The sequence below is a fragment of the Pseudomonas sp. SIMBA_068 genome (genome assembly GCF_046534705.1).
GTDB classification, from domain to species: Bacteria; Pseudomonadota; Gammaproteobacteria; order Pseudomonadales; family Pseudomonadaceae; genus Aquipseudomonas; species Aquipseudomonas putida.
The window spans coordinates 57,672-115,342 of sequence record NZ_JAWRYI010000016.1; the positions used below are offsets into that span (position 1 = coordinate 57,672).

47 protein-coding genes (2 of these 47 cut by a window edge) are annotated in these 57,671 nt (G+C 63.1%); 22 read left to right on the top strand and 25 right to left on the bottom strand.

The window, feature by feature from the left end; all coding sequences use genetic code 11:
• Positions 1 to 1,057, bottom strand: partial view of an efflux transporter outer membrane subunit gene (locus tag SB756_RS26710; RefSeq protein WP_410912575.1) — the 5' portion only. The gene continues 359 nt to the left of window position 1, outside the view; the window shows 1,057 of its 1,416 coding nt (coding positions 1–1,057); its start codon is at positions 1,055 to 1,057; the stop codon falls past the left edge of the window.
• A 103-nt stretch (positions 1,058 to 1,160) separates the two neighbouring features.
• The gene (locus SB756_RS26715; RefSeq protein ID WP_410912577.1) at positions 1,161 to 1,871 is read right to left on the bottom strand and encodes an AraC family transcriptional regulator; all 711 of its coding nucleotides are present in this window, start codon (positions 1,869 to 1,871) and stop codon (positions 1,161 to 1,163) included.
• Between the two features lie 524 nt (positions 1,872 to 2,395).
• Between SB756_RS26715 and SB756_RS26720 the strand changes: the two genes are divergently transcribed.
• Together SB756_RS26720 and SB756_RS26725 are read left to right on the top strand one after the other, a co-directional pair.
• Positions 2,396 to 2,653, top strand: a complete 258-nt coding sequence (locus SB756_RS26720) for a hypothetical protein (RefSeq protein ID WP_341798010.1) — start codon at positions 2,396 to 2,398, stop codon at positions 2,651 to 2,653.
• A 4-nt stretch (positions 2,654 to 2,657) separates the two neighbouring features.
• The gene (locus tag SB756_RS26725) at positions 2,658 to 2,930 is read left to right on the top strand and encodes a DUF3077 domain-containing protein (RefSeq protein WP_019472880.1); all 273 of its coding nucleotides are present in this window, start codon (positions 2,658 to 2,660) and stop codon (positions 2,928 to 2,930) included.
• 86 nt (positions 2,931 to 3,016) lie between these two features.
• Here the strand turns inward: SB756_RS26725 and SB756_RS26730 are convergent, their stop codons facing one another.
• On the bottom strand, positions 3,017 to 3,460 hold the full coding sequence (locus SB756_RS26730) for an acetyltransferase (RefSeq protein ID WP_341798011.1): 444 nt from the start codon (positions 3,458 to 3,460) through the stop codon (positions 3,017 to 3,019).
• Between the two features lie 267 nt (positions 3,461 to 3,727).
• Here SB756_RS26730 and SB756_RS26735 point away from each other — a divergent pair, with 267 nt between their 5' ends.
• Positions 3,728 to 4,654: a LysR substrate-binding domain-containing protein gene (locus tag SB756_RS26735; RefSeq protein ID WP_410912579.1), complete on the top strand. Its 927-nt coding sequence runs from the start codon at positions 3,728 to 3,730 to the stop codon at positions 4,652 to 4,654.
• A 232-nt stretch (positions 4,655 to 4,886) separates the two neighbouring features.
• Here the strand turns inward: SB756_RS26735 and SB756_RS26740 are convergent, their stop codons facing one another.
• The 4 genes from SB756_RS26740 to lysA form a co-directional block, all read right to left on the bottom strand.
• Positions 4,887 to 7,373, bottom strand: coding sequence for a TonB-dependent siderophore receptor (locus SB756_RS26740; RefSeq protein ID WP_410912581.1), 2,487 nt, complete (start codon positions 7,371 to 7,373; stop codon positions 4,887 to 4,889).
• Positions 7,374 to 7,483: 110 nt separating this feature from the next.
• Positions 7,484 to 8,419, bottom strand: a complete 936-nt coding sequence (locus SB756_RS26745; protein WP_070384165.1) for a FecR domain-containing protein — start codon at positions 8,417 to 8,419, stop codon at positions 7,484 to 7,486.
• Positions 8,420 to 8,424: 5 nt separating this feature from the next.
• Positions 8,425 to 8,925 (bottom strand): sigma-70 family RNA polymerase sigma factor, encoded by a 501-nt coding sequence (locus SB756_RS26750; RefSeq protein ID WP_012053194.1) that lies wholly within the window; start codon positions 8,923 to 8,925, stop codon positions 8,425 to 8,427.
• A 103-nt stretch (positions 8,926 to 9,028) separates the two neighbouring features.
• On the bottom strand, positions 9,029 to 10,261 hold the full coding sequence (gene lysA, locus SB756_RS26755; RefSeq protein ID WP_019436884.1) for a diaminopimelate decarboxylase: 1,233 nt from the start codon (positions 10,259 to 10,261) through the stop codon (positions 9,029 to 9,031).
• A gap of 123 nt (positions 10,262 to 10,384) precedes the next feature.
• Here lysA and SB756_RS26760 point away from each other — a divergent pair, with 123 nt between their 5' ends.
• A complete protein-coding gene (locus SB756_RS26760; protein WP_010953080.1) occupies positions 10,385 to 11,290 on the top strand; it encodes a LysR family transcriptional regulator in 906 nt (301 codons plus the stop codon).
• Between the two features lie 39 nt (positions 11,291 to 11,329).
• On the opposite strand, the gene SB756_RS26765 is transcribed toward SB756_RS26760, so the two are convergent.
• Positions 11,330 to 11,683, bottom strand: coding sequence for a hypothetical protein (locus SB756_RS26765; RefSeq protein ID WP_014591821.1), 354 nt, complete (start codon positions 11,681 to 11,683; stop codon positions 11,330 to 11,332).
• Positions 11,684 to 11,956: 273 nt separating this feature from the next.
• On the opposite strand from SB756_RS26765, the gene SB756_RS26770 reads away from it, so the two are divergent.
• Complete coding sequence (locus SB756_RS26770; protein WP_410912584.1) at positions 11,957 to 16,822, top strand: NAD-glutamate dehydrogenase; 4,866 nt, start codon at positions 11,957 to 11,959, stop codon at positions 16,820 to 16,822.
• 220 nt (positions 16,823 to 17,042) lie between these two features.
• On the opposite strand, the gene SB756_RS26775 is transcribed toward SB756_RS26770, so the two are convergent.
• The gene (locus SB756_RS26775; RefSeq protein WP_012271263.1) at positions 17,043 to 17,861 is read right to left on the bottom strand and encodes a pyruvate, water dikinase regulatory protein; all 819 of its coding nucleotides are present in this window, start codon (positions 17,859 to 17,861) and stop codon (positions 17,043 to 17,045) included.
• 179 nt (positions 17,862 to 18,040) lie between these two features.
• Between SB756_RS26775 and ppsA the strand changes: the two genes are divergently transcribed.
• The 8 genes from ppsA to SB756_RS26815 all read left to right on the top strand — a co-directional run bounded on the left by ppsA (position 18,041) and on the right by SB756_RS26815 (position 26,258).
• On the top strand, positions 18,041 to 20,416 hold the full coding sequence (gene ppsA, locus SB756_RS26780; RefSeq protein WP_341798018.1) for a phosphoenolpyruvate synthase: 2,376 nt from the start codon (positions 18,041 to 18,043) through the stop codon (positions 20,414 to 20,416).
• A 102-nt stretch (positions 20,417 to 20,518) separates the two neighbouring features.
• Positions 20,519 to 21,511 (top strand): alpha/beta fold hydrolase, encoded by a 993-nt coding sequence (locus SB756_RS26785; protein WP_410912586.1) that lies wholly within the window; start codon positions 20,519 to 20,521, stop codon positions 21,509 to 21,511.
• Positions 21,512 to 21,730: 219 nt separating this feature from the next.
• The gene (gene rraA, locus SB756_RS26790; RefSeq protein WP_021785500.1) at positions 21,731 to 22,222 is read left to right on the top strand and encodes a ribonuclease E activity regulator RraA; all 492 of its coding nucleotides are present in this window, start codon (positions 21,731 to 21,733) and stop codon (positions 22,220 to 22,222) included.
• A gap of 27 nt (positions 22,223 to 22,249) precedes the next feature.
• The gene (locus SB756_RS26795; protein ID WP_016500793.1) at positions 22,250 to 23,245 is read left to right on the top strand and encodes a zinc transporter ZntB; all 996 of its coding nucleotides are present in this window, start codon (positions 22,250 to 22,252) and stop codon (positions 23,243 to 23,245) included.
• Positions 23,246 to 23,332: 87 nt separating this feature from the next.
• Positions 23,333 to 23,605, top strand: coding sequence for a hypothetical protein (locus SB756_RS26800; RefSeq protein ID WP_014591816.1), 273 nt, complete (start codon positions 23,333 to 23,335; stop codon positions 23,603 to 23,605).
• A 2-nt stretch (positions 23,606 to 23,607) separates the two neighbouring features.
• Positions 23,608 to 24,432, top strand: a complete 825-nt coding sequence (locus SB756_RS26805; RefSeq protein WP_016500792.1) for a mechanosensitive ion channel family protein — start codon at positions 23,608 to 23,610, stop codon at positions 24,430 to 24,432.
• Between the two features lie 113 nt (positions 24,433 to 24,545).
• Complete coding sequence (sigX, locus tag SB756_RS26810) at positions 24,546 to 25,112, top strand: RNA polymerase sigma factor SigX (protein ID WP_016500791.1); 567 nt, start codon at positions 24,546 to 24,548, stop codon at positions 25,110 to 25,112.
• Between the two features lie 111 nt (positions 25,113 to 25,223).
• Positions 25,224 to 26,258 carry an OmpA family protein gene (locus tag SB756_RS26815; RefSeq protein WP_016500790.1) on the top strand — a complete coding sequence of 345 codons (1,035 nt, stop codon included), beginning with the start codon at positions 25,224 to 25,226 and terminating at the stop codon, positions 26,256 to 26,258.
• A 190-nt stretch (positions 26,259 to 26,448) separates the two neighbouring features.
• Here the strand turns inward: SB756_RS26815 and cobA are convergent, their stop codons facing one another.
• The 5 genes from cobA to SB756_RS26840 form a co-directional block, all read right to left on the bottom strand.
• Positions 26,449 to 27,189, bottom strand: a complete 741-nt coding sequence (gene cobA / locus SB756_RS26820; RefSeq protein ID WP_341798020.1) for a uroporphyrinogen-III C-methyltransferase — start codon at positions 27,187 to 27,189, stop codon at positions 26,449 to 26,451.
• Positions 27,190 to 27,217: 28 nt separating this feature from the next.
• Positions 27,218 to 28,888, bottom strand: coding sequence for a protein kinase domain-containing protein (locus SB756_RS26825; protein ID WP_410912588.1), 1,671 nt, complete (start codon positions 28,886 to 28,888; stop codon positions 27,218 to 27,220).
• Positions 28,889 to 28,897: 9 nt separating this feature from the next.
• The gene (locus tag SB756_RS26830; protein WP_410912590.1) at positions 28,898 to 30,109 is read right to left on the bottom strand and encodes a nitrate/nitrite transporter; all 1,212 of its coding nucleotides are present in this window, start codon (positions 30,107 to 30,109) and stop codon (positions 28,898 to 28,900) included.
• 443 nt (positions 30,110 to 30,552) lie between these two features.
• Positions 30,553 to 31,128, bottom strand: a complete 576-nt coding sequence (locus SB756_RS26835; protein ID WP_016500786.1) for an ANTAR domain-containing response regulator — start codon at positions 31,126 to 31,128, stop codon at positions 30,553 to 30,555.
• Positions 31,129 to 31,138: 10 nt separating this feature from the next.
• Positions 31,139 to 32,353, bottom strand: coding sequence for a CmpA/NrtA family ABC transporter substrate-binding protein (locus SB756_RS26840; protein WP_341798023.1), 1,215 nt, complete (start codon positions 32,351 to 32,353; stop codon positions 31,139 to 31,141).
• 145 nt (positions 32,354 to 32,498) lie between these two features.
• Here SB756_RS26840 and SB756_RS26845 point away from each other — a divergent pair, with 145 nt between their 5' ends.
• Positions 32,499 to 33,524, top strand: a complete 1,026-nt coding sequence (locus tag SB756_RS26845; RefSeq protein WP_016500784.1) for a quinone-dependent dihydroorotate dehydrogenase — start codon at positions 32,499 to 32,501, stop codon at positions 33,522 to 33,524.
• Between the two features lie 96 nt (positions 33,525 to 33,620).
• On the opposite strand, the gene rmf is transcribed toward SB756_RS26845, so the two are convergent.
• Complete coding sequence (gene rmf, locus SB756_RS26850) at positions 33,621 to 33,836, bottom strand: ribosome modulation factor (protein WP_003248687.1); 216 nt, start codon at positions 33,834 to 33,836, stop codon at positions 33,621 to 33,623.
• A gap of 561 nt (positions 33,837 to 34,397) precedes the next feature.
• Between rmf and rlmKL the strand changes: the two genes are divergently transcribed.
• A complete protein-coding gene (gene rlmKL, locus SB756_RS26855; protein ID WP_410912593.1) occupies positions 34,398 to 36,590 on the top strand; it encodes a bifunctional 23S rRNA (guanine(2069)-N(7))-methyltransferase RlmK/23S rRNA (guanine(2445)-N(2))-methyltransferase RlmL in 2,193 nt (730 codons plus the stop codon).
• A 94-nt stretch (positions 36,591 to 36,684) separates the two neighbouring features.
• The gene (locus SB756_RS26860; RefSeq protein ID WP_341798025.1) at positions 36,685 to 39,078 is read left to right on the top strand and encodes a diguanylate cyclase; all 2,394 of its coding nucleotides are present in this window, start codon (positions 36,685 to 36,687) and stop codon (positions 39,076 to 39,078) included.
• Between the two features lie 128 nt (positions 39,079 to 39,206).
• Here the strand turns inward: SB756_RS26860 and dacB are convergent, their stop codons facing one another.
• From dacB to SB756_RS26900, 8 genes are all read right to left on the bottom strand, one after another.
• Positions 39,207 to 40,664 (bottom strand): D-alanyl-D-alanine carboxypeptidase/D-alanyl-D-alanine-endopeptidase, encoded by a 1,458-nt coding sequence (gene dacB, locus SB756_RS26865; RefSeq protein WP_016500780.1) that lies wholly within the window; start codon positions 40,662 to 40,664, stop codon positions 39,207 to 39,209.
• A gap of 186 nt (positions 40,665 to 40,850) precedes the next feature.
• The gene (locus SB756_RS26870; protein ID WP_016500779.1) at positions 40,851 to 41,195 is read right to left on the bottom strand and encodes a YggL family protein; all 345 of its coding nucleotides are present in this window, start codon (positions 41,193 to 41,195) and stop codon (positions 40,851 to 40,853) included.
• A 41-nt stretch (positions 41,196 to 41,236) separates the two neighbouring features.
• Positions 41,237 to 44,869, bottom strand: coding sequence for an ATP-binding protein (locus tag SB756_RS26875; protein ID WP_410912596.1), 3,633 nt, complete (start codon positions 44,867 to 44,869; stop codon positions 41,237 to 41,239).
• An 8-nt stretch (positions 44,870 to 44,877) separates the two neighbouring features.
• On the bottom strand, positions 44,878 to 45,495 hold the full coding sequence (locus SB756_RS26880; RefSeq protein WP_016500777.1) for a response regulator transcription factor: 618 nt from the start codon (positions 45,493 to 45,495) through the stop codon (positions 44,878 to 44,880).
• A gap of 285 nt (positions 45,496 to 45,780) precedes the next feature.
• Positions 45,781 to 47,112: a deoxyguanosinetriphosphate triphosphohydrolase gene (locus tag SB756_RS26885; RefSeq protein ID WP_059395422.1), complete on the bottom strand. Its 1,332-nt coding sequence runs from the start codon at positions 47,110 to 47,112 to the stop codon at positions 45,781 to 45,783.
• Positions 47,113 to 47,259: 147 nt separating this feature from the next.
• On the bottom strand, positions 47,260 to 47,589 hold the full coding sequence (locus tag SB756_RS26890; RefSeq protein WP_016500775.1) for a hypothetical protein: 330 nt from the start codon (positions 47,587 to 47,589) through the stop codon (positions 47,260 to 47,262).
• Positions 47,586 to 47,960, bottom strand: coding sequence for a phage holin family protein (locus SB756_RS26895; RefSeq protein ID WP_016500774.1), 375 nt, complete (start codon positions 47,958 to 47,960; stop codon positions 47,586 to 47,588). The genes SB756_RS26890 and SB756_RS26895 overlap by 4 nt, the downstream gene beginning before the upstream one ends.
• A gap of 9 nt (positions 47,961 to 47,969) precedes the next feature.
• Entirely contained in the window at positions 47,970 to 48,284 is a 315-nt protein-coding gene (locus tag SB756_RS26900) for a YqjD family protein (RefSeq protein WP_016500773.1), read from the bottom strand.
• Positions 48,285 to 48,597: 313 nt separating this feature from the next.
• Here SB756_RS26900 and SB756_RS26905 point away from each other — a divergent pair, with 313 nt between their 5' ends.
• The 5 genes from SB756_RS26905 (at position 48,598) to SB756_RS26925 (ending at position 51,969) form a co-directional block, all read left to right on the top strand.
• Positions 48,598 to 49,806 (top strand): ammonium transporter, encoded by a 1,209-nt coding sequence (locus tag SB756_RS26905; protein ID WP_341798027.1) that lies wholly within the window; start codon positions 48,598 to 48,600, stop codon positions 49,804 to 49,806.
• 72 nt (positions 49,807 to 49,878) lie between these two features.
• Entirely contained in the window at positions 49,879 to 50,118 is a 240-nt protein-coding gene (locus tag SB756_RS26910; RefSeq protein ID WP_019473185.1) for a glutaredoxin family protein, read from the top strand.
• A 109-nt stretch (positions 50,119 to 50,227) separates the two neighbouring features.
• Complete coding sequence (locus tag SB756_RS26915; RefSeq protein ID WP_341798028.1) at positions 50,228 to 50,659, top strand: D-Ala-D-Ala carboxypeptidase family metallohydrolase; 432 nt, start codon at positions 50,228 to 50,230, stop codon at positions 50,657 to 50,659.
• 65 nt (positions 50,660 to 50,724) lie between these two features.
• On the top strand, positions 50,725 to 51,033 hold the full coding sequence (locus SB756_RS26920; protein WP_258655900.1) for a transcriptional regulator: 309 nt from the start codon (positions 50,725 to 50,727) through the stop codon (positions 51,031 to 51,033).
• A gap of 51 nt (positions 51,034 to 51,084) precedes the next feature.
• Positions 51,085 to 51,969: a pseudouridine synthase gene (locus SB756_RS26925; protein WP_341798029.1), complete on the top strand. Its 885-nt coding sequence runs from the start codon at positions 51,085 to 51,087 to the stop codon at positions 51,967 to 51,969.
• A 133-nt stretch (positions 51,970 to 52,102) separates the two neighbouring features.
• Here the strand turns inward: SB756_RS26925 and SB756_RS26930 are convergent, their stop codons facing one another.
• Together SB756_RS26930 and acnA are read right to left on the bottom strand one after the other, a co-directional pair.
• A complete protein-coding gene (locus SB756_RS26930; protein ID WP_341798030.1) occupies positions 52,103 to 53,668 on the bottom strand; it encodes a PAS domain-containing methyl-accepting chemotaxis protein in 1,566 nt (521 codons plus the stop codon).
• A 164-nt stretch (positions 53,669 to 53,832) separates the two neighbouring features.
• Positions 53,833 to 56,574, bottom strand: a complete 2,742-nt coding sequence (gene acnA, locus SB756_RS26935; RefSeq protein WP_341798031.1) for an aconitate hydratase AcnA — start codon at positions 56,572 to 56,574, stop codon at positions 53,833 to 53,835.
• Between the two features lie 224 nt (positions 56,575 to 56,798).
• On the opposite strand from acnA, the gene rlmM reads away from it, so the two are divergent.
• Positions 56,799 to 57,671, top strand: the 5' portion of a protein-coding gene (gene rlmM / locus SB756_RS26940) for a 23S rRNA (cytidine(2498)-2'-O)-methyltransferase RlmM (protein ID WP_016500765.1). It continues 192 nt past the right edge of the window; 873 of the gene's 1,065 nt are visible here — the first part of the coding sequence; its start codon is at positions 56,799 to 56,801; its stop codon lies off the right edge, out of view.

Here is a 57,671-nt window from a genome sequence, read left to right on the forward strand (position 1 = left end):
AACGGATCAGCGGGCCAATGCCGAACATCACCGCGCGGCTGTCGCCGAGGTTGGCCAGGTGATGGTCCGAGGAGGTCAGCGAAGCGCCGAAGCTGACCTTCGGATACAGGTCGGCCCGGACGATGTCGGTTTCCAGGGTGGCAGCCTGCAGTTCCCGTTCGGCCTGGCGCACATCCGGCCGGCGTTCGAGCAAATGCCAGCCATCGCCGGCCGGTAGCGGCGCCGACAGCGTGGGGATGGTGGTGCAAGTCGCAGTGTCGGCCAGCGAGGCCTGGCCACTGAGCATGCCAAGTTCGTAAAGCGCCATCTGCCGCCGGGCTGCAAGCATCGGCAGCTGCGCCCGCACTTGTTCCCGTAAGCCCAGCAGGCGCTCGCTGTCGAGGGCAGTGGCCACGCCGGCCTGGCGCTGGCGTTCGCTCAGTTGCACGCTGTGGTCGAGGGTTTGCAAGGACTGCTTAGCCTCGTCCAGGCGCGCCGCGTAGATGCACTGGTCGATGTAGGCGCGGCTGGTCTGGGCGACCACTTGCAGGCGCACCAGGTCCAGCGCCGCAGCACTGGCTTCGGCCTGGGCCCGGGCGCGCTCGATGGCAGCGCGCACCTGGCCCCAGATATCCAGCTGGTAGGCCAACTCGATACCGGGGTTGAATTGCCATTGAGCCGGCGCGTTGCTGTCGGTCGCCTCGGCCAGGGTCTGGTCATCGGCGCTCTTGCCATAGGTGGCGGCAACGCCCATCGAGGTTGACGGCCAACGCCTGGCATCGAACTCGCCGATGCCGGCCAGCATGGCCTGCACGTTGGCCTCGGCCTGGGCCAGGTCCTGATTGTGCGCCAGGGCTTGCTGTACCCAGTGGTTAAGTTGCGGGTCCTGGAACAGCGCCCACCATTGTTCGGGTAATGGTTGCCGGCTGACACCGGCCGGCACATTCGCCAGCGGGTTGGCCAGCAGCGCTGCGGGTGGCTCGGCAGGTGCGGGTTGCCGGGTGCACGCCGCCAGTACGCCGAGCATGGCGAGTACGGCAAACCGGGCACGGAAGGGGAATGAAGGCTGTAAGGGCATCACACATGTCGCTCAAGGGTGGTGATGCGAGGTTAACGAGGGTGGGACGCACGCCGCTGCCGCAAGCGGGACAACCCTGCGCGCAAGTGGGACAACCTGGGGCTCAGTACCCGCGCGCGGTACTGTTTTGCCAATCGCTCGGCGCGTAGCCGAGGATGCGCTTGAACATGGCGGCAAAGGCGCTGGCGCTCTGGTAGCCGTGCTCCAGCGCCACGTTCAGGATCGGCTGGCCATCGGCCAGGCACTGCTGGCTGAGCATCACCCGGGCACGGGCGCGCCATTCGCCATACGACATGCCCACCTCGCGCTGGAACAGCCGCGCCACGCTGCGGGCACTCATGTTCAGTTGCGCGCCGCATTGCTCCAAGGTCAGGTCCTGGGCCGGGTCTTGCAGGAAGCGCTCGCACCAGACGCGCAGCCGCGCATGTTGCGGTTGCGGCACAAAGGCATCGATGCGCCTGGCAGTGGCCAACTCAAGCTGGATCAGTGCCCGCACGTGCTCGCCGTCACGCAGGTCGAGCATGCGTGATGCAGCCAGGATCAGTTCGTGCAGCAGGCCGGACACAACGATGACCTGGCAGCGGTCGATGCGCGCATCGAGCAGCAGGGTGCGCATGCAGACCACCCCCTCCATGCGGATGGCATGGCTGACCCCGGCGGGCATCCACAACGCATGCCCGCCAGGGATCACCCAGCTACCGCCTTCGCTGCTGACCCGCATGACGCCGCTGGCGGCGTAGATCAGCTGGTCTTCGGCGTGGCAGTGGCTGGCCACCTCTTCGCCGTGTCCGTAGTCCATTTCCAATGCTTGCATACGGGGCATCCTCGGTGTTGGATCCGATTATACGGCGGCCTATTGGTGCTGGATTGCGAAGATTGGTGGTTCGGCGCAATTATTCAACGCCTGTGCGATCGAGCGCCGCCCGCGCGGCGCTCGATCTTGTAGGCGCTGAACATGTTGCGGCAAGCACCTGGTGGCCCTGACCCGATCCCTTGGCAGGCACCTCAAAGCCATGCCCTGTAAGACAATTCTGAACATGAAACCAAATGCTTCAGAATCAACCCGCTTAGGAATTATCCTACGCGCGCTGCTGAACTATCGCTGTTGTCGGGGAAGTACCTCAGGGATAACGTTTTCGCGTCGCTCCGGCGACCGGGCGTGAGAACCCGACAGGTAGATTTGGTAACACCGTAATGGTGGCCGTACGTGGGCAGGCGTTTGCCTGGCCGGGTTTTTGCCAATTCTCCTCGGTTTCTCACCCCGCGTACGGCTGCCACCATGAATCCGTGAGAAAGATTTTGGTGACAGTTCCCTTTCTACAGAATTGGAACGTGATCATGAAAAAGCTCGTCCCCGATCCACCCCTCCGCCCAATCAATACCCCGTTCTTCACCCCCAAATCCGACATCTACCCGCCCCTCGCCCTCGCGCACGTGATCGAGCTGCTACGCGGCGTCATCGAAACCCTTGACGAACAATGCCGCAGCCACGCTGGCGATGCCGGCCTGGGCAATGCCCTGCATGCAACTGAAATCGCCCATTCGCTGGTAACACATTCGCATGCACGGCTGTTCGGCCAAAAGGAAGAGGGATGAAAACATGGCAGACGAACCCAAGGTCATCCTCACCATCGGCGCAGAAACCTTCCTCGAAGTCGGCAACCCGCCAAAGGATCTGCTGCGGGTCCAGCCCGGCATTCCTATCGATGATGCCTACGAGCAAGTTTCGATCCTGCTGAGCTACATCAAGCATCTACTGCGCGAAGGCGATATGGAGGACGACCACAAATTCCTGGGCGCCGCCGATTACCTCACGGCGTTGGCCAAGGCATTGATGAACGAAGTCGAGCTGACCAAAAATACCTTGCGCTGAGCGGCTGCCCTCGGGGGGGCCGCTTTGCGGCCCTTTTTGCGACACATGGCCCGATGGACCGGTCCATCGCGGTGTGTGCCTTCTGGTCACGCCTGGGTGGGCAAGCTCATATGCAGCAAGGGGAACGGCCGGCCTTCGCCATCCAGCGGAGAGCGGCCCGTCTGGACGAAGCCGTAGTGCTCGTAGAACCCTGTTGCCTGGGGGTTCTGCTCGTTGACATCGACACTCATCGCGTTACGCGACTGGCGGCCAAAATCCAGCAGCGCCCGGCCAATACCTTGGCCATGTCGCTCGGGGTCGACGAAGAGCATTTCCACGTGGTTTTCATTGAAACCGATGAAGCCCAGCAGCTGGTCATCGGTGTCTGCTGCAACCCACAGCTCGACGGCCGGGAAATACACGTCGCGCAGCTGTGGCAACAGCGCGTCGATGTCGGACGGTTGCAGAAATTGGTGTGTGGCGCGTACGGCGCACAGCCAGATGTCGAGCAGCTGCGGATAGTCTGCAGCAATGCCTTGGCGAATGATCATGGGGTCATCCTGAATGTATAGATGGCAGATGGGCGCGCCAAAAGGTGGCGGCCATGCAGGTGTCGGCATCATGAATGACCGCTTCGCGATTTAACGCCTGGGCGGTGCACGGCAGGGGAAGCCGGAAGGGAAGTTGGCGGAAGGTTACCCGGATTGCGCAGTGTGGGGCAATGCAGCCTGAGTCGGGTTTTCCGGTTTTTACTCGACCGCAATCCATATCGATGCTGGAATTGAGTCCGCACGTCATGGCGATGGCCGGGAGCCCCAATGAACCGCAACGAACTGCGCAAAGCCGATATCAATTTGATGGTGGTGTTCGAAGCCCTGATGCAGGAGCGCAACCTCACCCGTGCCGCAGAAAAGCTGTTTGTCGCCCAACCCACGGTCAGTGCCGCGCTCGCCAGGTTGCGGGCAATGTTCAACGACCCGTTGCTGATCCGCGTGGGCAACCGCATGGAACCGTCGGCCAGGGCCGAGGAGGTCATCAAGTACCTCACCCCGGCACTGGATGCGATGTCCACTGCCCTCAGCATGACCCATGATTTTGAGCCGCTGACCAGCAAGATGACCTTTCGCATCGGCTTGTCCGATGATGTCGAGTCGGGGCTGTTGCCGCCGTTGCTGCGGGCGCTGCGGGTGGAGGCGCCGAATGTGGTGGTGGTCGTGCAGCATGTCGATTACTGGCGCATTCCGGACCTGCTGGCTGCAGGCGATGTAACAGTGGGCATCAGCCAGACCAAGGGGCTGCCGGCCAACGCCAAGCGCAAGGTGCTGCGCACGATGCAGGGCAGGGTGGTGCGGGCCGACAAATCAGCCACACCACTGACGCTGGATGAGTTCTGCGCCCGCCCGCACGTTCAGGTCTCGCCCACCGCCAATACACAAGGTGTGGTCGATGACTGGCTGAAAGAGATCGGCCGCGAACGCAAGGTGGTGTTGTCGGTGCCGCAGTTCAGCGCGCTGCCGGCGATTCTGGCCGGGACCGACCTGCTGGCCTGCTGCCCGGACTATGCCGCCCACGGCATGGAGCGCTGGGGCAACCTGCAGGCCGAGACGCTGCCGTTCGAGACGGCTGCGCTGGAGCTGGCCATGGTCTGGCTGAGCACTACCGACAGCGACCCGGCCGAACGCTGGTTGCGCAGCCGCCTGCAGCAATACATGAGCGGCGAGCGTGAAGTGGCGATCGGGCTCTAGCCGCGATCATTGTGCGGATGACTACCGGGCAAGCCTTGTTCGGGCGCATGAGCGATTTCCTTATCTGCTAAAACAATCAATGGGTTGACGCGGCCCGTGTAGGAGCGACCTTGTGTCGCGATGGGCCGCGCAGCGGCCCCAGGGTTTCAGCCAACCTGCATCATTTGCCGGGGCCACCTTGCGCCCCATCGCTCTGTTCTCTGCACGATCCCCCGCAACCGCCCGTGATCGCTTAGAACGTGCCTTGCAAGGTCATCATGAAGTTGCGCGGTTCGCCATAGAAGTTGCCCCACGCCGGCGCACCGATGGTGGCATAGTACTTCTTGTCGAACAGGTTGTTGCCGTTGAGGGCGACCGTCCAGTTCGGGTCGATGCGGTACTGCACGCGGCCGTTCCATACGGTGTAGCCCGCCTGCTCGACGCGGGTAGTGCCGGTGGTACGGAAGTTCTCGCTCTGGCTGTTCAGGCCGGCGCCGACGGTGAAGCGCTCCAGTGCACCGCCCAGCTGGTAGTCACCCCACACCTTGAGCATGTGCCGCGGGATGAAGCTGGAGGTGAAGGTCAGCTCGGTGGGGTCGGTGTCTTCGATGGTACTCAGGTACTTGGTCTGGGTGTACGTGTAACCCGCCAGCAGCTGCAGCCGCTCGATTGGCGAGCCGCTGATCTCGGCCTCGAAACCCTGCGCACGCACCTTGCCGCTGTCGGTGTAGCAATAGCCGTCGCCTGACGGGCAGGCTTCGTTGTAGTCGGTTTCCGCGCGGTGATTCTCGATGGTGCGGAACAGGTTGAACGAGGTGTTCAATGCGCCGTCAAGCAGCTCGCCCTTGATGCCGATCTCGTAGTTGGCACCGGTCTTGGGCTGTAACGCTTGCCGCTCGGCATTCACCTTGTCGCTCTGCGGCTGGAAGATGTCGGCATAGCTGGCGTAGGCGGTCCACTGGTCGTTCAGGTCGTACAACACGGCGGCGAACGGCGTGACCTGGCCGTTTTCTTCACTGCGGTTATGTACCCAGTAATCGTAGAGCTGGGTATAGGAGTCGCTCTTGTTGCGGTACCAGCTGACCCGCGCGCCCAGCACCAGGGTCAGCGGCTCTGCCAGCTTCAGCCGCAGGTTGGCGTAAGTGCCGTACTGGGTGGTGGTGGAGTCGGTTGGCACGCTGCCACCGCGGCTCGGGTTGACCAGGTAATCGCCCTTGGACGGGTGTGGGAAGTTCGCGGTCGGGTTGAACGGGTCCTGCTTGGCGTTCAGCAGCATAAGCGCGAAATAATCATGGGTTTTCTGCCGGCTGGCGTTGGCGCCGATGATCAGCTCGTGCTGCAGGCCGAACGCCTCGAACTTGCCATCGACATAGCTATCGAAGCCGTAGTCGTCCTGGTCGTAGTCGAAACGACCGGCTCGCACGTTCATGCTGGCGGTGCTGGCGCCGACCGGTACCGTGCCTTCGGAGTAGGCGTATTCGATGTCCTGGTTGTTGTGGGTGTAGATCGAGGCGAAGTTCAGCGTCCAGTCATCGTTGAAGCGGTGCTTGAGGTCGGCGAACCCGGTAATACGTTGGCTTTGCAGGTCGTTCCAGCTGGCCCCCAGGCAGGTGGAGCGCGACAGCTTCAGGTCACTGCCATCGGCGTAGCGTGGCAGGCCGGCGTAGCACGGGGTGGCATCGACATCCTCGTAAGCCAGGCCGAAGCCCACGGTGGTGTCGGCCGTGACGTCCCAGTCGATGGCGCCGTACAGTATCTGGTCCTGGCGCTTGGCCGTGTCATAGAAGTACTGGCGGTCCTGCAGCGTCGCCACGGCGCGCCCCCGCACGGTGCCCGACGCGTTCAGCGGGCCGCCCACGTCCACTTGCCCGCGGTAGTTGTCCCAGCTGCCGGCTGACAGGGTGACGGTGGTGGCGGCTTTTTCCTGCCCCCGTTTGCGCACGAAGTTGACGCCCCCGGCGGAGGAGCCAGAGCCTTTCATCATGCCGGCCGCACCTTTAAGCACCTCGACGCGGTCATAGAACGCCATGTCGCTGGAAAAGCTGTTGGCCTGCACGTAGTTGCCGCCCACGTCCAAGGGCACGCCGTCGTACTGGTACTGGCCATCCAGGTTGAAACCACGGGAATAGAAATACTTGCCGCCCATGGGCGAGTCATACACGGTGATGCCCGGGGTCTTGTCCAGTACCTGCTCCAGTGTGTTGAGGTTCTGGTCGTCGAGCATCTTGCGGGTCATCACGGTGACCGACTGCGGGGTTTCTTTCAGCGTGTGTACGCCCTTGCCGATGGTGATGGCACGGGCGGCGTAGGACTGGGTGCCTTCGCTGGTCGCATCCAGGCGGTTGGCGTCGATGTTCATCGGCGCCAGTTCCATGGCCGAACCGTTTTGCGCAGGGACCAGCACATAGCCGCCATTGCCCTGACGCTGCGCCTGCAGGCCACTGTTGCCCAGCAGCCGCGCCAGACCTTCCTCGACACTGAAGCTGCCTTCCAGGCCCGCGCTGTCGAGGTTGCGCGTCTGTGCGGTGTCGAACGAAATGGTCACACCCGCCTGTACGCCAAACTGGGTGATGGCGTTGCCCAGTGAGCCAGCGGGGACATGGTAGGTGGCCTGGCTTTGGGCCATTGCCTGGGCAGGCATCAGCAGCAGGCCGGGCGCGCTGGCCAGGGACATGCCGAACAGCACCAGGCGGACGGCCTGGCTGAGCTTGGTTGCTGGGGTAGGGTGCAGGTGTGGCATTTCGTGGTCCTTCCGAGTCATGGCAGAAAGTCGCTGTCGTCGCGGCTTGTGTCAGGGACGGACGAGAATCGAAATCAGCAAGATTGCGGCGAAAATTTTTCCGCAGTTGCTCAGGCGGGCTCCACACTCACCCAGTAGCGGCTTAAGTAGCGCACTTTCACGGGCAAGGTTTTCGGCAGGTTGGCCAGGGCGATATCGGTGTCGTCAATGCGGAACGCACCGGAAATGCTCATGGCCTGGATCGACGAGGCACAGCGCAGCACACCTGGACGATAGCGCCCCAGTTCTTCGAGGAAATCGCCAAGGCGCCAGTCGTTCACGCTGAGCATGCCTTGCAACCAGGCCGTGGAATCGGCGGGGAGTGCATGGGCGTCGAGGACGACATCCTGATCAAAACTCACTTGCTGGCCAGCGTGCAGTTGCAGCACTCGATCAGGGTGGCGCAGGGGGCGAACTTCGACGCGGGCCTCAAGCACACCTACGCGGGTCTGCTGCGCCAGTTTGCGGATGCTGAACGCGGTACTGCGGGCCAGTACGCTGCCGTCATCGGTGTGCACGATGAACGGGCGCTGCTGACGATCGCTGACCGGACGCACCAGAATTTCCCCCTGATACAGCTGAATCGCCCTCACCTTTGTGGCGTAGCGCACATCCAGCGCGGTATCCACGTTCAGCTCCAGCTGTGAACCATCTTCCAGGTGCAGGGCGCGGCGCTCGCCGCTGCGGGTACTGTGCTGGGCCAGCAAGGCACGATGGGGCACCTGCTCGGCCGCCAGCCAGCTGCCGCCCCCCATGGCCATCAGCAGGCCCAGCACTTTCAGCACGTCACGCCGCTGCGCCTGGGCCGCGCCAAGGCCGGACAGCGCCGCCTGCGGCGGCACCATGGCCCATTGCTGCTGCAGCTTTTCTACCCGCGCCCAGGCGGCTGCGTGCAGGGGGCTGGCCTGTAGCCACTGTCGCCAGGCCTGGGTGCGGGCCTCGCTATTGGCGCCGTCGTTGAGCTGAACATACCAGGTGGCAGCGGCTTCGAGTGTCTTGAGATCCATGGGCGTCAGCCTTCGACTGCCAGCAGGCAGCGAGTCATGGCCTTGATCAGGTGATTCTTCACGGTGGTGATCGACACGCCGAAGCGCTCGGCCGCAGCGCCGTAGGTCAGGCCTTCGAGTTGAACGGCAAGGAAGATGGCGCGGGTCTTGGCGCCGAGTTCGTCGAGCAGGCTGTCCACGGCCACCAGCATTTCTATGATGGACAAGCGCACCTCCGGCGACACCTCGACCGGTTCCGGACGCAGGGCTAGAGCCTGCAGGTAAGCTTTTTCGATGATGCGACGGCGAGCTTTGTCTATCAGAAGGGCGCGGGCGATAGCGCTGAGGTAGCTGCGCGGCTCACGGATCGGCAACGGGTTACGCGCGGTCATTACCCGCAAGAACGTGTCGTGCGCCAGGTCGGAAGCGTCGGCGGCGTTGCCCAGGCGGGCGCGCAGCCAGCCCTTCAGCCAGCTGTTGTTTTCGCTGTACAGCTGGTGCAGGGCCTGGGGATCGAGCGTTGCCATGGCGTCAAGACCGCGATATTAATGGGAATTGATCGCATTGTCGTGGCAGGGCAAGCCGATTGCAAGAATCCTGTGCATGCGCACATCTTGTGGGAGACGGTGTTTAGATATCCGCCTCCAGGCTCAGCAGGTCCTGCACCGTCTGGCGCCGGCGGATCATCCGCAGGGCACCGTTCTCGATCAGGAACTCCGGCAGCAGCGGCCGGCTGTTGTAGTTCGACGACATCGACGCGCCATAAGCCCCGGCATCGTGGATTACCAGCAGGTCGCCCACCTGTGCCTGGGGCAGGTCCTGCGGGGTCAGTGCCTGGTCATCCTGAGTGAACACGTCACCCGATTCACACAACGGCCCGGCCACCACGGTCGGCTGGCGCGGGCGATCTACTGCCTGGCCATCGGCATCGAGCAGGGTCATGCCGTGGTAGGCGCCGTACATCGCCGGGCGCATCAGGTCGTTGAAGCCGGCGTCGATCATGACGAAGGTATTGCGCCCCACCTGTTTCACGGCACGGACTTCGGCCACCAGGTAGCCCGACTCCGCCACCAGGAAGCGCCCGGGTTCGATCTCCATGCGCACCGGGTGGCCGAGCATCGCTTCGATCTCCTTGCGCGCCACCGCCCAGGTCTGCGCATAACGCTGCAGGTCGACCGGTTTGTCGGTGCTGCGGTAAGGGGTGGAAAGCCCGCCGCCGATGGAGAACGCCTCGATGTCCACGCCCAGACGGCCGATCAGCTCGATCATCGAGCGGGCCACCTGTTCCAGGTGCTGGTAGTCCACCCCGGAGCCAATGTGCATGTGCACGCCCACCAGGTGCAGGCCATGGGCCTTGATGCACGCCAGCGCCTCGTCCAGCTCTTCGTGCCAGATGCCATGCTTGCTGTTTTCGCCGCCGGTATTGGTCTTGCGGCTGTGGCCATGGCCGAAGCCTGGGTTGATGCGGATCCACACGCGGTGGCCGGGCGAGCGTTCACCCAGTTGGCGCAGCATGTCAATGGAGCCGGCATTGACTTCGATCTTTGACGCCACCACGCGTTCCAGGGTGGGGCGGTCCAGCGCGTCGCAGGTCAAAACCACGCCGGCAGGGTCACCGTCAACACTCGCGCCGGCGGCGAAGGCCCGTTCCATCTCTCCCAGCGACACTGCGTCCAGCACCAGGCCATGGGCGCGCATCAGGCGCAGCACATGCAAGTTCGGGTTGGCTTTCTGGGCGAAACGTACGGTGTCGAACACGTTCAACTGCTTGACACGATCGGCGATGGTGCGGGTGTCGTATGCCCATAGTGGCGAGCCGTGCTGGCGAACCGCCTCGGCCAGGAGGGTGAAGGGTGCGGTCATGGTGGCGTTACTCGTATAAGGAAGGCCACGAGGATGAGCCAAAGGGTGGATTCAGAAAAATAGCTATTCTTCTGTCTGCCATTCATATCTGATATACCCATTGTCGAATCTCAGGGTATTGCCGTGAAATTGTCCGTCCGCCACATCGAAGTGTTCCGCGCCATCATGGCCGCTGGCAGTGTCACGGGTGCGGCGCGCCTGCTGTTCACCTCGCAGCCCACCGTCAGCCGCGAACTGGCGCGGCTGGAGCAGGTAACTGGCCTGAACCTGTTCGAGCGCGAGGGCGGGCGCCTGGTGGCGACGGCCCAGGCGCTGCTGTTGATCGAAGAGGTCGAACGCGCCTACGTCGGGCTGGAGCGGATCGATCGCTTTGCCCAGGCCATCCGCAACTTTGAGCAGGGCCGGCTGGCCATCACCTGCCTGCCGCTGTTCTCGCAAACCTTGTTGCCCAAGGCTTGCCAGCGCTTTCACCAGCAGCACAGTGGCGTGAGCGTGAGCATTCTTGCGCAGGAGTCGCCGTTGCTGGAGGAGTCACTGGTTGCCCAGCAGCATGACCTTGGCCTGACTGAAGTCGAACAGATACCGCGCGGCGCGTATGGTGAATTGCTGTTCAGTGCCAACATGGTGTGCGTGTTGCCCGAGCATCACCCGCTGCAGGTGAAGGCTGAACTGGAGCTGAGTGATTTCCATGAGGTCGACTTCATCAACCTGGCCAGCCTGGATACCTACCGCCAGCGTCTGGATCAGCACTTTCGTGCGGCCGGGGTTAACCGCCGCACGGTCATCGAAACCACCAGTGCCGCTTCGGTGTGCGCCATGGTCAGGCAAGGCCTGGGGGTGGCGATCATCAACCCACTGAGCGGGCTGGAGGCGGCGCAAGGCGGGCTACCGATCCGCAGGTTACGGGTATCGGTGCCCTATCAGGTGATGCTCATACGCCCGGACCATCGGCCGGCATCGGCAGCGGTGGAGCCGTTTTGCGAGGCGTTGCGGGTGCAGGCCAAAGAGATGCAGCAGGCGCTGGCCTGATCATTGTGGGAGCGCGCTCCCACTAGGCAGGGGCAGGGTTCAAAGCTCGCAGACCAAGGTTCCAGTACCGGCCAGGATATTCTCCAGGGTTTCCTTCACTTCATCCATGTCACTCAGCTCGCTGGTCAGGTTGATTTCCAGTACTTCATCCCCCTTCAGCGCGTCCCGGTCGCCGGCCGCCACTTCGATCAGCAGGCGCTTGGCGCTCAGGGTCACTTTAAGGCCATCCAGCGTCGACGGCTCGTCATCCAGCGTCAGGTCGACGGTGTCCTCGTCCGGGTAACGGGTAAGCAGGAACATCTGACCCTTGTCGCTGTGGCAGCACAGGGTCGCCATGTTGTCTTCCTCGTCATCGCAAGGGGTGGCGAACAGCAGGGCGGTGTTGATTTGCATGAGCAGGCTCGGGTCAAAGGAAACGGAAGGGAATTCTGACAGTCTTGCGTACAGGCATAAACGTAAAGTTACCGCCCCTTGACCGAAATTGTCGCAGCGCTGCAAGCGTAGATGACCGATCAGTCGTTAAGCTTCGGCGAGCCCTGGGCGTGCCCGCGCACGTTCAACGCCTGGTTTTACCGTCCGCCTTGCCACGGGTTGGCTATCGTTGATCCGTACACGGCGCACGCAGCGACGCTTCAACTATTACAAAGCCCAAGCGGAGTACCACAGATGGCGTTCTTCACCGCAGCCAGCAAAGCCGACTTCCAGCATCAACTGCAAGCGGCCCTGGCGCAGCACATCAGCGAACAGTCCCTGCCACAAGTGGCGCTGTTCGCCGAGCAGTTCTTCGGCATCATCTCTCTGGACGAACTCACCCAGCGCAGGCTTTCCGACCTGGCCGGCTGCACCCTGTCAGCCTGGCGCATCATCGAACGTTTCGACCCCGAATACCCGCAAGTACGCGTATACAACCCCGATTACGAACGCAATGGCTGGCAGTCGACCCATACCGTGGTCGAGGTGCTGCACCACGACCTGCCGTTTTTGGTCGACTCTGTGCGCACCGAGCTCAACCGCCGCGGCTACAGCATCCACACCCTGCAGACCACCGTGCTCAGCGTGCGCCGCGGCGCCAAGGGCGAGCTGCTGGAACTGCTGCCCAAGGGCACCCAGGGCGAAGGCGTGCGCCATGAGTCGCTGATGTACCTGGAGATCGACCGCTGCGCCAATGCCGCCGAGCTGACCGTGCTGACCCGCGAGATTGAGCAGGTGCTGGCCGAAGTACGTGTAGCCGTGGCCGACTTCGAACCGATGAAGGCCAAGCTGCGTGAAGTGGTGGCGCAGGTTGAACAGACCGCCTTTGGCCCAGCCCAGAACGAGAAGGGCGAGGTCAAAGCGTTCCTCGAGTGGTTGCTGGACAACCATTTCACCTTCCTGGGCTATGAAGAATTCACCGTCAAGGGCGACGCCGACGGCGGCCAGATGGTCTACGACGAGCAGTCGTTCCTCGGCCTGCCGCGCCGCCTGCGTGTGGGCCTGACGGCCGAAGAGCTGCGCATCGAAGACTACGCCGTGGCTTACCTCAACGAACCGCTGCTGCTGTCGTTTGCCAAGGCCGCGCTGCCCAGCCGCGTGCACCGCCCGGCCTACCCGGACTACGTGTCGATCCGCCAGCTGGACGCCGACGGCAGAGTCATCAAGGAACACCGCTTCATGGGCCTGTACACCTCGTCGGTGTATGGCGAAAGCGTGCATGCCATTCCGTATATCCGCGTGAAGGTGGCTGAAGTCGAGCGCCGCTCGGGCTTCGACGCCAAGGCCCACCTGGGCAAGGAACTGGCCCAGGTACTGGAAGTGCTGCCGCGCGACGACCTGTTCCAGACGCCAATCGACGAGCTGTTCACCACCGTCATGGCGATCGTGCAGATCCAGGAGCGCAACAAGATTCGCGTGTTCCTGCGCAAGGACCCGTACGGTCGCTTCTGCTACTGCCTGGCCTATGTGCCGCGGGAAATCTACTCCACCGAAGTACGGCAGAAGATTCAGCAAGTGCTGATGGAGCGCCTGAAGGCCAGCGACTGCGAGTTCTGGACCTTCTTCTCCGAGTCGGTGCTGGCACGCGTGCAGCTGATTTTGCGGGTAGACCCGAAAAACCGCATCGACATCGACCCGCAGCAGCTGGAGCGTGAAGTCATCCAGGCCTGCCGCTCGTGGCATGACGACTATTCGACGCTGGTGGTCGAGAACTTCGGTGAAGCCCAGGGCACCAACATCCTGGCCGATTTCCCCAAGGGCTTCCCGGCCGGCTACCGTGAGCGCTTCGCCGCGCACTCGGCAGTGGTCGACCTGCAGCACGTGCTGAACCTGTCGGAAAGCAAGCCGCTGGCGATGAGCTTCTACCAGCCGCTGACCCAGGTTGGCGAGCGCATCCTGCACTGCAAGCTGTACCACGCCGATACGCCACTGGCGTTGTCTGATGTGCTGCCCATCCTGGAAAACCTCGGCCTGCGCGTGCTTGGCGAGTTCCCGTACCGCCTGCGCCATGCCAATGGCCGCGAGTACTGGATCCACGACTTCGCCTTCACCTACAGCGAAGGCCTGAGCCTGGATATCCAGCAGCTCAACGACACCCTGCAGGACGCCTTCATCCACATCGTGCGCGGCGATGCCGAGAACGACGCCTTTAACCGCCTGGTGCTCACTGCCGGCCTGCCATGGCGCGACGTGGCGCTGCTGCGCGCCTACGCCCGTTACCTGAAGCAGATCCGCCTGGGCTTCGACCTGGGCTACATCGCCAGCACCCTGAACAACCACACCGACATCGCCCGCGAGCTGACCCGGTTGTTCAAGACCCGCTTCTACCTGGCCCGCAAGCTCACCCAGGAAGACCTGGACGACAAGCAGCTGCGCCTGGAACAAGCGATTTTGACTGCGCTGGACGACGTGCAGGTCCTCAACGAAGACCGCATCCTGCGCCGCTACCTGGACCTGATCAAGGCTACCCTGCGCACCAACTTCTACCAACCGGATGCCAACGGCCAGAACAAGTCGTACTTCAGCTTCAAGTTCAACCCCAAGCTGATCCCCGAACTGCCCAAGCCGGTGCCCAAGTTCGAAATCTTCGTCTATTCACCGCGCGTCGAGGGCGTGCACCTGCGCTTTGGCAACGTCGCCCGTGGCGGCCTGCGCTGGTCCGACCGGGAGGAAGACTTCCGTACCGAAGTGCTGGGCCTGGTAAAAGCCCAGCAGGTGAAAAACTCGGTCATCGTGCCGGTTGGCGCCAAGGGTGGCTTCCTGCCGCGCCGGCTGCCGCTGGGTGGCGGCCGCGACGAGATCGCTGCCGAGGGCGTGGCGTGCTATCGCATCTTCATTTCCGGCCTGCTCGACATCACCGACAACCTCAAGGACGGCGGCGTGGTGCCACCGGCCAACGTGGTGCGCCATGACGATGACGACCCGTACCTGGTGGTGGCGGCCGACAAAGGCACGGCAACCTTCTCCGACATCGCCAACGGCATCGCCATCGACTACGGCTTCTGGCTGGGCGACGCCTTTGCCTCGGGCGGTTCGGCCGGTTACGACCACAAGAAGATGGGCATTACCGCACGCGGCGCCTGGGTGGGCGTGCAGCGCCACTTCCGCGAGCGCGGCATCAACGTGCAGGAAGACCCGATCACCGTGATCGGTGTGGGCGACATGGCCGGCGACGTATTCGGCAACGGCTTGCTGATGTCCGACAAGCTGCAACTGGTGGCAGCCTTCAACCACCTGCACATCTTCATTGACCCGAACCCGGAGCCTGCGTCCAGCTTTGCCGAGCGCAAGCGCCTGTTCGACCTGCCGCGCTCGGCCTGGAGCGACTACGACACCAGCATCATGTCCGAAGGCGGCGGGATCTTCCCGCGCAGTGCCAAAAGCATCGCCATCAGCCCGCAGATGAAAGAGCGTTTCGCCATCGAAGCCGACCGCCTGACCCCGACCGAGCTGCTCAACGCGCTGCTCAAGGCACCGGTCGACCTGCTGTGGAACGGCGGCATTGGTACCTACGTGAAGGCCAGCACCGAAAGCCACGCCGACGTCGGCGACAAGGCCAACGATGCGCTGCGGGTCAACGGCAACGAACTGCGCTGCAAAGTGGTGGGTGAGGGTGGCAACCTGGGCATGACCCAGCTTGGCCGGGTCGAGTTCGGCCTGAACGGCGGCGCCACCAACACCGACTTCATCGACAACGCCGGCGGCGTGGACTGCTCCGACCACGAGGTCAACATCAAGATCCTGCTCAACGAAGTGGTGCAGGGTGGCGACATGACCGAGAAGCAGCGCAACCAGCTGCTCGGCAGCATGACCGACGAAGTGGCCGGCCTGGTGCTGGGCAACAACTACAAGCAGACCCAGGCGCTGTCGCTGGCCGCCCGCCGTGCCCGTGAGCGGATTGCCGAGTACAAGCGCCTGATGGCCGACCTGGAAGCCCGTGGCAAGCTGGACCGCGCCATCGAGTTCCTGCCGTCCGAGGAGCAACTGGCCGAACGCCTGGCTGCTGGCCATGGGCTGACCCGCGCCGAGCTGTCGGTGCTGATTTCGTACAGCAAGATCGACCTCAAGGAACAGCTGCTGAAGTCGCTGGTGCCGGACGACGACTACCTGACCCGCGACATGGAAACCGCCTTCCCGCCGTCGCTGGTGAGCAAGTTTGCCGACTCCATGCGCCGCCACCGGCTGAAGCGCGAAATTGTCAGCACCCAGATTGCCAACGACCTGGTCAACAACATGGGCATCACCTTCGTCCAGCGCCTGAAGGAGTCGACTGGCATGAGCCCGGCCAACGTGGCCGGGGCCTATGTGATCGTGCGCGACATCTTCCATCTGCCGCACTGGTTCCGCCAGATCGAGGCACTGGACTACCAGGTGCCGGCAGAAATCCAGCTCACCCTGATGGACGAACTGATGCGCCTGGGCCGCCGTGCCACGCGCTGGTTCCTGCGCAGCCGCCGCAACGAGCAGGACGCCGGGCGTGATACCGCGCACTTCGGGCCGAAGATCGCGCAACTCGGGCTCAAGCTCGATGAGCTGCTCGAAGGCCCGACCCGCGAACGCTGGATGGTGCGCTACCAGGGCTTTGTCGAGGCCGGTGTGCCAGAACTGCTGGCGCGCATGGTGGCGGGTACCAGCCACCTGTACACCCTGCTGCCGATCATCGAAGCGGCCGACGTCACCGGTCACGACCCGGCCCAGGTGGCCAAGGCGTTCTTCGCCGTGGGCAGCTCGCTGGACCTGACCTGGTACCTGCAGGAAATCAGCAACTTGCCGGTGGAGAACAACTGGCAGGCGCTGGCCCGCGAAGCCTTCCGCGACGACATCGACCTGCAGCAGCGGGCGATCACCATTTCGGTGCTGCAGATGGCCGATGCGCCGGATGACATGGACGCTCGCGTGGCACTGTGGGCCGAGCAGCATCGGGTGATGGTGGAGCGCTGGCGTGCCATGCTGGACGACCTGCGCAATGCCACCGGCACCGACTATGCGATGTACGCGGTGGCCAACCGTGAGCTGGTCGACCTGGCCATGAGCGGGCAGGCGACGGTGGTGCCGTCCTGAGCCTTATGGTGAGGTAAACCAAAGCCCCGGCAGTGATGCCGGGACTTTTTATTTGGTCATTGCACGGTACCTGTAGGAGCGGCCTTGTGCCGCGAAAGGGGTGCGAAGCGCCCCCACAATTTATGCCTCAGGCTGATATCGCCGGGGCCGCTATGCGGCCCTTTCGCGGCACAAGGCCGCTCCTACAGGTACCGTGTCAGTCGGCTGGTCTACAGACTGCTTACTTGAACCTGCGCTCGACCCCTTTTTCCACCAGGATCTTCGCCGAAATCTCTTCCACCGAAAAATGCGTGGAATTGATGTTGGGTATGTTCTCCCGGCGGAACAGGCTCTCTACCTCACGCACTTCAAACTCGCACTGGGCAAAGCTGGAATAGCGGCTGTTGGGCTTGCGTTCATGGCGGATGGCGGTGAGGCGGTCTGGGTCGATGGTCAGGCCGAACAGCTTGTTGTGGTGTTTTTTCAGCACCGCCGGCAGTTGCAGGCGCTCCATGTCGTCTTCGGTCAACGGGTAGTTGGCGGCGCGGATGCCGAACTGCATGGCCATGTACAGGCAGGTGGGGGTCTTGCCGCAGCGTGACACACCCACCAGAATCAGGTCGGCCTTGTCGTAGTAGTGGGTGCGCGCACCGTCGTCGTTGTCCAGGGCGAAATTCACCGCCTCGATGCGTTCCATGTAGTTGGAATTGCCGCCGATCGAGTGCGATTTGCCCACGGAATACGACGAATGGGCGGTCAATTCCTGCTCTAGCGGGGATAAAAACGAAGAAAAGATGTCGATCATGAAGCCGTTCGACGTCGCCAGGATCTCCCGGATGTCCTGGTTGACGATCGTGTCGAAGATGATCGGGCGTACCCCGTCACGCTCGGCGGCGGCGTTAATTTGCTGGACCATGGTCCGCGCTTTGTCTGGCGAATCGATGTACGGACGGGTGAATTTGTTGAACGGAATGCTCTCGAATTGCGCGAGCAAACTCTGGCCCAGGGTTTCGGCAGTGATACCGGTGCCGTCGGAGATGAAGAACGCGGTTCGTTTCATTTGCGATCTGGGCCTTAAGCTGATGACGTTTCTTGGATATGATAAGTTCGGTTTGCCGAATGCGGCTGTCGGCATTCTCACTTATTTTCCAGGTACAGGCCACAAACGCCCGGCCAAGTCACCGAAGACAGGCGGGCGCCTTTTTGAGCTTTTCCAACACAGTTAGTGGAGAGATCACCTTGGTAGAGTACGTAGTTTCCCTCGATAAGCTCGGCGTCCATGATGTAGAGCATGTGGGGGGCAAGAACGCATCCCTGGGCGAGATGATCAGCAACCTTGCCGGTGCTGGTGTATCGGTGCCGGGCGGCTTTGCCACTACGGCGCAGGCGTACCGCGATTTTCTCGAACAGAGTGGTCTGAACGACAAGATTCACGCCGCGCTCGACGCGCTGGATGTGGATGACATCAATGCCCTGACCAAAACCGGCGCACAAATCCGCCAGTGGGTCATGGAAGCCGAGTTCCCTGCGCGTCTGGATTCGGAAATCCGAACCGCCTTCGCCGAAATGGCCGCTGGCAACGACAACATGGCCGTTGCCGTGCGTTCCTCGGCCACCGCCGAAGACTTGCCGGACGCCTCGTTCGCCGGCCAGCAGGAAACCTTCCTCAACATCCGTGGCGTCGACAACGTGATCCGCGCGGCCAAGGAAGTGTTCGCCTCGCTGTTCAACGACCGCGCCATCGCCTACCGCGTGCACCAGGGCTTCGACCACAAGCTGGTGGCCTTGTCGGCCGGCGTGCAGCGCATGGTCCGCTCCGAAACCGGCACTGCAGGCGTGATGTTCACCCTCGACACCGAGTCGGGCTTCCGCGACGTGGTGTTCATCACCGGCGCCTACGGCCTGGGCGAAACCGTGGTGCAGGGTGCGGTCAACCCTGACGAATTCTACGTGCACAAGCAAACCTTGCAGGCCGGCCGCCCGGCCATCCTGCGTCGCAACCTGGGCAGCAAGGCCATCAAGATGGTCTATGGCGAAGAAGCCAAGGCCGGCCGTTCGGTCAAGACTGTCGAAGTCGACCGTGCCGAGCGTGCGCGCTTCTGCCTGAGCGACAACGAAGTCAATGAACTGGCCAAGCAGGCCATGATCATCGAGCAGCACTACCAGCGTCCGATGGACATCGAGTGGGCCAAAGACGGTGACGACGGCAAGCTGTACATCGTGCAGGCACGCCCGGAAACGGTGAAGAGCCGTTCCAGCGCCAACGTCATGGAACGCTACCTGCTGAAAGAAAAAGGCACCGTACTGGTCGAAGGCCGCGCCATCGGCCAGCGCATCGGCGCCGGCAAGGTGCGCGTGATCAACGACGTATCGGAAATGGACAAGGTCCAGCCGGGCGACGTACTGGTCTCCGACATGACCGACCCGGACTGGGAACCGGTGATGAAGCGCGCCAGTGCCATCGTTACCAACCGCGGCGGCCGTACCTGCCACGCGGCGATCATCGCCCGTGAGCTGGGTATCCCGGCCGTGGTCGGTTGCGGCAACGCCACCCAGCTGCTGAAAGACGGCCAGGGTGTGACCGTGTCCTGCGCCGAAGGCGACACCGGTTTCATCTTCGAAGGCGAGCTGGGCTTCGACATCAAGCAGAACTCGGTTGATGCCATGCCGGAGCTGCCATTCAAGATCATGATGAACGTCGGCAACCCCGACCGTGCGTTCGACTTTGCCCAGCTGCCCAACGCCGGTGTCGGCCTGGCGCGCCTGGAATTCATCATCAACCGCATGATCGGTGTGCACCCCAAGGCGCTGCTCAACTACGCAGGCCTGCCGCCGGAGCTCAAAGACAGCGTCGACAAGCGTATTGCCGGCTACAGCGACCCGGTCGGCTTCTATGTCGAGAAGCTGGTAGAAGGCATCAGCACCCTGGCTGCGGCCTTCTACCCGAAAAAGGTCATCGTGCGCCTGTCGGACTTCAAGTCCAACGAGTACGCCAACCTGATCGGCGGCAAACTGTACGAGCCGGAAGAAGAAAACCCCATGCTGGGCTTCCGCGGTGCTTCGCGTTACATCAGCGAGTCGTTCCGTGACTGCTTCGAGCTCGAGTGCCGTGCACTGAAACGTGTACGCAACGAAATGGGCCTGACCAACGTCGAGATCATGGTACCGTTCGTGCGTACCCTGGGCGAAGCCAGCCAGGTCGTCGACCTGCTCGCCGAAAACGGCTTGTCCCGTGGCGACAACGGCCTGCGCGTGATCATGATGTGCGAACTGCCGTCCAACGCCATTCTGGCTGAGGAGTTCCTTGAGTACTTCGATGGCTTCTCGATCGGCTCCAACGACCTGACCCAGCTGACCCTGGGCCTGGACCGTGACTCGGGCATCATCGCCCACCTGTTCGACGAGCGTAACCCTGCGGTGAAGAAGCTGCTGGCCAACGCCATTGCCGCGTGCAACAAGGCCGGCAAGTACATCGGCATCTGCGGTCAGGGCCCATCGGACCACCCGGACCTGGCCAAGTGGCTGATGGAGCAGGGCATCGAAAGCGTGTCGCTGAACCCGGACTCGGTACTCGAGACCTGGTTCTTCCTGGCCGAGGGCCAGGGCGCAGCCTGACGAGGTAAAACGCGGGGGGACGTCTGGCGTACCCCCGCCTGGTTTTTTCCAGGGCGTGTTCCAGTAATGGTTCCCGCCCTTTTTTGTGCACCAAGCAACCTTATGCAAAGCAGCAGCATTCTATTCCCCGTGGCCCTGCTCAGTGCCGAGCGCCGCGGCGACCTCAGCGAAGACGTGTACCGGATCAAGGCCGGCAATGGCCCTGACCCTAGCGTCGAGCTTGCCCTTACCCGTCTGGGGCTGGCCGATCAGGGCCAGCCTCTGGGTGTGCCGGTCATTCTTCTGCACGGCAGCTTTTCCAATCGGCGTTTCTGGTACTCGCCCAAAGGGATTGGCCTGGGTGCGTATCTCGCCCGTGCCGGTTTCGATGTGTGGATCCCGGAAATGCGCGGCCACGGCCTGTCGCCACGTAACCACACCTGGCAGCACAACAACGTAGCCGCCTATGCCCGTGATGACCTGCCGCTGATTGCAGCGTTCGTGCGCGAGCAGTCGGGCCAGGCGCCACACTGGATTGGCCATTCCCTGGGCGGCACTACCCTGGCGGCAGCCTTGGGTGGTGGCTTTCTTGCTGCCGGGGAGGTGGCCAGCGTCGCGCTGTTCGGCACCCAGATCAGTCGCGTCTACTGGCCGCTGAAAGTGCCACCGCTGGCCTGGGGCGCGAAGCTGCTGCTCAAGCGCTGGGGGCAGATTTCCGGGCCACGTTTCAAGCGTGGACCAGAGGACGAGCCCATCGGCCTGGCGCTGGAGAGCATGCGCTGGCACGGCCTGTTCGGGCGCTTTGGCGACAAGCAGAGCGACTGGTGGGCGGGGCTGGCAGAGGTGGATGTGCCGCTGCTGGCGGTGGCCGGCGCGGGGGACTTCCAGGACCCGGTGTGGGCCTGCCGCAAGCTGTTCGAGCAGCTGGGGGGGGAGCGCAAGCAGTTCCTGCGGCTGGGGCGTGAAGAAGGCTTCGATGCCTTCGGCCATGTCGACATGCTGGTGAGCAAGGCTGCGCAGGTGCAGGTGTGGCCGCTGGTGGAGCGCTGGTTGCGCAACCCGCTGTTGCCGGTACATGCGTCCACTGTGGCTGTAGAGCCTTTGCCAGCCAGCTGACCTTGTTTTGGCTGTACCGGCCTCTTCGCGGGCACGCCCGCTCCCACAGGGATCTCGAAGCACTCAAGCCTTGCGATATCCCTGTGGGAGCGGGCGTGCCCGCGAAAGGGCCGGTACAGGATGAATACAAATGACTGCCCGGTCCCGGATGACTACGGCAGCCTCCAAGGTGTAGCCTTGGCCGATACCCGCTTTCGTTGTGACTGACAGGAGCCTCCCATGCAGCATTACGTAACGCCCGACCTGTGTGACGCCTACCCGGACCTGGTACAAGTGCTGGAACCGATGTTCAGCAATTTCGGCGGCCGCGACTCGTTCGGTGGCCAGATCGTCACCATCAAGTGCTTCGAGGACAACTCGCTGGTCAAGGAGCAGGTAGAGCTCGACGGCAAGGGCAAGGTGCTGGTGGTCGATGGCGGTGGCTCGCTGCGCCGGGCGCTGCTCGGCGACATGCTCGCCGAAAAGGCCGCCAAAAACGGTTGGGAAGGCCTGGTGATCTACGGCTGCGTGCGTGACGTGGATGTATTGATCCAGACCGACGTCGGCGTACAGGCCCTGGCCAGCCACCCGATGAAAACCGACAAGCGCGGCATCGGCGACCTCAACGTGGCGGTGACCTTCGCCGGTGTGACCTTCCGCCCGGGCGAGTACGTGTATGCCGACAACAATGGCGTGCTGGTCTCGCCAAGCCCGCTGAAAATGCCGGAGTGATGCGCCGCACGCGCTGATGGAGCTTTGATGTTCGAGGAAGACAACGCGCAGTGGGGGCTGGTGCATGCCCTGGTGCTCGATGGTAAAGGCGGCGCGCGCTCGATTGCCCGTACTGAACTGGACGACCTGCAGCTGCAACCGGAGCAGAGCCTGTGGCTGCACTGGGACCGCAGCCATCCCCAAACCCGCACCTGGCTACTGCATGACAGCGGCCTGAGCGAGTTCGCCTGCGAGCTGCTGCTGGAAGAAAACACCCGGCCGCGCCTGCTGCCCATGGCTGACGAACAGCTGTTGCTGTTTTTGCGTGGGGTCAACCTCAACCCGGGCGCAGAGCCCGAAGACATGGTATCGGTGCGCATCTTCGCCCAGGCGCAGCGGGTCATCTCGCTGCGCTTGCGGCCATTGCGCGCCAGTGACGAGATGCTTCAGTTGCTGGAGCAGGGCAGGGGGCCGAAGTCGGCTTCCGAGCTGTTGCTGCTGATGGGCGAACTGCTGACTGAAAAGGTCCAGGGCCTGGTCAGCGACCTGTCCGAACTGGTCGACCTGGAAGAAGAAAAGGTCGAATCCGACGAACGGTACACCCCGGAGAACGGCAGCCTGCAACAGATCCGCCGGCGTGCTGCGGGCCTGAGGCGGTTTCTGGCCCCGCAGCGGGAGATCTACGCCCAGCTGTCGCGCAGCAAATGGAGCTGGTTTGCCGATGCTGATGCCGATTACTGGAACGAGCTGAACAACAGCCTGATCCGCTACCTCGAAGAGCTGGAACTGACCCGCGAGCGTGCCGCACTGGTGCTGGAAAGCGAGGACCGCCGGCGAAGCGAGCGGATGAACCGCACCATGTACCGCTTTGGCATCATCACCTGCATCTTCTTGCCCATGAGTTTCGTTACCGGGCTGCTGGGCATCAATGTCGGCGGTATCCCGGGGGCAGAAAACCCCTATGGTTTCCTGTTCGCCTGCATCGTCGTGCTGGGGCTGGCGGTGGGGCAGTGGTGGATGTTCCGGCGGTTGCGATGGGTCTAGGTGTTCATCTTGAAATATTCGTCCCAATCGGATGTGTGACCCATTGCCCGGCCATCTCGTCTCTTGCTGACACTGCGCGAGGTGCCCATGCACGATCCGTTTGAAGAATCCCTGCGTGACCTGCTCAAGGCGTCACCCTCCGGCAATGACCGCGATGACCGGGATGACGCTGCCTGCCTGGGTCGCGTGCTGAAAACCGCCAACCGCCAGGTTGGCGCGGGCGATCTGTTCAGCCTGCTTGGCCGCTGGAGCCAGGCGCTGCTGATTGCCGTCAATAATGGCTCGGCGCATGTCGCGCCGGTGCGTCGACACTCTTCCCGCAACGCTGCCACCGGCAGCAAAGCAGATAAGGCCGATTGAATATGGAACTCGATCTCTGGACCCAGAGCCTGGTCGCCGCGATGACTGCACTTTGGACCAAGGTAGCGAACTTCATCCCCAACCTGTTCGGCGCGCTGGTCGTGGTGCTGCTCGGTTTCGTGGTGGCCAAGTTGCTCGACACGCTGTTGTCCAAACTGCTGGCCAAGCTTGGCCTGGACCGCCTGATGGCCGGCACCGGCCTCACCAAGATGCTCGGCCGGGTCGGCATCCAGGTGCCGATCTCGACCTTGATCGGCAAGATTGTCTACTGGTTCGTGCTGCTCATCTTCCTCGTCTCGGCCGCTGAGTCGCTAGGCCTGGAGCGGGTTTCCGCGACCCTCGACATGCTCGCCCTGTACCTGCCAAAAGTGTTCGGCGCCGCCTTGGTGTTGCTGGCCGGCGTGCTGCTGGCGCAGGTGGCCAACGGGCTGGTGCGCGGCGCCGCCGAAGGCATCGGCCTGGAATATTCGGCAGGCCTTGGGCGTATTACCCAGGGCCTGGTGATCATCATCAGCATCTCGGTTGCCATCAGCCAGCTGGAGGTGAAAACCGACCTGCTGAACCACGTGATCGTCATCGGGCTGATTACCGTTGGTCTGGCGGTAGCCCTGGCCATGGGCCTTGGCAGCCGCGAAATTGCCGGGCAGATTCTGGCCGGCATTTACGTGCGTGAGCTCTACCAGGTCGGCCAGCAGGTGCGAATTGGAGAGGTCGAAGGGCATATCGAGGAAATCGGCACGGTCAAGACAACGCTGCTGACCGATGATGGCGAACTGGTGTCGCTGGCCAATCGCGAGCTGCTTGAGCAGCGCGTCAATAGCCGCTAACCGCACAAAAGCTGTTAATGTATGCCGCCGCGAAATTCGACCCACGGGGTCGCGCGGCGACATTGACCTGACTGTCGGCCAGATCCGTTTTGAATAAAGTTCATTCGCCGCCCATGCGTTATGACCCCCGCGAGCTCACCGATGAAGAGTTGGTGGCGCGTTCGCATGAGGAGCTGTACCACGTTACCCGCGCCTATGAGGAGCTCATGCGGCGCTACCAGCGGACCCTGTTCAACGTCTGTGCGCGTTATCTGGGGAACGACCGTGACGCGGACGATGTCTGTCAGGAAGTGATGCTCAAGGTGCTGTACGGGCTCAAGAACTTCGAGGGTAAATCCAAGTTCAAGACGTGGCTGTACAGCATCACCTACAACGAGTGCATCACCCAGTACCGCAAGGAGCGCCGTAAACGCCGGCTGATGGATGCCTTGAGTCTGGACCCTATCGAAGAGGCGTCCGAAGACAAGGCCCCGAAGCCGGAAGAAAAAGGCGGGCTGGACAAGTGGCTGGTGCATGTGAACCCGATTGACCGGGAAATTCTGGTGCTGCGTTTTGTCGCAGAGCTGGAATTTCAGGAAATTGCCGACATCATGCACATGGGCCTGAGCGCAACGAAAATGCGCTACAAGCGTGCGCTAGACAAGCTTCGTGAGAAATTTGCCGGCCTTGATGAAACTTAGTGGCGTGCAAATATCTCTAACGAATCGGCGAGTTCTGCTAGACTTGCCGTCGAGTTGTCCCCCTTGTTTGTGGTGGGACTGCTTAACTATCACCAGATGGGGATTTAACGGATGAAATTGAAAAACACCTTGGGCTTGGCCATTGGTTCGCTCGTAGCTGCCACCTCGATTGGCGCTATGGCACAAGGCACAGGCGCTGTGGAAGTCGAAGGCTTCTACAAGAAAGAATTCTTCGACAGCCAGCGTGACTTCAAGAACGACGGCAACCTGTTCGGCGGCTCGATCGGTTACTTCCTGACCGACGACGTTGAACTGCGCCTGGGTTACGACGAAGTTCACAACGCTCGTGGCGAAGACGGCAAGAACATCAAGGGCTCGAACACCGCCCTGGACGCCGTTTACCACTTCAACAACCCGTATGACGCCATCCGTCCGTACGTTTCCGCTGGTTTCTCGCACCAGTCGCTGGGCCAGACCGGCCGTGGCGGTCGTGACCACTCCACCTTCGCCAACGTTGGCGCTGGCGCCAAGTGGTACATCACCGACATGTTCTACGCCCGTGCCGGCGTAGAAGCTCAGTACAACATCGACCAGGGCGACACCGAGTGGGCCCCAAGCGTTGGTGTTGGTCTGAACTTCGGCGGTAGCCCGAAGCAAGCCGAAGCCGCTCCAGCTCCAGTTGCTGAAGTTTGCTCGGACTCCGACAACGACGGCGTTTGCGACAACGTCGACAAGTGCCCAGACACCCCGGCCAACGTTACCGTTGACGCCGACGGCTGCCCGGCTGTTGCCGAAGTCGTTCGTGTTGAGCTGGACGTGAAGTTCGACTTCGACAAGTCGGTCGTCAAGCCTAACAGCTACGGCGACATCAAGAACCTGGCTGACTTCATGAAGCAGTACCCACAAACCACCACCGTGGTTGAAGGTCACACTGACTCCGTGGGTCCAGACGCTTACAACCAGAAGCTGTCCGAGCGTCGTGCCAACGCTGTCAAGCAAGTCCTGACCCAGCAGTACGGCGTAGAATCTACCCGTGTTGACTCGGTAGGCTACGGCGAAACCCGTCCGGTTGCTGACAACGCCACCGAAGAAGGCCGTGCTGTCAACCGTCGCGTTGAAGCTCAGGTAGAAGCTCAGTCCAAGTAATTGGCCTGATGTTTCATGAAAAACCCGGCCTCGGCCGGGTTTTTCTTTCCCTGGGTTTTAACCGGCCTCACAGCCTGCACAGCACCTGTAGGAGCAGCCTTGTGCTGCGAAAAGGCCGGTAAGGGCAAAGGTATTCTGTTGCTGTAATGGCCTCTTCGCAGCACAAGGCTGCTCCTACAGTGACGGGTATTCAGCCCGCGATGGAAACCAGCTCCAGCTTCTGCTGTTCCCCGACCACTTCCCCAATCACCAGAATCGCCGGGCTACGCAAGCCAAACCTTCGCGCATCTTCAGCCATGCCCAGCACATCGCTCCTGCACTCACGCTGCTGCGGCATCGAGGCATTTTCGATCATCGCCACCGGCATGCCCGGTGCCATGCCCCCCGCCAGCAAGCCCTGGCGTACCTGCTCCAGCCGCGCCACCCCCATGTAAACCACCAGCGTCGTCCCGCCCTGTGCCAGAGCCGTCCAGTTCAGCTCGCTGTCGTCCTGGGTGTGCGCCGTCACCAGTGTCACCCCGCGGCTGACACCGCGTGAAGTCAGCGAAATGCCGCATTGCGTGGCGCCTGCCAGGCCCGCCGTGATGCCGTTGACCAGCTCCACCTCGATGCCATGCCCCTGCAGCCATAGCGCCTCCTCACCTCCGCGACCAAAAATACACGGGTCGCCACCCTTGAGCCGTACCACGCAACGCCCTTGTCGAGCATGGCGCAACATCAGGCGCTGGATGAACGCCTGTGGTGTGGAGCGGCAGCCGCCGCGCTTGCCCACTGCGATCACCCGGGCCTGGGGGGAATGTTCCAGTACTGCCGGGTTGACCAGGTCGTCGATCATCACCACGGCGGCTTGCTGCAGGGCACGTACCGCCTTGAGGGTGAGCAGTTCAGGGTCGCCAGGGCCGGCACCCACCAGCCAGACTTTTGCATTCATCGGGGTACTCCTCATCGGCAGGGTGCGCTCAGCCTTTTAGCAGGCTGAGCAGCAAAATCAGGTTGAACAGCAGGGACAGCAGGGCCAGCGTGCGCCACACTTTCAGTGGCTCGCGCTCCAGCAATGGCCTTGGCCGGCTGGGCAGCTCCTGGCAGTCGCCGCGTTCAAGCAGCAGCAACCAGTGTTCGGCCGTTTCGAAGCGTTGCGCCGGGTCGGCGGCCACCGCCTGTTGCAGGTTGTGCTGCAGCCATTCCGGCAGGTCGGGGCGGTAGCGAGCGGCGTTGACTGGCTGGCCGAAACGCGGGCGCTGGAAGGCTTCCACCTCGCCATACGGGTAGTGCGCGGTCAGCAGGTGGTACAGCGTCACGCCCACGGCATACAGGTCTTGGCGTGGGCTGGGCGGTTGGCCGTCGAACGCTTCCGGGGCGAGGTAGGAGGGTGTGCCGGGCACGTCGTGCAGCGGGTCTTCGGACAGGCCTGGGCAGTAGGCCAGGCCGAAGTCCAGCAGGCGCAGCTGGCCATCGCTGCCCAGGTGCAGGTTGTCTGGCTTGATATCGCGGTGCAGCAGGTTGCGCCGGTGCAGCACGCCGACCGCCTGCAGCAGTTGCCGGGCCATTTCCAGCCACTGTGGCAAGGGCAGCGGGCCATGTTCGGCCAGCAGCGTTGCAAGGGTCTGGCCGGGATATTCGCGCATCACGTAGTACAGGTGTTGCCGCTGGCTGGCTGCATGCAGCTCGGGGAAATGTCGGCCAGCGACCCGGCGCAGGAACCATTCTTCCAGCAACAGCCCTTGCGCCGCCTTCGGCTCCTGCTCGCGTGCGCCAGGCAGGGTCTTGAGCAGCCAGGTTTGACCTTGGCCGTCGCGCACCCGGTACAGCAGCGACTGGCGGCTGTGCGACAGCAGCTGTTCGGTAAGCCAGCCATCGATCACCTGGCCTTCGCGCAGGGGGCCGGGTAACGGCCATTGCTGCAGCTGTGCCAGGGTGTCACCGAGGTTGGTCGTGCCCAGTTGCTCGACCTTCACTAGCAAGGCGCTGGCGTTGTCCTGGCTGCCATTGAGGTGCGCGCTGGCAACCAGCGTGTCGACGGCCAGTTGCAGGTCGGGCTGTTCACGCAGTACCGCCTGGATGTGCTGGTCGCCCAGGCTGGCCCAGACTCCGTCGCTGAGTAGCAAAAAGCACTCACCCGGCTGCAGCTCGCCCTCGAGGTAATCCACCAGCAGATGTTGGTCCAGGCCCAGCGCGCGTTTCAGCACATGCTGCATGCCCGGCTGGTCCCACACATGGTCTTCGCTCAGGCACTGCAGGTGCCCGGCGTGCCAGCGGTACACACGACAGTCGCCGACATGGGCCAGGGTGAATCGTCGGCCCCGCAGTACCAGTGCGCTGAGGGTGGTCAACAATGGCTGGCCGCTGCCTTGAGCGCGCAGCCAGCGGTTCTGTGCCAGCAGCAGGCGATCGAGTGCCTGGGCCACGCTCCAGGTGGCGGGGGTGGCGTAGTAGTCCAAGGCCAGCGCCTGCAAGCTGGCGCGTGCTGCCAGGCCACCATCGGCGCATTGGCTGACGCCGTCGGCAAGGGCGAACAGGTAGCCCTTGCTGGCGGCCAGCTCTGGTGCCGGTGTCACCAGGCGCAGGGCGTCCTGGTTTTCCGCGCGCGGCCCGGTGGCGCTGGCCTGGGCAAAGCTCAGTTGCAGGCTCATCGGCGTGCCTCAGACCCGCGCTGCAGTGACTGCAGCCGAGCCCCAGGTGGTGCGCCAGCGCTGTTTCACGCCATGCAGGCCGAACCACGCCAGCAGGCCCAGGCTGGCGAACAGCCACAGCCCCAGCTGGTAATCGCCGGTGTGCTGCTTGATGGTGCCGAGCCCTGCCGCCAGCAGGAAGCCGCCGATACCGCCGGCCATGCCGATCAGCCCGGTCATTACGCCGATTTCCTGGCGGAAGCGTTGCGGTACCAGCTGGAATACCGCGCCGTTACCAGCGCCCAAGCCAAGCATGGCGCTGATGAACAGCGCCAGTGCGGCAGCCGCAGAAGGCAGGTTGAACCCGACTGCGGCAATGCAGATGGCTGCAACGCTGTACATACCCAGCAGGGTGCGGATGCCGCCGAAGCGGTCGGCCAGGGCGCCGCCGAGTGGGCGCATCAGGCTGCCGGCGAACACGCAGGCAGCGGTGTAGTAGCCGGCAGTGACCGGGCTCAGCCCGTACTGGTCGCTGAAATAGCCGGGCAGGGCGCTGGCCAGGCCAATGAAGCCGCCGAAGGTGACACTGTAGAAGAACATGAACCACCAGCTGTCACGGTCGCCGAGGGCCTTGAGGTAGTCCGCCATTGCTTTGGGCTTGGGGCGCTCTGGGGCGTTGCGTGCCAGCAGGGCGAACACCACCAGCACCAGCGTCAACGGAATCAGCGCAAAGCCGAACACATTGTTCCAGCCAAAGCCGGCGGCCAGCGCCGGCGCCAGCAGGGCGGCGAACACCGTGCCGGAATTGCCGGCGCCAGCAATGCCCATGGCCTTGCCCTGGTGTTGTGGCGGGTACCACTGCGACGCCAGCGGCAGCGACACGGCGAACGAAGCGCCGGCAAAGCCGAGGAACAAGCCCAGCAGCAGCACCTGTTCATAGCTGTGTACGCCGAAGTGCCAGGCCGCCGCCAGCGCGACGATGACCACCACCTGGCCGATCAGCCCTGCGGTCTTGGGTGACAGGCGGTCGACCAGCACGCCCATGGCAAAGCGCAGGATCGCCCCGGCGAGGATCGGCATGGCTACCATCAGGCCCCGTTGTTGTGCACTGAGTTGCAAGTCACCGGCAATCTGCACCGCCATCGGGCCCAGGAGGTACCAGACCATGAAGCTCAGGTCGAAATACAGGAACGCAGCGAACAGCGTGGGCACATGCCCGGATTTCCAGAAGCTGGTACTCATCGAACACCTCACTCGGCAATGCAACAGAACGAAAAAGACGCCGCTACCACTCCAGGAAGCTGGAGGGGAGAGCGACGTCTTTGTCGGGATTTAAGTGGGGCAACCGCCGTTGGCTACCGGTGCTGTTTGCTCAGCAAGAGATGGGCCAACTTATGGGAGCGGGCGGCATGACATTTTCTGCGCCTGTGAGATCGAGCGCCGCCCGCGCGGCGCTTCGCAGCACAAGGCTGCTCCTACATTTGTTTCGGGCCAATAATTCCTGAGGCAGAGGCGCGCGGCCCCTTGGCGCCTGTCTCAATATCGAGTCGGACAGACAAGGCGGTCGCGCGCAAATGCCACAGGCTTGACTGGCCCGAAACAAATGTAGGAGCAGCCTTGTGCTGCGAAGCGCCGCGCGGGCGGCGCTCGATCTGACAGGCGCCAGAAATCTCATGCCTGGCACCTCAGCCGAGCATCTCGTGCATGGCAATGATCTGCTCTGCCACCTGAATCAGCTTCTGCTGCCGGCTCATGGCCTGTCGGCGCATCAGGGTGTAGGCCTGTTCTTCGTTGCAGTCTTTCATTTTCATCAGTAAACCTTTGGCCTGTTCGATGCGTTTGCGTTCGGCCAGTTGCTGGTCGCGTGCCACCAACTGCGCCTTCAGTGCCTGGTCGCTTTCGAAGCGGGCCATGGCCACATCCAGAATCGGCTGCAACCGGGCGGCATGGATGCCTTCGACGATATAGGCACTGACGCCCGCCTGGATCGCCTGGCGCATCACCCCGGGGTCGTGCTCGTCAGTGAACAGCACGATGGGGCGCGGCTGGTCACGGCTGACCAGCACCACCTGTTCCATCACATCACGGTCAGGTGAGTCGGTGTCGATCAGCACCACATCCGGGCGCACCGTTTCGACGCAGGCGGGCAGGTCGATGGTCAAGCCTGGGGCTTCGGTGACCTCGAAGCCCGCCTCGATCAACGCCGCCTTGAGGCGGCCGAGTTTGTGCTGGGTGTCGTCAATCAGCAGGATGCGCAACATGTTGGTCCCCTCACGCGCCGACACGGGCATCGGGCAATTCGCCCAGTGCATGCAAGCTGAAACTGCGGGCGTAGCCGTAGGGGTCGCTGCCGTCCCAGCAGCTGCCGTCAATCAGCATGCTGCTGCGCATCGGCAGCGAAGGGCAGGCCACGCCAAGGCTTTGCGCGGCCTCGCTGTACAGGGCCAGCTGCTGTACCTGGCGGGCCACATCGAGGTAGTCGGGGTCTTCGCGCAGCAGGCCCCAGCGGCGGAACTGGGTCATGAACCACATGCCGTCGGACAGGTACGGCAGGTTGGCCCGGCCGTGGTCGAACAGGCGCAGGGCATGCGGGTCTTGCCAGTGGTTGCCCAGGCCGTCCTGGTAGTTGCCGAGCAGGCGTGGCTCGATACTCTCCAGCGGCGTATCCAGATAGGCACTGCCGCTAAGCAGTTGCGCGGTGCTGCGGCGGTTTTCCGGGCTTTGCTCGATGAACCGGCTGGCGGCGAGGATTGCCTTGATCAAGGCGCGGGCGCTGTTGGGGTATTGCTCGGCAAAGGCGCGGGCACAGGCCAGGACTTTTTCCGGGTGGTCCGGCCAGATCGACTGGCTGGTGGCGAGGGTGAAGCCTTGGGCCTTGGCAACCGCATCGGCGGCCCAAGGCTCGCCCACGCAAAAGCCGTCGATGCGCCCGGCCTGAATATGTGCGGCCATTTGTGCCGGCGGCACCACCACGCTGTCGACGTCGCGCAGTGGGTGGATGCCCTGGCTGGCCAGCCAGTAATACAGCCACATGGCGTGGGTGCCGGTGGGGAAGGTCTGGGCGAAGGTAAGGCGCGCGCCATGCTGGTGCACCAATCGCGCCAGTGCTTCAGGGTTGGTCACGCCTTTGCGCTGGAGGGCCGGGGACAGGTTGATGGCCTGGGCGTTCTGGTTCAGCCCCATGAGCACCGCCATATCACTGGCCAGTACGCCACCAATGCCAAGATGCACGGCGTAGACCAGGCCATACAGGCAGTGCGCGGCGTCCAGTTCGCCGTTGACCAGCTTGTCGCGCAGCCCCGCCCAAGAGCCCTGGCGCTTGAGGTTGAGGGTAAGGCCGTGTTGCTGGGCGAAGCCCTGAGTGGCCGCGACCACCACCGAGGCGCAGTCGGTCAGGGCCATGTAGCCGATGTTCAGGCTGGGCTTCTCGGGCGCATCGCTGCCGTTGACCCAGGCCAGGGGCGTTGCTCGGGGTGCAGTGTTCACAAGGTTCCTCGCCTGTACTGATTAGGCTGTGGGCCAAACCGGTGCAACCGATGTGCCAGGGCTGCAGTGGCCCCATGATTTACTGTCCTGTCAGCGCCACGGTGGCTATAATCGCCCCCTCACTCACCCCGAGTCTTGCCCGCCCATGTATACCCTGGCCCGCCAGCTGCTGTTCAAGCTTTCTCCGGAAACTTCCCACGACCTGTCCCTGGACCTGATCGGTGCCGGTGGCCGCCTTGGCCTCAACGGCATGCTGTGCAAGCAGCCGGCGGCCTTGCCGGTTTCGGTCATGGGCTTGAACTTCGCCAACCCGGTGGGCCTGGCTGCCGGCCTGGACAAGAACGGCGCGGCCATCGACGGTTTTGCCCAGCTGGGCTTCGGCTTTGTCGAGATCGGCACCGTCACCCCGCGCCCGCAGCCGGGCAACCCCAAGCCACGGCTGTTCCGGCTGCCGGAGGCCACGGCCATCATCAACCGCATGGGCTTCAACAACCTGGGTGTCGATAACCTGCTCGACCGGGTACGAGCCTCGCGCTACAGCGGTGTGCTGGGCATCAACATCGGCAAGAACTTCGACACCCCGGTCGAGCGTGCCGTCGATGACTACCTGATCTGCCTGGACAAGGTGTACACCGCCGCCAGCTACATCACCGTCAACGTCAGTTCGCCGAACACCCCGGGCCTGCGCAGCCTGCAGTTTGGTGATTCGCTGAAGCAGCTGCTCGATGCACTGGCCGTGCGCCGTGAGCAACTGGCCGCTACCCATGGCAAGCGCGTGCCGCTGGCCATCAAGATTGCCCCGGACATGAGCGACGAAGAAACCGCATTGGTGGCAGCCGCGCTGATGGAATCGGGTATGGATGCGGTAATTGCCACCAACACCACGCTGGGTCGTGAAGGTGTCGAGGGGTTGCCGTACGGTGGCGAGGCGGGCGGCCTGTCGGGCGCGCCGGTTCTGGAAAAGAGCACCCACATCGTCAAGGTGCTGGCAGGCGAGCTGGGCGGCAAGCTGCCGATCATCGCTGCCGGTGGCATTACCGAAGGCCGCCACGCTGCCGAGAAAATCGCCGCCGGGGCGAGCCTGGTGCAGATCTACTCGGGCTTCATTTATAAAGGCCCGGCACTGATCCGCGAGGCGGTGGACGCTATCGCGGCAATGCCGCGGGTTTGATCGACAGGCAAAAAAAGGGCCCCTTCAAGGGGCCCCTGGGCCTTCGCCCGCCGCCCGGATGGGGCGTGCATGGTAAATCGAATTCAGTGTCCTCGATCAGCCAACGGCGTGATTTTCGTTGAGTCTATGGATGCCAGCGGTGCCAGTCATTCCGTCCCAGTTATCACCGCGACCTTCGCGCCAGCCGTTGATCCAGGCTTGGCGAACAGAAGGAAGATTGAAGGGGCAAAGTTCGCGGGATTTGCCGGTGACCCCGTATTGGTAGCCACGTGAATATGCTCTTTCCAACGGATCACGCTTAAGTCTTCTCATAGGGTGTTGCCCTCACTTGTTGACTGTAATGTCCCGTCGGCCTCTCTGAGGCCGGGCAGAGTCTTTCTGCCGGTTTGCGCTCGCTGCCGGCGTGGCGAGCTGAAAGTGCCGCCTCGTTGCGAAGCGGCCTGAGACCAGTTCTAACGAATGCGAGTCACGGTGTGAATGATCGATTTGTCATAAGCACGTAACCTTTCATAGGGTCAGGGGATAAGTAAATAAATGCGACTTAACCTTATTTGAGGTTTAGCCCGCTATGATCAGGGTTTGCTGATCATTGACGTCATTTCGCCAGCGTTGCTCGCGGGTGACAGAAATAATTTGAAATGCGACGAAGGGTCACACAGGCCCCTCTATCGCCAGAATTTTTTGTACTGCCTGATGATCTAAGCTGTCTTTGCCACTTGGCCGAGCGCAGATCGGTCAGGCGGCCCGGCCCTTCGCGGCACGCTTATGTGCCAGAAAAGGCCACCCGCACGCCTGCTGGAAAGGCATGCGGGCAAACATCGCGTGGCGATGCGTCGCCTCGTCAGTCAAATAGCCCAAGGCTCTGGAATACTCATGTCGGACCGTTTCGAACTCTACCTCACCTGCCCCAAAGGCCTCGAAAGCCTGCTTGCCGAAGAGGCCAAGGGCCTTGGCCTTGACGAGGTGCGTGAGCACACCTCGGCCATTCGCGGCGCCGCCGACATGGAAACCGCCTACCGCCTGTGCGTATGGTCGCGCCTGGCCAACCGGGTGCTGCTGGTGCTCAAGCGCTTCTCCATGAAGAACGCCGACGACCTTTATGACGGCGTCAACGCGGTTGACTGGGCCGACCACCTGGCAGCCGACGGCACCCTCGCGGTGGAGTTCAGCGGCCATGGCTCGGGCATCGACAACACCCACTTCGGTGCGCTGAAGGTCAAGGATGCGATCGTCGACAAGCTGCGCAACCGCGAAGGCCTGCGCCCGTCGGTGGAAAAGATCGACCCTGACGTGCGTGTGCACCTGCGCCTGGACCGTGGCGAGGCCATTCTTTCCCTCGACCTGTCCGGCCACAGCCTGCACCAGCGCGGCTATCGCCTGCAGCAAGGTGCTGCGCCGCTGAAGGAAAACCTGGCGGCAGCAGTGCTGATCCGCTCGGGCTGGCCGCGCATTGCCGCCGAAGGTGGCGCACTGGCCGACCCGATGTGTGGTGTGGGTACCTTCCTGGTCGAAGCGGCGATGATCGCTGCCGATATCGCGCCCAACCTCAAGCGTGAACGTTGGGGTTTCAGTGCCTGGCTCGGCCACGTGCCGGCGCTGTGGCGCAAGGTACACGATGAGGCGCAGGCCCGGGCGCAGGCCGGCCTGGCCAAGCCACCGCTGTGGATCCGCGGTTACGAAGCCGACCCGCGGCTGATCCAGCCGGGCCGCAACAACGTCGAGCGCGCCGGCCTGGGCGACTGGGTGAAAATCTATCAGGGCGAGGTCAGTACCTTCGAGCCACGCCCGGACCAGAACCAGAAAGGCCTGGTCATCAGCAACCCGCCCTATGGCGAGCGCCTGGGTGACGAAGCCAGCCTGCTGTACCTCTACCAGAACCTGGGCGAGCGCCTGCGCCAGGCCTGCATGGGCTGGGAGGCGGCGGTGTTCACAGGCGCGCCGCAGCTGGGCAAGCGCATGGGTATTCGCAGCCACAAGCAGTACGCGTTCTGGAACGGCGCCTTGCCGTGCAAGCTGTTGCTGTTCAAGGTGCAGCCCGACCAGTTCGTGACCGGTGAGCGCCGCGAAGCGCAGGCTGACAACGCCGAAATCCGTGAGCAAGCGCCGGTAGCCAGTGAGCCGGCGCGCCTATCGGAAGGGGCGCAGATGTTTGCCAACCGCCTGCAGAAGAACCTCAAGCAACTGGGCAAATGGGCCCGCCGCGAGCAGGTTGACTGCTATCGCCTGTACGATGCCGACATGCCCGAGTACGCCCTGGCGGTCGACCTGTACCACGACTGGGTGCATGTGCAGGAGTACGCCGCGCCACGTTCGATCGACCCGGAGAAGGCTCAATCGCGCCTGCTCGATGCCCTGGCAGCCATCCCCCAGGCACTGGGTATTTCGCCGCAGCGTGTAGTACTCAAGCGCCGCGAGCGGCAGAGTGGTACGCGCCAGTACGAGCGCCAGGCCACCGAGGGCCGTTTCCAGGAGGTGAACGAAGGTGGCGTCAAGCTGCTGGTCAACCTCACCGACTACCTCGACACCGGGCTGTTCCTTGACCACCGCCCGATGCGCATGCGTATCCAGCGCGAGGCTGCCGGCAAGCGCTTCCTCAACCTGTTCTGCTACACCGCCACGGCTTCGGTGCATGCGGCCAAGGGCGGCGCACGCAGCACCACCAGCGTCGATTTGTCGAAAACCTACCTCGACTGGGCGCGGCGCAATCTGGCGCTCAATGGCTTTTCCGAGCGCAACCGCCTGGAGCAGGGTGATGTGATGGCATGGCTGGAAGCTAACCGCGACAGCTACGACCTGATCTTCATCGACCCGCCAACATTCTCCAACTCCAAGCGCATGGAAGGCGTCTTCGATGTGCAGCGTGACCACGTACAGCTGCTGGACCTGGCCATGGCTCGCCTGGCGCCGGATGGCGTGTTGTATTTCTCCAACAACTTCCGCAAGTTCCAGTTCGACGAGCACCTGATGGCGCGCTATGCCGTGGAAGAAATCACCGCCCAGACGCTGGACTCGGACTTTGCCCGAAACAACCGGATCCACCGCGCCTGGCGCCTGCAATTGCGTTGAGCCGACGAGGTACATTGCGCGGCTAATGGCCAATAGCTATAAATGTGAGGAGGGCGAGATAATCCGCAGGACGCTGACGTGACGAGATGGGTGTATGTCAAAGTGTGGCGTGCGTGCGCGGTTATTTGGCCTGTGCACAGAAGCGGTGTCCGCCTGGGCGGTGGCGCTGGTGGCTTTGGTGGCGGGCGGCCTGTTGACGGCCGCCTTGGCGCTTGCCGCGCAGACGTTCTACAAGCAGCAGTTGCGCCAGCGTTTCGAGTTGCTGGCCAGCGAGCGCTTCAGCCGCATTGCCGAGCGTTTTGATGAACAGCAGCAGCGCCTGGACGGCCTGCGACGGTTCTTCAGCTTTTCCAACGAAGTCACCCCGCTCGAATTTGACGGTTACGCCCGGCCATTGCTCCAGCGCACCCTGGCCTACGCTTGGGCGCCGCGTGTCGAAGCCGCGCAACGCGCCGAGTTCGAGCGCCATGCCAGTGAGCATTCAGGCCCGGACTATGTGATCCGTGACCAGGACGCACAAGGCCAATGGCGCCCTGCGCCGCTGCGCGACCATTACTTCCCTGTGCTGTATACCCAATCTGGTGAAATGCCAGGGCTGCCCTATGGGCTGGACCTTGCCGGCCAGGCAGCATCCCAGGCTGCCCTGGCACGGGCACTCGGGCCTGGCAGCATGGCGGTGTCCGAACCCCTGGCCATGTACGAGATCCCTTCGTACGCGCGTGGCTTGCTGCTGGTGGCGCCGGTGTTTTCCGACGCTAATCCGCATGGCGCAGCAGTAGGTTATGTGACGGCCTTGCTGAGCATGCGCGAGCTGGTCAGTGATGGGCGGCCAGTGGCGGCAGATGACAACCTGGTGGTGCGCATCGTTGATCCGTCCGGGTTGCAGGGGCCGGAAGTGATGTTCGACTCGCTGAACCAGGTCGCCCCCTTGTCGCTGGCCAGCAATCAGCAGTTGCACCTGGCCGATCGCCACTTCCAGTTGAGCATCCTGCCGAGCCTGGCGTTCGTGAAGGCCAATCGTTCGTCGGCAGTGCTGGCGGTGGTCCTGCTGGGTGGGTTGTTGAGCCTGCTGCTCAGTGCCTTGCTCTACAGCCTGTTCAGCCAGCGCCAACGCGCCTTGGCCCTGGTCGAGCAGCGCACCGCCGAACTGCGGGTCAGCGAGCAGTCGCTGCGCGGCACCCACAACCAGCTGCGCAGCGTGCTGGATGCGGCGACCCAGGTGGCAATCATCGCCACCAACCTCAAGGGTGTGGTCAGTACCTTCAATGCCGGCGCAGAGCGTATGTTCGGTTACCCGGCCAGCGAGGCGATCGGGCAGTTGCGCCTTGAGAACCTGGTGCTGCCCGAGGAACTGAGCCAGCGCGGCCATGCCCTGAGCCTGCGCTATGGTCGCCCGATTGCCGGTGGCCAGGCCATGTTCGCCGAAACGGTGCAAGCGCATGGCGCCGAACCTGGAGAATGGACCTTGTTGCGCGCCGATGGCAGCCAGTTGGTGGCCAACATGCTGGTTACCGCCATGCTGGATGAGCAGGATTTGTGGGTTGGCTACCTGGCCATCTGCATTGATGTCACCGAGCGGCGTCGGGTACACGAGGCGCTGGCGGCGCGCGACCGGCTGCTGGAAAAGCTCAGTGCCGAGGTGCCGGGGGGCATTTACCAGTATCGCCTGGATGCCAACGGCCATTCGTGCTTTCCCTATGCCAGCCAAGGCCTGTACGACATCTACGAAGTGGACCTGCAGCAATTGCGCGAGGATGCCACGCTGGTGTTCGAGCGCATCCACCCCGATGACCTGGACCGCGTGCGCCGCTCGGTGCGTTACTCGGCCGAGCACCTGGCGCCCTGGCGCGAGGAATACCGGGTGTGCCTGCCGCGTGCCGGCCTGCGCTGGGTCCGTGGCGAAGCGACGCCAGAGGTGGGGGAGCAAGGCTGCACCCTGTGGCATGGCTACCTGACGGATATCTCCGACCTCAAGGGTGTGGAGGAGGAATTGCGGGCGTTGTCGGTCACCGACTCGCTGACCGGCATCCATAACCGCCGCTACTTCCAGGACCGGCTCAAGGTCGAACTGGAGCGCGCCCAGCGCGACGGCCTGGCGTTGGCCGTGATCATGCTCGACATCGATCACTTCAAATGCATCAATGATCGCTTCGGCCATGCCATGGGCGACCGGGTGTTGCGCAGCTTGTGTCAGCGTATTGGCCAGCGCTTGCGGCGTACTGATGTGTTCTGCCGGCTGGGTGGGGAAGAATTCATGGTGCTGTGCCCGGGCAGCGATGCCGAGCAGGCGCGGCTGCTGGCGCTTGAGTTATGGCAAGGGGTGCGCACGATGCCGGTGGAAGGCGTGGGCCAGGTGACCGCAAGTTTTGGAGTGGCGGGCTGGCGGCCGGGGGAGGGCGCCGACGCCTTGCTGCTGCGGGCTGATGCGGGTGTCTATACAGCCAAGCAGGCCGGGCGGGATCGGGTGGAAGGGGAATCCGCCTGGTAGCTGCCAGTTGTCGGTACTGGCCCTTTCGCGGCTAAAGCCGGTCCCACAGGATCTTCACGGCACTTGAGGCCTGTGCAGTACCTGTGGGAGCGGCTTTAGCCGCGAAAGGGCCGGTACTGGCTGACCAATCAGTTGGCCGCGGTGCTACCGGCCAGCTTCGGCTGGCGATACAGGTCGAGCAGCACCTGGTCGAGCACCTGCGACGCACCCCACGGTTTCGGGTCGTTGAGAATCGCTGCCACCGCCCAGGTATGGCCGTTGCTGTCGCGGCTGAAGCCGGCAATCGCCCGCACGGTGTTCAGCGTGCCGGTCTTGATGTGCCCCTCACCGGTCATGGCGGTGCGCTTCAGGCGCTTGCGCATGGTGCCGTCCATGCCTACCAGCGGCATCGAACTCATGAACTCGGCAGCGTAGGGGCTCTTCCAGGCAGCCTGCAGCATCTGGGCCATTTCCCGGGTGCTGACCCGCTCCGCACGTGACAAGCCAGAGCCGTTCTCCATCACCAGGTGCGGCGCGGTAATGCCCTTTTTCGCCAGCCATTGGCGCACTACGCGCTGGGCGGCGCGGGCATCGTCGCCATCGGCATCGGTGCGGAACTGCGCGCCAAGGCTCAGGAACAGCTGCTGGGCCATGGTGTTGTTGCTGTATTTGTTGATGTCGCGGATCACTTCCACCAGGTCTGGCGAGAAGGCGCGGGCCAGCAGGCGGGCACTCTTGGGCACGTTCTCGATGCGGTCGCCACCCTGGATGCTGCCGCCCAGCTCGTTCCAGATCGCGCGCACGGCACCGGCGGCATAGGTTGCGTGGTCGAGCAGCGACAGGTAGGTCTGCGAGTTGCAGCCGTCACCCAGCTGGCCACTGACGGTTACACTGATGCCATCGGCCTGGGGTACCGGGTTGTAGCGCACATCGCCAGTGCACTGCTTCGAAGCCACCGCCTTGACCTGGTTGTCGATACGGATGCTGGCAATCGGTGGCTCGACCGCGACGGTGACTTTGCCCCCATCGTTGCGGGCCACGAAGCGCAGGGCCTTGAGGTTGACCAGCAGCGAATCGGGCTTGACCAGGAACGGCTTGTTTTCATCGCCGCCGTCATCATTGAACTGCGGCAGGTTGGGTTGCACGAAGTGGCTGCGGTCCAGCACCAGGTCACCGGTGATGGTGCGCACGCCATTGGCGCGCAGGTCACGCATCAGCAGCCACAGCTTTTCCATGTTCAGCTTCGGGTCGCCGCCCCCTTTGAGGTACAGGTTGCCATTGAGCACGCCGTTGCTCAGGGTGCCATCGGTGTAGAACTCGGTTTTCCACTGGAAGGTGGGGCCGAGCAGTTCGAGGGCAGCGTAGGTAGTGACCAGTTTCATGGTCGAGGCCGGGTTTACCGAAACATCGGCATTGAACACGGTCGGCGTGCCGGGGCCGTCCAGCGGCAGCATTACCAGCGACAGGGCTGTGTCCTGCAGCTTGTTGGCCTTGAGCGCCTGCTGCACTTTGGCGGGCAGGGTGGTATTGACGGCGGCGGCCTGGCTGGGCAATGCGAGTGGCAACAGCAGGCTTGCAAGAATGAAGGGACGAAGCGTTTTGATCATAATGGATAAATACCCTGCGGCGAGGGAAAAGGGCACTGGGGCTGTAAGAGATGATGGCCCCACGACGAAAGAGTACGCATTATGCCCCAAGCGTAGCGACGATGCGCCACGTTCGACGGAAAAGCACCGCCAATAAAAAAGGCCACCCGCAAGGGCAGCCTTTTCAGCGATCAAGCCAGGCAGGTATCACTCAGCCTTGTTGATCGGCTTTTCCGGGTACCAGGCGTCCAGCAGCGGGCTGACTTCGATCTTGGTCAGTTCGCTACGGCCCTTCAGCCAGGTTTCAACGGCAGCGCGCTGTTCTTCGCTGGCCGAGCCGCGTTTGACCGAGCACACCAGGCCGTAATCGTCACCGCCTACATAGTCCAGGCCGTTGGCGTCCATCGCTTCTTCCAGGAACGCATCGAGGAAAGCATCGATTGCCTGGTCATCCAGATCTTCCTTGAATTCCAGGTTCAGCTCGAAGCCCAATTCCTGAAACTCGTCGACACACAGCTTTTTGCGCAGACGACGGGAGCGGTTTGTGGCCATGAAACAATCCTCTTAGGTAATAACGCCGCGCAGTCTACCAGTTAACACGTCTGGCTGCCTGCCTGTGTGCACGCGCCGGTGGCCAGTTCCTTGGCCAGAGCCCGTTCTACACGGCACATGTGCCGCGCCAGTGCCTGGCGCCGCAGGCGCAACTGGTGCGTGGGCAGGCCGCGGGCCTCCAGCGCCTCGCAGGCCTGCATCAGGTCGGGGGCTTCCAGCATGCGGGCCGCACTCAGCACCTTGTGGGCCTGCTCGGCAATGGCGTCGCTGTCATGCTCCGGATGCAGCGCCATCAAACTGGCCAGATCGGCCTGCAGGCTTTGCTGCAAGGCCAGCAGGAAGCGCTGGCGGTCGGCGGGGTCATGCCCGACCACTGCAGCCAGGCCGTCCAGATGGTAAAGCTTGCGCCGGGGCTTTTGCTGGCGGCGCGGACGAATGCTCGCCAGGTGCTGGCTGAGGGTGCCCAGGCTGATCGGCTTGAGCAGGCAGTCGTCCATACCGGCGCTCAGGCACCGGCGGCGCACCTCTGGCTGCGCGTTGGCGGTATAGCCGAGAATGGTGCAGCGCAGCCGCTTGCCATGGCGTTCTTCGGCACGGACGGCGGTCGCCAGTTGGTATCCGTTCATGTGCGGCATGTTGCAGTCGAGCACCAGCACATCGAAGTCGCCTGCGCGCCAGGCCGCCAGGCCTTCGCGGCCATCGCGGGCGCTGGCGTGCGGCAGGCCCAGGTAGCCGAGCTGCTGCGCCATCAGCTGCAGATTGGCCGGGTGGTCGTCGATCACCAGTACGTTCAGCCGCGGGTCAGGCACATCGAGGTGCTCGAGGAGCGACGCTGGGGGTGGGGCGGCGTCAATCCGCTGCAGCGGCATCTTCAGGCGCACCTGGGTGCCAACATCTTCCAGGCTCTTGATGGTCAGGCTGCCGCCCATCATTTCGCACAGGCTGCGGCAGATGGCCAGGCCCAGCCCGGTACCGGCACGGGCGCCCTGGCTGTGCGGGTTGGCCTGGATGAACGGATTGAACAGGCGTTGCAGGTCGTCGGCATGGATGCCGATGCCACTGTCGCGCACTTCCAGTTCCAGCACTGCGGGCGTGGTGTTGCCGTCATCCTGCAGACTGACGCTGATACGGACCTGGCCATGCTCGGTGAACTTGATGGCATTGCTCACCAGGTTGGACAACACCTGTTTGAAACGCAGGGGATCGAGCAGTGCGTGGCAGCGCGCGGCGGGTGCAATCTTTACCTCCAGAGCAAGGCCTTTCTGGCGCGCCTGCCCCTCGAAAATACGCCCTACCGATTCGACCAGTGCTGCAAGGTCGACGGCCTCCGGGGCCAGGGACAAGTGGCCAGACTCGATGCGCGCGATGTCGAGAATATCGCCGATCAGGCCCAGCAGGTCCTTGGCTGAATGGTGGGCCAGCTGCAGTGCGCTGCGGTCTACCCGGCCCTGGTCGGCGCGCTTGACTGCCAGTTCGAGCATGCCGATGACGGCATTCATCGGGGTGCGGATTTCATGGCTGATGGTGGCCAGGAAGGTGCTCTTGGCGCGGTTGGCATCGTCGGCCTGCTGCTTGGCCTGACGCAGTTCCATGACCAACTGGCGGCGCTCGCTGATGTCGATCCAGCCGCCGATGATGCCCTGCACCTCTCCCAGCGAGTCGCGGTACGGCAGTATCCAGTGATAGATGGTCATTTCGCGGCCCTTGATCCGCAGTGGCCGGTCCATGATCAACGGCGAGCCTGCGGCCATGACTTTCAGGTAGTCGGCCTGGATCTGCCGGGTTTGCTCTTCGTCGGCAAACAGGCTGCCGTCCAGCTGTTTGCCGATGACTTCGTCGGAGCGGGCTTGCACGGCTTCCAGATAGCTGTAATTGCAGCTTTGCAGGCAGGCCTCGCGGTCACGTACGTACATGGGGTGGGGGGTACCGTTGAGCAGGGCGCGCATGAACGCCAGTTGGTCGCTCAGTGCTCGTTCGGCGCGTTGGCGCTGGCGGATCTGCAGGCGCAGGCGGGCGTTCCAGAGCAAGGCCAGCAACAGCAGCGCGACCATGCCCAGCACCACCTGTAGCGCAAGCTGGCTGTAGCCGTTGCCGTTGCCATCGTCGTGCTGCCCGAAGCCGCGCCAGCGGTTGTTGATTACCCCCAGCTCTTCTGGCGAAATGCTCAGCAACGCCTTGTCGAGGATCGACATCATCGCCTGTGACGGAGTGCTTGTGGCCATGGCGAAGTTGGCGGGCTCGCTGCCCACCGTGGTGCGGATGACCAGCCCGGGGTTGTTGGCCAAGGCATGGTTTGCGTCGAGCAACGTGGTGATCACTGCGTCCACCGCCCCGCTGTTGAGCAATGCCATGGAATAGAACCCGCTTTCGGTCTCGACCCAGCCGATTGTCGGATAGTGCCGTGAGAGCTTCGCGTTCATGGCGCTGTAGCGGGTAATCGCCACGCGATGCCCCTGCAACTGCTCCAGGGTGTTCAGGGCCATATCGTCCTTGCGGCCTACCAGCACGAAGGCGCTCTCCAGGTAGGGCCGACTGACTTGCAGGTCATCGTCGGTCACCGCGCCGGTGGCCAGTGCGGCAATCACATCTGCGCGGCCATCTTTGAGGCGGGCGATCATGTCGGCGATGCCGCTGGTACGCTGCACTTCAAAACGCAAGCCGGTGCGCAGGCTGATGAACTCCAGCAGGTCGGCAGTGATGCCGCGAAAATGCCCCGAGCCATCGAAATACGATAGCGGCGCAGCCGTATCATCGATCGTCACGCGCATCACCGGGTGATCTTGCAGCCATTGTTCCTCGGCGTCTGTCAGTTGCAGCTTGCGCTCGGTCAGCAGCAGGTCGCTGCCGGCGCTCCAGCGTTTGAAGATGCTGGCGCGCAGGGCGGGGGGCTGGCTGTCCAGTGTGGCGTTCACCACCTCCAGCAGCAGCGTGTCCTGCTGGCGCAAGGCAAAGCCGAAGCCAATGGCCTCGTGCTTGCCGAAATTGGCCATGCGCAGACGCGGCAGGTGGCCGCGGTTAAGCAGATAGTGGGTGGAGATGGTATCGCCGATGTACACGTCGGCCTGCCCGAACGCCACGGCGTTCAAGGCCTGGCTGGAGGAGCCAAAGGCCAGCAGCTCGGCCATGGGGTAGGTGCTGTGTACCTCCTGCTTGGGCAGGTAATGGTAAAGCATGCCCAGGCGCAGGCCGGCCAGGTCCATGTCGAGCGCCCGGCTTTCGTCTTCGCGTGTTACCAGCACCGGCTGGTCAATGGCATACGGTTGCGACAGCGCCAGGCCGTCGCTGGCCGCTTCGTAGCCATTGGCGCTGCCAAGCAGGTCGATATCACCATGCCTGAGCGCCTCCACCGCCGCCTGCCGACTGGGGAAGCGCAGCACCCGTACGGGTAACTGCAGGGCTGTGCCGATCAGGCTCGCGTACTCGGCGGTGAGGCCCTGATAGTCGCGGCCGCCACTGGTGATGTCGAACGGCGGGTAGTCTGGCGCCGACGTGCCCAGTACCAGTTCCTGACGGCCTTCGAGCCATTGCCGTTGTTCGGCCGTGAGCATGGGTTGGGTCGGCTTGGCCGATGACCGAGCCAGTAAAGTATAGGACGAAGCCCCTTGATAGGTGGCCTGCGCTACGCCGCTGAACAGGAGCAGGGCGAGCAGCAGGCGAGCAATAGGGTGCGGCATGACCACCCTCAGACCAGCGCGTTGCGTTTGGCTATTTCGATCAGGTCAACCAGTGTACTGACCTGAAGTTTGTGCATGAGGCGCTTCTTGTAGGTGCTGACAGTCTTGCTGCTGAGGAACATGCCCTTGGCAATTTCCTTGTTGCTGCGGCCTTGGGCGAAGAGTTGCAGGACCATCAGTTCGCGGTCATTTACCTGGCGGAAAAGTTGCAGCTCGGTATCGGTTGTCTGGTTGTGTTTTATTGCCTGGCTGGGGAAATAGTTGTAGCCGGCCAGTACCGCCTTGATAGCACTGAGCAGTTCGCTCAGGTCTTCCTGCTTGCACACATAGCCTGCGGCGCCGGAGTGCATGCAACGCACGGCAAACAATGCGGGAGACTGGGCGGTCAATACCAGAACCTTCAATGGCAGGGCCATGGCCTGGAAGCGGGAAAGTACCTCCAGCCCGTCTAGCTTGGGGATGCTGATGTCGAGGATGACCAGGTCGGGCGCGGCTTCACGAATCATCTGCATGGCGTCCACGCCATTGTCCGACTCGCCGACGATCTTGTAATTCTGGTTTTCCAGCAACATACGGACGGCCAGGCGGATGACAGGATGATCGTCGACAATAAATATGGAATGCATGTTCAACTTCCCTGCGGGCGATTGAGGGGGACAACCGGCACCTTATCGCAGTTGGAAGTCATCGGGCATGCGAGGGAGGGCGATTCGCTCCTTATGGGAAATGGCTTACAAGATAAAACAAAACGGGCTACGAAATTTTTGTGTTTGACCCAATGTCAAAGCGTCTTTGGTAACTTTTCATGGGCTTTTATTCGTACTGTTTAACTTGCTGCCAGTATATGTAGGAAGTTTCCTGCAGTACGCGGTGCAGCACTGGCTGAGGGGCCGTGGCTGCACCGGCGTGATTCAGGTGGGGCTGGAGCGCCCGGTCATTTCCCGGGCCATTTCGCTGGCATAGCTGTCGGTCATCCCGGCGATGAAGTCGATCATGCGCAGGAAGGCGCTGTGCAGCGAGGCATGCGGATCCGGGGCATTGTTGCCGATCAGGTCCAGCACCCGGCGGCTCTTGAACGAGGGGGTGCGCCCGCCGTGCTGTTCGAGCGCTGCGCCACAAAAGGTGTTGAGCAGAATCTCCAGGGTGGTGTAGGCGCCGATTTCGTGCAGGGTCTTGCGCTTGTCCTGGAAGATCTTGTTGCGCGCCATGTCCTTGGCCTGCAGCACGCAGCGCTTGGCCGGGCCGTGCATGTGCTCTACCAGGTCGCCCGCCAGGTGCCCGGCCAGCAATGCCTGCTGCTGCTCGACGAACGCGTGGGCGGCGGCGTTGGTCAGGTGCTCGATGGCCTTGCCACGCAGAATCGCCAGCTTGCGCCGGCGGGAATCGCGTGGGCCGAGCTGGCGGTAAGTTTCTGGCAGGTCTTCGCCGACCAGGTCAAGCAGCAGCGTTTCGACTTCGGCGTATTCCAGCAACTCCATTTCCAGGCCGTCTTCCAGGTCGATCAGCGCATAGCAGATGTCATCGGCGGCCTCCATCAGGTACACCAGCGGGTGGCGCGCCCAGCGTTGCTCTTCCAGTTGCGGCATGCCGAGCTTGCGGGTGATCTGCTCGAGCAGGGGCAGTTCGCTCTGGTAGCTGCCGAACTTGTGCTTCTTGTAGCCCAGGGCGTCGGCGTGGCGCGCGCTCCAGGGGTACTTGAGGTAAGTGCCGAGGGTGGCGTAGGTCAGCCGCGTACCGCCGTCGAACTGGTGGTACTCCAGCTGGGTGAGTACGCGAAAGCCTTGGGCATTGCCCTCGAAATTCAGGAAATCAGCCCGCTCGTCGTCGCTCATGTCATCCAGCCACCCACGCCCGGCGGCCTGCTGGAACCAGTGGCGGATGGCGTCCTCGCCGGAGTGGCCGAATGGCGGGTTGCCGATGTCGTGGGCCAGGCAGGCTGACTGCACGATCATCCCCAGGTCGCTGGGGGCGCACCAGTCGGGCAGGTTGTCGCGCAGGGTTTCGCCGACGCGCATGCCGAGCGAGCGACCTACGCAGCTGACTTCCAGCGAGTGGGTGAGACGCGTATGGATATGGTCGTTGCTGGTAACCGGGTGCACTTGGGTCTTGCGCCCGAGGCGGCGAAAGGCGCCGGAGAAGATGATGCGGTCATGGTCTTTGTGGAAAGGGCTGCGCCCGAGTTCATCGGCGCTGTAGAGGGCTTTGCCCAGGCGTTCACGGGTGAGCAGGGTGTGCCAGTCCAAGGCGCATTCTCCTGTGGATCGAAGGAAGCAGCATATCCTGTAGGAGCAGCCTTGTGCTGCGAAGAGGCCCGTTTGATCGATACACGTGTGTCGCCGGGCCGGTCTCTTCGCAGCACAAGGCCGCTCCTGCAAAGGAACCGGCAGTGTTCAGGGGCGGCGGTTGCCTTGCAGGTACAGGCGCACCAGCGGCAGCAGGCTGCTGCCCAGGCGCACCAGCCGCGCCAGGTTACCGCTGCGCACGCCCTTGCCGGTGAGGAAACCCAGCGCCACCACAGCGCCAATCCCCCACAAAGGCGCATGCTTGATCCCCAGCCCTTCATGCAGCGAGCTGCCCATGCCGCGCACGCGGCGCAGCGGTTCCATCAGTTGGCCGGACTCATGGCGAATTTCCTGGCGGTGCATCTCCATGCGCAGGCGCAGCAGTGCTTTGCGCAGTTCGCGCGGGTTACGGGTGTTTGGCAGTTGTGGCAGGCTCATGGCAACAGGCGCTCCCGGTCCTTGGCGAGTTCGTCGAGGGTGGCCCCGAAGGGCGACGATTCGTCGAACACCGCAGCCTTCAGGCGCAAGCCGCAGTACAGCGCGGCAAGGCCATAGAACACGCACAGGCCGATGATGCCGGCCAGGCGATAACTGTCCCACAGCAGCACCAGCAGCAACCCGGAAAGGGCCGTCAGCAGCAACAGGGCAAACACCAGGGCGAGGCCTGCGAACAGCAGCAGGCTCAAGGTGCGGCCCTTTTGCTCCTGCAACTCGATGCCGAACAGTTCGATATGGCTGTGCAGCAGCCCCAGCGCTGCGGCGCCCAGGCGCTTGCCCGAGGCGCTGGCGCCGTTGGCGTCATTCTCCATGGGAACCCCTTAGCGCCGGTTGGCCAGCAGGCCGATCAACAGGCCGACACCGGCCGCGATGCCGATTGCCTGCCACGGGTTTTCCTGCACGTACTGCTCGGCGCTGCCCAGCGCGGCTTGGCCGCGTTCGCGGACAGAGTCCTGGGTCAGTTGCAGGGTTTCGCGAGCTTGGGTCAGGCGGTCGTGAATCTGTTCGCGCAATTCGTCGGCCTGGTCGCCGGCCAGGTTGGCAGTGTCTGCCAGCAGCCGCTCGGTGTCGCGTACCAAAGCCTGGAAGTCAGCCATCAGAATCTCTTGTGCAGTCTTTGCCGATTTGCTGGCCATGGGCCTCTCCCTGTCGATGAGTGATGGTAATTCGAGTAATAGCACGCGCGGAAGGTTCAAGTGCCGGTGCTGGTATGGGCCTTGCTAAGGCATTGCCACGTTGCGGGGCGTCGCTGGCAGCTGTTGCGCCGATTCAGGGCGCTAGCGCAGCGGGTACCGATAAACCTTAACCCAATCCTCGACAAACCCAAGAAAAAACCACGCAGGCTCCGACCCGGTCACCGAAACAGGGCAGGGGGCTGGCACCGATTCGGTGCAGGGATGCAGGTTCTTGAACTGTCCTGGTGCCTTTTTCAGCAGGTCTGCCTATTTCATGGAAAACATGCACAGCGCGATGGACTCCCTGGTCCACGGTTCCAATACCCTGTTCATTCTCATGGGCGCCATTCTGGTGCTGGCCATGCATGCCGGCTTCGCGTTCCTCGAAGTGGGCACGGTGCGCCACAAGAACCAGGTCAACGCCTTGTCGAAGATCCTCAGCGACTTTGCCATTTCGGCACTGGTGTATTTCTTCATCGGTTACTGGATAGCCTATGGCGTCAATTTCTTCCAGCCGGCAGCGGCGCTGGCAGTCGACCATGGCTATGCGCTGGTCAAGTGCTTCTTTCTGCTGACCTTCGCTGCGGCGATCCCGGCGATCATCTCCGGGGGCATCGCCGAGCGGGCGCGCTTTGCGCCGCAACTGTGTGCCACGGCGTTGATCGTGGCGTTTGTCTACCCGTTCTTCGAGGGCGTGGTGTGGAATGGCAACCTGGGGCTGCAAACCTGGTTGCAGGCCCGTTTCGGCGCGCCTTTCCACGATTTTGCAGGGTCGGTGGTGGTGCATGCCATGGGCGGCTGGCTGGCCCTGGCGGCGGTGCTGCTACTGGGCGCGCGCCGTGGACGTTACCGCGAGGGCCGGTTGGTGGCGTTTGCGCCGTCGAGCATTCCCTTCCTGGCGTTGGGCTCGTGGATTCTGATCATCGGCTGGTTCGGCTTCAACGTGATGAGTGCCCAGACGTTGCAGGGGGTGAGCGGGCTGGTAGCGATCAACTCGCTCATGGCCATGGTCGGTGGCACCCTGTCGGCCTTGCTGGCCGGGCGGAACGACCCAGGCTTTCTGCACAACGGGCCGTTGGCCGGCCTGGTAGCGATCTGCGCCGGCTCCGACCTGATGCACCCGATTGGCGCACTGGCCACCGGCCTGGTGGCCGGCGCGTTGTTCGTCTGGACCTTCACTGCAGCGCAAAACCGCTGGAAGATCGACGACGTGCTGGGCGTGTGGCCACTGCATGGCCTGTGCGGCGTGTGGGGTGGCATTGCCTGCGGCGTCTTTGGCCAGGCGGCACTGGGGGGCATGGGCGGTGTCAGCCTGATCAGCCAGTTGCTGGGCAGCCTGATGGGCGTGGTGGTGGCATTGGTCGGCGGCTTTGCCGTCTATGGCGCAATCCGCGCGCTGCATGGGCTGCGCTTGAGCCATGAGCAGGAGTTCCAGGGCGCGGACTTGTCGCTGCACCGTATCGGCGCCACCAGCCAGGATTGAGCCAGGTCAGGTGCATGACGGGCGCGACAGACCTAGAATAGGTTTCTCTGCATGCCAAACCGGGACCTGCCCATGCTGCCTGAATGCCAACTTTTCGGCACCCTCGGCTGCCACCTGTGTGAAGTGGCCGAAGCTGTGCTGATGCCTTTCGTCGATCATGGCCTGCTGGTGGAGCTGGTCGACATTGCCGAGAGCGAGCCCTTGTTCGAGCGTTACGGCCTGATCATTCCGGTGTTGCGACGCTGCGACAATGCCGCCGAGCTGCACTGGCCGTTCGATGCCGAACAGGTGGTGGCGTTCCTTGGGCAATGAAGGCCGCAGAGGAGTCGCAACCCTGCTCCATGATCTGTGACGCGAGCTGATGATCAGGTGCCGGCGCACTCTGGCGCCGTTACCTCCCTCATCATCGGAATAGTTCGCCATGTTGATCACCCCACATTTCACGTTCGATGAAATGACCGTTTCCCAGCTCGCCGCCAGGGACGGATTCGATAACACCCCGCCCCCTGAAGCCAGGGCCAACCTGCAATTGCTGTGTGGTGCGCTGGAGCAGGTGCGCGCACTGTTCGGTGCGCCAATCATCATCAGCAGCGGTTTTCGCAGCGAGAGGGTCAACCGGTTGATCGGCGGTGCCACGAACAGCCAGCATGTACAAGGCCTGGCGGCGGACTTCACGGTAATTGAAGTCAGCCCTCGGGAAACCGTACGCAGGATCAGCGAAAGCGCCGTGCCGTTCGATCAACTCATCCTGGAGTTCGACAGGTGGGTGCATCTGTCGGTGGCCCGGGGCACGCCGCGTCGGCAGGTTTTGACCATGCGCAAAGGAAGTGGCTGCCTGGCGGGGCTGCAATGAAGCGCATTGACGGCGGCAAGGGGATGTTCGTATGCTGTATATAAATACAGTATCGAGGTAAAGCCATGCTCAACGTCGAGCAACTCAAGTACAGCGTCAACCGCATGCCCGTGGATCGGGTGGCTGACGCCGTTCTGGAACTGCGCCTCGAAGGCCTGGTGACCGACGACCGCACGCCGTTCGGTAAAGTGCACTTCAATACCTGCTTCGCCGAAATCGAGGCCTTGTTCCAGCGTGCCGGTTACCACCGCGGGCTGGATGTGGTGGGTTACCAAGGGTTGCTCTATGCCCTTTACGACCCCAGCCGTTGGGAGCCGGTGCAGGTGCTGCGCTGGCTGAAGGAACGCAGCGAGGCGATAGTCCAGGCTGGTTGAGGGCGCGGGCTTGGGCGATAATGCGCGGCCGTGAACGTTTCGAGCCCTGCCATGACCGCGCCCTTCGACCCCGCCCGCCAGCAAGCCAGTACGGTGTGCCTGCCCCCCGGTAACTGGGCGACGGTGCTCGATTGCCTGTGCGACCATTTCAAGGCCATCGACCGCGCCCAGTGGCTCGACCGTTTTGCCCGTGGCAGGGTGCTGGATGCCGAGGGCCGGGCGGTTGCCGCCGAGTTACCCTACAAGCGTGGCATGCGTTTGCACTACTTCCGCGAAGTGCCGAACGAGCGGCCGATCCCGGTGCAGGAGGTGGTACTGCACGCGGACGAACACCTGGTGGTGGCAGACAAACCGCATTTCCTGCCGGTGACGCCAACCGGTGAGTACGTTGAGCAGACCTTGCTGCGCCGCCTGATCCGTCGCCTGGATAACCCGCACCTGGTGCCGCTGCACCGCATTGACCGGCACACCGCCGGGCTTGTGCTGTTTTCTGCCAACCCGCACAGCCGCAGCGCCTACCAGCGCCTGTTCCCTGAACGGCGCATCGACAAGCGCTACCAGGCCATTGCGGCGGCTATGCCGCAGCATGCATTTCCACTGGTGCACAAAAGCCGCCTGGTGCATGGTGAGCCGTTTTTCCGAATGCACGAAGTAGCAGGGGAGGCCAACAGCGAAACCCTGGCCGAGGTGCTGGAGAAGAACGGTGAGCTGTGGCGCTATGGGCTGTCGCCAGTGACCGGCAAGACCCATCAGCTGCGCGTGCACATGGCAGCCTTGGGGGCGGGGATCTGCAATGACCCGTTCTATCCGCAGCTGCTTGATGCAGCGGATGACTACCAGCGGCCGCTGAAACTGCTGGCGCAGAGCTTGCGTTTCGAGGACCCGTTGAGCGGCGAAGAGCGCTATTTCGAGAGCCGCCTGCGTCTGGACTGGTAACACAGACCGCAGGCATACGCGGCCCTTGTGGGAGCGGGCTCCAAGGTCACTAGGTTCCTGTGGGAACGGCTTCAGCCGCGAACACCGGCAGAGCCGGTGCTACCCACAGCGGTGGAGTGCCGGGTCGCGAGCATTAGCGGTTGAACCGCTCCACCAGTGAATACTGGCTACCCGCCGTGCTGGTCAGCTCCTCGCTCAGCAGTGCCGAATGCTGCGCCTGTTCGGCGGTTTGGTCGGCCAGTTCGGCAATGGTGCTGATGTTGCGGCTGATTTCGTCGGCCACTGCAGTCTGCTCTTCGGTAGCGGCGGCAATCTGGGTGGCCATGTCGGTGATGTTGGCCACCGCTTCGCTGATCCCCACCAGTGCCTCGTCAGCCTGCATCACACGGTCGACGCCTTCCTGCGCCTGGCGGTGGCCGGTTTCCATGGTCAGCACGGCGTTGCTGGCGGTTTGTTGCAGCTTGGCAATCAGGCCGTGGATCTGCCCGGTGGACTCGGCAGTACGCTGGGCCAACTGGCGTACTTCGTCAGCCACCACGGCAAAGCCACGGCCCATTTCACCGGCACGCGCCGCTTCGATGGCCGCATTCAGTGCCAGCAGGTTGGTCTGGTCGGCAATGCCCTTGATCACATCGACCACGCCACCAATCTCGTCGCTGTCCTTGGCCAGTTGGGTGACCGTCTGGCCGGTTTCGCCCACCGCTGCCGACAGGCGCTCGATGGCCTCGCGGGTCTCCCCGGCAATCTGCCGGCCCTGGCTGGTCAGGCGGTTGGCTTCCTGGGTGGCATCGGCGGTGCGCTGAACGTGGTTGGCCACTTCCTGGGTGGTGGCGGCCATCTGGTTGACGGCGGCGGCGACCTGCTCGGTCTCCACCCGCTGGCGCTCCAGCCCCGAAGAACTCTTGTGTGCCAGGGCGTCGGACTGGCGCGCCTGGTCGCTGAGGTGTTCGGCACTGTCCTGCAGGCGGGTCAGGCAGGTTTTCATGCGGGCATCCTGGCTGAGCATGGCCATTTCCAGGCGCGCCTGTACGCCACGGCTGTCGGTGAACATCTGCGCGATCAGCGGGTCGGAGGTGGTCTGTTCGGCCAGGCGCAACAGGCGCTTGAGGCCGCGCTGCTGCCAGCTCAAGCCCAGCAGGCCCAGGGGTACGGATAGCGCGGCAGCCAGGGCAAAGCCCCAGGAATGGCCCAGCCAGTTGCCGATCAGGAAGCCCACCTGGCTGATCAGGATGAAAGGCAACCAGTCCTGCAGCACCGGCAGCCACTTGTCCCTGCGAGGTACCGCTGGCTTACCCTGGTTGATGCGCTGGTACAGTGCTTCGGCGCGGCGAATCTGCTCAGCGGTTGGCTTGACCCGCACCGACTCGAAACCGACAACCTGGTTATTGTCGTAAATCGGTGTGACGTAGGCGTTGACCCAGTAGTGGTCGCCGGACTTGCAGCGGTTCTTGACGATGCCCATCCACGGCTGGCCCTGCTTCAGGGTTTGCCACATATGGGCAAACACGGCAGGCGGCACGTCGGGGTGGCGTACCAGGTTATGCGGCGCGCCGGTCAACTCTTCGCGGGTGAAACCACTGATGTCGATGAAGGCATCGTTACAGTACGTGATCACGCCCTTGGCGTTGGTGGTGGAGATCAACCGCTGCTGGGCAGGGAAAGTCCGTTCTCTCTGGGTAATCGGCTGGTTGTTACGCATGGGGTGATAGTCCGCAGGGCTTTGGACAGGTATCGGCAAGCCACTGGTTTTATTGAATGATTATTTAATGTGGCTGGGTTGGGGTTGTCGTTGCCGCTATGGCGCCTGAGAATCGAGCGCCGCCCGCGCGGCGCTCGGTCTATCTCCAGCCGTACCTCCCAGCCTCAGCCGGCGATCATCTGTCGCAACACGTAGTGCAGAATTCCGCCGGCTTTGAAGTACTCCACCTCATTCAAGGTATCGATCCGGCACAGCACCTCGATCTGTTCCTGCTGCCCATCTTCGCGGGTAATGCGCAACGGCAGGCTCATGCCTGGGCGGATCTGTGCACCGCTCAAGCCCAGCACGTCGATCCGCTCCTTGCCGGTCAGCACCAGCTGCTTGCGGTCGTGGCCGGCCTTGAACTGCAGCGGCAGCACGCCCATGCCCACCAGGTTGGAGCGGTGAATGCGCTCGAAGCTTTCCGCCAGCACCGCCTTGACCCCCAGCAGGTTGGTGCCTTTGGCCGCCCAGTCGCGGCTGGAGCCGGTGCCATATTCCTGGCCGGCGATCACCACCAGCGGGGTGCCTTCCTGCTGGTAGCGCATGGCCGCATCGTAGATCGACAACTTCTCGCCGCTTGGCACGTGAAGGGTATTGCCACCTTCCTCACCCCCCAGCATTTCGTTGCGGATACGGATGTTGGCAAAGGTACCGCGCATCATCACTTCATGGTTGCCACGCCGCGAGCCATAGGAGTTGAAGTCGCGGGGCTCCACGCCCTTCTCGCGCAGATAGCGCCCGGCAGGGCTGTCGGCCTTGATGTTGCCGGCAGGGGAGATATGGTCGGTGGTCACCGAGTCGCCCAGCAGCGCCAGTACTCGCGCGCCCTGGATGTCGGCGATTTGGGGGGGCGGCCCGCCGATGTCGTCGAAGAACGGCGGGTGCTGGATGTAGGTAGAGTCGGCCTGCCACACGTAGGTGGCAGCCTGTGGCACCTCGATGGCCTGCCACTGCGTATCGCCGGTAAACACTTCGGCGTATTCCTTGTGGAACATCGCCGTATCGACCTTGGCCACTGCGTCGGCGATTTCCTGTTGGGTGGGCCAGATATCGCGCAGGTACACCGGCTGCCCATCCTTGCCCGTACCCAGTGAATCGCGGGTCAGGTCTACCCGCACGCTGCCCGCCAGGGCGTAGGCCACCACCAGCGGCGGCGAGGCCAGCCAGTTGGTCTTGACCAGCGGGTGCACGCGGCCTTCGAAGTTGCGGTTGCCCGACAGCACCGAGGCCACGGTGAGGTCGGCGCTGCCGATGGCTTTCTCGATCGCTTCGTCCAGCGGGCCGGAGTTGCCGATGCAGGTGGTGCAGCCATAGCCGACCAGGTCGAAGCCCAGTTGATCGAGGTAAGGGGTGAGCCCCGCTGCCTCGAAGTAGTCGGTGACGACCTTGGAGCCCGGCGCCAGCGAGCTCTTGACCCAGGGTTTGCGTTGCAAGCCTTTTTCCAGGGCCTTTTTCGCCACCAGCCCGGCCGCCATCATCACACTGGGGTTGGAAGTGTTGGTGCAGGAGGTGATTGCGGCAATCACCACCGCGCCATCGCGCAGGGTGTGAGTCTGGCCTCCATGGCTGTAGTCGATCTCGCCAGCCTGGTCGGCGTTGCCCACCGCTACACCGCCGCCGCCCTCGCTTTCCAGGCGGCCGACTTCCTTGGCCAGCGGCTTGGGCTGCAGTTCGATGAAATGGTCAAAGGCCTGGCTGACCTGGCCCAGCGCCACGCGGTCCTGCGGCCGCTTGGGCCCGGCCAGGCTTGCTTCGACCTCGTGCATGTCCAGTTCCAGGCTGTCGCTGAACAACGGCTCCTGCCCCGGCAGGCGCCACAGGCCCTGAGCCTTGCAGTACTGCTCGACCAGTTGCACAGTCGCGTCCGGTCGGCCCGACAGGCGCAGGTAGTCCAGGGTCACCTCGTCAACCGGGAAGAAGCCACAGGTGGCGCCATACTCCGGTGCCATGTTGGCGATGGTCGCACGGTCTGCCAGCGGCAGCTCGGCCAGGCCGTCGCCATAGAACTCGACGAACTTGCCCACCACACCTTTCTTGCGCAGCATCTGCGTTACCGTCAGCACCAGGTCGGTGGCGGTGATGCCCTCGCGCAGCTTGCCGGTCAGTTTGAAGCCGATCACCTCGGGAATCAGCATCGACACGGGTTGGCCGAGCATGGCCGCCTCTGCCTCGATGCCACCGACACCCCAGCCGAGCACGCCCAGGCCATTGATCATGGTGGTGTGCGAGTCGGTACCGACCAGGGTGTCGGGGAAGGCGTAGGTGCGGCCATCGGCTTCACGGGTCCACACCGTGCGGCCCAGGTATTCCAGGTTGACCTGGTGGCAGATGCCGGTGCCCGGCGGCACTACGCGGAAGTTGTCGAAGGCGCTCTGGCCCCAGCGCAGGAAGGCATAGCGCTCGCCATTGCGCTGCATTTCGATATCCACGTTCTCGCCGAAGGCCTGCGGCGTGCCGTAATGGTCGACCATTACCGAGTGGTCGATCACCAGGTCTACCGGTGACAAGGGGTTGATCCGCTGCGGGTCGCCGCCGGCCTTGGCCATGGCTGCGCGCATGGCGGCCAGGTCGACCACGGCCGGCACGCCGGTGAAGTCCTGCATCAGCACGCGCGCCGGGCGGTATTGGATCTCGCGGTCGGAGCGCCGCTCGCTTAACCATTGGGCAATGGCGCGCAAGTCATCGCCGGTGACGGTGTGGCCGTCCTCCCAGCGCAGCAGGTTTTCCAGCAGCACCTTCAGCGACATGGGTAGGCGTTGCAGGTCGCCCAACTGGCGGGCGGCCTCGGTAAGGCTGAAATAGTGATAGGTCTGGTTGCCGACCTGGAGGGTCTTGAGGGTGTTCAGGCTGTCGAGCGAGGGCATTGCCAACTCCTTCTGCGCCGGTGCCCGGCAAATACTCAAGGTCTGCCGGTGTCACCGCTCTGTTTCGATCCGCACGGTACGGACCTGGCTGAGTGGTCAGGTTAGACCGGTTTGCGGCCCCTGACCCTTTTCTGGACCGGCGGGGCGTGTCGCAGGTTCCGAACTTCCTTTATTATCGCCGCCCTGCCGGCGCCTGTTGCGCGCCAGCCGTAGTGGAGTGAGAGATGAATACCCTGTTCATGCATTGCCGGCCCGGTTTCGAGGGCGAGGTGTGCGCCGAAATCAGCGAACATGCCGCCCGTCTGGGTATTGCTGGCTATGCCAAAGGCAAGCCGCACAGTGCCAGCGCCGAGTTTGTCTGTACCGAAGAAGGCGGCGCCGAGCGGCTGATGGGGGCGCTGCGTTTCAACGAGCTGATTTTCCCGCGCCAGTGGGCCCGGGGCGGTTATGTCGAACTGCCGGAAACTGACCGCATCAGTGTGCTGCTGGCGGAGCTGGCCGACTTGCCTGTGTTCGGCAGCCTGTGGCTGGAAGTGCTGGACAGTAACGAAGGCAAGGAATTGTCTACCTTTTGCCGCAAGTTCGAAGTGCCGCTGCGCAAGGCGCTGGAGAAGGCCGGCCGCCTGGTTGACGACGCCAGCCGCCCACGCCTGCTGCTCACCTTCATCAGCGGCCGGCGGGTGTTCGCCGGTGTTGCGCCGGCCAACAACAGTGCCCTGTGGCCCATGGGCATTCCGCGCCTGAAATTCCCCCGCGAGGCACCCAGCCGCTCGACCCTCAAGCTGGAAGAAGCGTGGCATCAGTTCATCCCGCGCGAGCAGTGGGAGCAGCGCCTGGGCGATGACATGACCGGCGTTGATCTGGGCGCTTCGCCGGGTGGCTGGACTTACCAGCTAGTGCGCCGGGGCATGCTGGTGACCGCCATCGACAACGGCCCGATGGCCGAAAGCCTGATGGACACCGGCCTGGTTCAGCACTTGATGGCTGACGGGTTTACCTGGCAGCCGAAGCAGCCGGTGGACTGGATGGTGTGCGACATCGTCGAGAAGCCGGCGCGTACCACCTCGCTGATCGAAACCTGGCTGGGCGAGGGACTG

Bases quoted from the DNA above. Each gene is read 5' to 3' on its own strand.
- SB756_RS26715 (WP_410912577.1), bottom strand. From the start codon at position 1,871: ATGCAAGCATTGGAAATGGACTACGGACACGGCGAAGAGGTGGCCAGC.
- SB756_RS26720 (WP_341798010.1), top strand. From the start codon at position 2,396: ATGAAAAAGCTCGTCCCCGATCCACCCCTCCGCCCAATCAATACCCCG.
- SB756_RS26725 (WP_019472880.1), top strand. From the start codon at position 2,658: ATGGCAGACGAACCCAAGGTCATCCTCACCATCGGCGCAGAAACCTTC.
- SB756_RS26730 (WP_341798011.1), bottom strand. From the start codon at position 3,460: ATGATCATTCGCCAAGGCATTGCTGCAGACTATCCGCAGCTGCTCGAC.
- SB756_RS26735 (WP_410912579.1), top strand. From the start codon at position 3,728: ATGAACCGCAACGAACTGCGCAAAGCCGATATCAATTTGATGGTGGTG.
- SB756_RS26740 (WP_410912581.1), bottom strand. From the start codon at position 7,373: ATGCCACACCTGCACCCTACCCCAGCAACCAAGCTCAGCCAGGCCGTC.
- SB756_RS26745 (WP_070384165.1), bottom strand. From the start codon at position 8,419: ATGGATCTCAAGACACTCGAAGCCGCTGCCACCTGGTATGTTCAGCTC.
- SB756_RS26750 (WP_012053194.1), bottom strand. From the start codon at position 8,925: ATGGCAACGCTCGATCCCCAGGCCCTGCACCAGCTGTACAGCGAAAAC.
- lysA (WP_019436884.1), bottom strand. From the start codon at position 10,261: ATGACCGCACCCTTCACCCTCCTGGCCGAGGCGGTTCGCCAGCACGGC.
- SB756_RS26765 (WP_014591821.1), bottom strand. From the start codon at position 11,683: ATGCAAATCAACACCGCCCTGCTGTTCGCCACCCCTTGCGATGACGAG.
- SB756_RS26770 (WP_410912584.1), top strand. From the start codon at position 11,957: ATGGCGTTCTTCACCGCAGCCAGCAAAGCCGACTTCCAGCATCAACTG.
- SB756_RS26775 (WP_012271263.1), bottom strand. From the start codon at position 17,861: ATGAAACGAACCGCGTTCTTCATCTCCGACGGCACCGGTATCACTGCC.
- SB756_RS26785 (WP_410912586.1), top strand. From the start codon at position 20,519: ATGCAAAGCAGCAGCATTCTATTCCCCGTGGCCCTGCTCAGTGCCGAG.
- rraA (WP_021785500.1), top strand. From the start codon at position 21,731: ATGCAGCATTACGTAACGCCCGACCTGTGTGACGCCTACCCGGACCTG.
- SB756_RS26795 (WP_016500793.1), top strand. From the start codon at position 22,250: ATGTTCGAGGAAGACAACGCGCAGTGGGGGCTGGTGCATGCCCTGGTG.
- SB756_RS26800 (WP_014591816.1), top strand. From the start codon at position 23,333: ATGCACGATCCGTTTGAAGAATCCCTGCGTGACCTGCTCAAGGCGTCA.
- SB756_RS26805 (WP_016500792.1), top strand. From the start codon at position 23,608: ATGGAACTCGATCTCTGGACCCAGAGCCTGGTCGCCGCGATGACTGCA.
- sigX (WP_016500791.1), top strand. From the start codon at position 24,546: ATGCGTTATGACCCCCGCGAGCTCACCGATGAAGAGTTGGTGGCGCGT.
- SB756_RS26815 (WP_016500790.1), top strand. From the start codon at position 25,224: ATGAAATTGAAAAACACCTTGGGCTTGGCCATTGGTTCGCTCGTAGCT.
- cobA (WP_341798020.1), bottom strand. From the start codon at position 27,189: ATGAATGCAAAAGTCTGGCTGGTGGGTGCCGGCCCTGGCGACCCTGAA.
- SB756_RS26825 (WP_410912588.1), bottom strand. From the start codon at position 28,888: ATGAGCCTGCAACTGAGCTTTGCCCAGGCCAGCGCCACCGGGCCGCGC.
- SB756_RS26830 (WP_410912590.1), bottom strand. From the start codon at position 30,109: ATGAGTACCAGCTTCTGGAAATCCGGGCATGTGCCCACGCTGTTCGCT.
- SB756_RS26835 (WP_016500786.1), bottom strand. From the start codon at position 31,128: ATGTTGCGCATCCTGCTGATTGACGACACCCAGCACAAACTCGGCCGC.
- SB756_RS26845 (WP_016500784.1), top strand. From the start codon at position 32,499: ATGTATACCCTGGCCCGCCAGCTGCTGTTCAAGCTTTCTCCGGAAACT.
- rmf (WP_003248687.1), bottom strand. From the start codon at position 33,836: ATGAGAAGACTTAAGCGTGATCCGTTGGAAAGAGCATATTCACGTGGC.
- rlmKL (WP_410912593.1), top strand. From the start codon at position 34,398: ATGTCGGACCGTTTCGAACTCTACCTCACCTGCCCCAAAGGCCTCGAA.
- SB756_RS26860 (WP_341798025.1), top strand. From the start codon at position 36,685: ATGTCAAAGTGTGGCGTGCGTGCGCGGTTATTTGGCCTGTGCACAGAA.
- dacB (WP_016500780.1), bottom strand. From the start codon at position 40,664: ATGATCAAAACGCTTCGTCCCTTCATTCTTGCAAGCCTGCTGTTGCCA.
- SB756_RS26870 (WP_016500779.1), bottom strand. From the start codon at position 41,195: ATGGCCACAAACCGCTCCCGTCGTCTGCGCAAAAAGCTGTGTGTCGAC.
- SB756_RS26875 (WP_410912596.1), bottom strand. From the start codon at position 44,869: ATGCCGCACCCTATTGCTCGCCTGCTGCTCGCCCTGCTCCTGTTCAGC.
- SB756_RS26880 (WP_016500777.1), bottom strand. From the start codon at position 45,495: ATGCATTCCATATTTATTGTCGACGATCATCCTGTCATCCGCCTGGCC.
- SB756_RS26890 (WP_016500775.1), bottom strand. From the start codon at position 47,589: ATGAGCCTGCCACAACTGCCAAACACCCGTAACCCGCGCGAACTGCGC.
- SB756_RS26895 (WP_016500774.1), bottom strand. From the start codon at position 47,960: ATGGAGAATGACGCCAACGGCGCCAGCGCCTCGGGCAAGCGCCTGGGC.
- SB756_RS26900 (WP_016500773.1), bottom strand. From the start codon at position 48,284: ATGGCCAGCAAATCGGCAAAGACTGCACAAGAGATTCTGATGGCTGAC.
- SB756_RS26905 (WP_341798027.1), top strand. From the start codon at position 48,598: ATGGAAAACATGCACAGCGCGATGGACTCCCTGGTCCACGGTTCCAAT.
- SB756_RS26910 (WP_019473185.1), top strand. From the start codon at position 49,879: ATGCTGCCTGAATGCCAACTTTTCGGCACCCTCGGCTGCCACCTGTGT.
- SB756_RS26915 (WP_341798028.1), top strand. From the start codon at position 50,228: ATGTTGATCACCCCACATTTCACGTTCGATGAAATGACCGTTTCCCAG.
- SB756_RS26920 (WP_258655900.1), top strand. From the start codon at position 50,725: ATGCTCAACGTCGAGCAACTCAAGTACAGCGTCAACCGCATGCCCGTG.
- SB756_RS26925 (WP_341798029.1), top strand. From the start codon at position 51,085: ATGACCGCGCCCTTCGACCCCGCCCGCCAGCAAGCCAGTACGGTGTGC.
- SB756_RS26930 (WP_341798030.1), bottom strand. From the start codon at position 53,668: ATGCGTAACAACCAGCCGATTACCCAGAGAGAACGGACTTTCCCTGCC.
- acnA (WP_341798031.1), bottom strand. From the start codon at position 56,574: ATGCCCTCGCTCGACAGCCTGAACACCCTCAAGACCCTCCAGGTCGGC.